Genomic DNA, 56,182 nt, shown 5'->3' on the forward strand with positions numbered 1-56,182 from the left:
CCCCTGGTGCGGGCGGTGCATTCCTCCGGCCGCGGCCGGCGCAGCAAGGAGAGCAGGCCATGCCCAGCGTATCGTTGAACGGCGAATCGGCCCGCAAGCGGCAGCAGGAAGAGGTCATCGAGACGCGCCAGTTCCTGACCTTCCTGGTCGGTACGGAATGCTTCGCCATGCCCATCGTCAACATCCGCGAAATCATCGAATTCGGCGGACTGACCGAGGTTCCCCTGATGCCGGAATTCCTGCGCGGCGTGATCAACCTGCGCGGTTCGGTGGTGCCGGTGATCGACCTGTCGGTACGCTTCGGCCGCGCCCCCACCGTCGAGGCCAAGCGCACCTGCATCATCATCATGGAACTGTTGCAGGAGGGGCAGTTGCTGCTGCTGGGCGTGATGGTCGATGCGGTCAGCGCGGTGCTGAGCATCGGCGTGGATCGCATCGAAGGGCGGCCGTCCTTCGGTGCTGGCATCCGCGCCGATTTCATCGAGGGCATGATCAACGTCAACGAACGTTTCGTCGTGGTGCTGGATGTGCAGCGCGTGCTGTCGGTGGATGAGCTGGCCAGCCTGCTGGGCATGAGCGCCGAGGATGCCCTGGGCGGCGTGCCCGTGCTGTCGGTTCCGATACAGCGGGAGTAGCGGCCATGGCCAACAGCGGCAGCGCAGGCGGTATCTCCCACGGCGTCGGCCGTGGCATCGGCCCGCACCTCGACGACGAGGTCAGCGATCACGACATGCAGCTGTTCCAGCAACTGTTCAAGAAGCATATCGGCCTGCACCTGCCGCTGTCGAAGAAGGCCCTGTTGCAAAGCCGTCTCGGCAATCGCGTGCACGAACTGGGGCTGCGCGAACTGGCGCAGTATTACGCCCTGATCAATGGCGAGCAGGGTGCCCAGGAGCGGCAGCGCGCCATCGACCTGATCACCACCAACGAGACCTATTTCTTCCGCGAGCAGGGCCATTTCGATTTTCTCACCGAGGAACTGCTGCCCCTGTGGAGCGATCGCAAGAGCCTGCGAGTGTGGAGCGCCGCCAGTTCCACCGGTGAGGAAGCCTATACCCTGGCCATGCTGCTGGACCATCACCGCCCTACCCAGTCGTGGTCGGTATTCGGTTCGGACGTGAGTACGCGGGTGCTGCGCTTCGCCCGGCGCGCCCTCTATCCGATGGCGCGCGGCCAGAACATCCCGCGCCCCTACCTGCGCCGCTATTGCCTGCTCGGCACCGGCGAATACGAGGGCCAGTTCCTGGTGCAGTCCGACCTGCGCGCCAAGGTCGACTTTGCCCAGCGCAACCTGACCGCGCTGCATGCCCATGACGACGGGTTGTACGATCTGATCTTCCTGCGCAACGTGATCATCTATTTCGATTGCGACACCAAGCTCAAGGTATTGCGCGACGTCATCGCGCGCCTGCGGCCCGGTGGTTACCTGGTGGTCGGACATTCGGAGTCCCTGCATGGCATGGAACTGGACCTGCTGATGCATTCTCCCTCCATCTACCGCAGGCCATCATGAACGCGCCGCAGGCAATCCGCGTGATGGTCATCGATGACTCCTCGGTGGTGCGCCAGCTGGTGCAACAGCTGCTGGCGCAGACCGCGGACATCCGCGTGATCGGCACCGCGCCCGATCCGGTATTCGCCCTGCGCAAGATGCAGCAGGAATGGCCGGACGTGATCCTGCTGGATATCGAGATGCCGCGCATGGATGGCATCACCTTCCTGCGCCAGATCATGGCCACCCGCCCCACTCCGGTCATCATGTGTAGCGCACGCGCCGGCTCCGGCAGCGTGCTCACCGCCGAGGCGCTGGCGGCCGGCGCGGTGAGCGTGATTGCCCGGCCGCAACTGGGCGTGCGCGAATTCCTGCAGGAGGCGGTGGCCGAACTGGCTGGCGCCATCCGTGCCGCCGTGCTGGCCGGCCCCGGCAGCCGTAGCACCTTGCCCGCCGCCACGCCGGCACGGGCCGTGCCACTGGCGAAGCTGCGCTCGGTCAAAGCAGGCTCGCGCGAAATACTGCATGATGCGCATTGGGGAGCGGGTTTGCAGCGCTATACCGCCGATGCCGTGCTCAATCCGCCGGGACTGGAAGATGGCTACCGGCCGCCGACTGCGCGCATCGTCGCCATCGGGGCCTCCACCGGCGGGCCGCAGGCGCTGGAGCGGGTGCTGGGCCGGCTCGACCGGCGTTGCCCCGGCATCTTGGTGGTGCAGCACATGCCGCAGCGATTCACGCGCAGTTTCGCCGAACGGCTGCACCGGCTTTCCGGCGCCGATGTCAAGGAAGCCGAACACCTCGACGTGATCCTGCCGGGGCGTGTGCTGATCGCTCCCGGCGGCAAGCACCTCGTCGTGCGGCGCGACGGCCTGCAGTACTATGTGGAAACCTTGGAAGGGCCGCTGGTGAGCCGGCACAAGCCATCGGTGGACGTGCTGTTCCGCTCGCTGGCCAAGGCGGCCGGCAGCAATGCAGTAGGCATCATCATGACGGGCATGGGGGACGATGGCGCGCGGGGAATGCGGGAGCTGGCCGATTGCGGCGCCGCCACCTACGCCCAGGACGAGGCCAGCAGCGTGGTCTTCGGCATGCCGAAAGAAGCGATACACATGGGCGGCGTCGGTGACGTCCTCCCGCTCGACAATATCTCTGCCGTGATCGAAAAATATGCCTCTAGAGAACCTCAATGAGCTGATCGAATCCGCGCTGGTCGTCGACGACAGCGCCCTGCAGCGCCGGCACAGCGTGTCGCTGCTGCAGGAGCTGGGCGTCGATCTGATCTACGAGGCCGGCAACGGCAACGAGGCGCTGGATCTGCTGGCCCTGCTCAAGCTGCCGCCCGGACTGGTGGTGATCGACCTGGAGATGCCGGGCATGGATGGCATCGAACTGATCCAGCAGCTGCAGCAGAAGGGCATCGACATCCCGCTGATCGTCGCCTCCAGCCGCGAGACCTCGCTGCTGCTGTCAGTGGAGACCATGATCCATGCGCTGGGCATGAACCTCATCGGTGTGCTGCAGAAGCCGCTCAACCAGGGCCAGCTGCGCGCCGCCCTGCAGGCCTTCCGGCGCCATGGCGGCGATGCCCATGCGCATGACGATCCCTTGCCCTCGATGTGCGAAACCGATCTCGGCAGCGCCATCGGCGGCGGCCAGGTACTGCCCTATTTCCAGCCCAAGGTGGACGTCCAGACCGGCATCCTCAAGGGCGTGGAAGCGCTGGCGCGCTGGAATCACCCCGAGCGCGGCATGGTCCCGCCCGATCGCTTCATTCCGCTGGCCGAGCAATGCGGCCTGATCCACGACCTCACCATCAGCATGATGGACCAGGCCATGGCGCAGGTGGCGGTATGGCATAGCCGCGGGCTGACCATCAAGGTGGCAGTGAACCTGTCGCCGCTGTCGCTGGAGCAGCCCGACTTCCTCCAGCGCATCCTGGAGCTGGTGGACAAGCATGCGCTGCCGGCCGAAAACGTGGTGCTGGAAATCACCGAAAGCTCGGTGGTCGCGCACAAGGGCAATTCGCTGGGCATGCTGGCGCGTCTGCGGCTCAAGGGCTTCGGCCTGTCGATTGACGATTACGGCACCGGCTTTTCATCGATGCAGCAACTGGCCCGCATTCCGTTCACCGAGCTGAAGATCGACCGTTCCTTCGTGCATGGCGCGCATGATCGCAAGAACCTGCGCGTGATCCTGCAATCCGCGCTGGACATGGCGCAACGTCTGGAACTGGTGACCGTGGCCGAAGGTGTGGAGACCATGGAAGACTGGCGGCTGCTGCAGGATTTCGGTTGCAGCCTGGGGCAGGGCTACCTGATCGGCAAGCCCATGCCGGCCAATGAATTGCCGTTGTGGCTGAAGGGACATCATCGCCGCCTGCAGGAGTTGCGACCGCTGGGACGCGGCGCGGCCACGGGCGGGGTGGCCTAGTGCAGCTTCACACCAGATTGGCCTCCCGCAGATCCAGTGTGAACCGGCCCCCAGGGATATAACCGGCGCGGGCGGCTCACAGCCTGCTGATCGGCTGGTCCGTGATCGCGGTCAGCAAGCCACGCGCCGGTCCCAGTCCGGGAATCTCCACCGTTTCATCGATCTCCAGCATGGGCACCAGCACGAAGGCGCGCTGCGCCATGCGCGGATGCGGGACCGTCAGTTCGGTGCTGGCGATGCTGCCGTTCCCATACATCAATACATCCAGATCGAGCGTGCGGGGCGCATTGCGATAGGGCCGTTCACGCCCGTGTTGCAATTCGATCGCCTGCAGGGCGTACAGCAGTTCCAGAGGGGCCAGGGTGGTGCGGAGCAGCGCTACCGCATTGACGTAGTCGTCGCCGCTGGAGTCGATCGGGGCTGTGCGGTACAGCGAGGAGCTGCGTAACAGGCCCGAGTGCGGCAGATGCGCCAGCCGGACGATGGCCTGTTCGACCGTGGCCCGGGCATCGCCCAGGTTGCCGCCGATACCGATCCAGGCCAGGGTGCCAGGCTGGTCCATGGGTGCTTACTGATCTTCGCCAGTGGGCACCGCGTCGGCACCTGCGCCACTGGTACTGGTGCGGCTGCGGCGACGGCGGCGTTTGGGGGCTTCGGCGCTGCTGCCATCGCTGCCTGTGTCGGCTGCTGCCGTGGCAAGCTTTTTGGGGGCCGGGTCGGCCACTTCCGCCGGTGCGGTCGGCTGGTCGTCACCGCCATCGCTGCCGGCACTCTCGCCAGCGGACTTGCTGCGGCTGCGGCCACCGCGGCGCTTGCGCTTCTTGGGCCCGGCGCCGGCACTGGTGCCGCCAGTCTCGGGCGGCTTGCGGGCGATCAGTTCTTCGCGTTCGGCGCCATTGCCGGCGATGAAGGCTTCCCACCATTCGCCCAGTTCGGCATCGAGTTCACCGGATTGGCAGCGTAGCAGCAGGAAGTCGAAACCGGCGCGCAGGCGCAGGTGTTCCAGCAGCTTGTAAGGGGCCTTGCCGACGCGGCGCTCGAAGCGTGGCTGCATGGCCCAGATGTCGCGCATGTCGGAGGCGATCTTGCGCTGCAGGGCCAGCTTTTCGGTCTGGGCATCCAGCACATCGTCGGCGGCCAGATGCAGCGCGGGAATCGGATACTCGCCGGCAGCCTGGTAGGCGCGCCACTTTTCCAGCACCTGATGCCACAGCAGCGAGGCAAACAGGAAGCCCGGCGAAACGCCCTTGCCTTCCTTGACGCGGGCGTCGGTATTGGCCAGCGCCAGGGTGACGAACTTTTCTCCCAGCGGCTGTTCCAGCACCACGTCCAGCAGCGGCAAGAGGCCGTGATGCAGGCCTTCCTTGCGTAACTGCTGCAGGCAGGCCAGGGCATGACCGCTCATCAGGAGCTTGAGCATTTCGTCGAATACGCGCGCGGCGGGCACGTTGTCGATGAGCGGCGCCATCACGCGGATCGGCGCACTGCTGGCCGGGTCGATGGTGAACTTGAGCTTGGCCGCGAAGCGCACCACGCGCAGCATGCGCACCGGGTCTTCGCGATAGCGCGCTTCGGGCTCGCCGATGATGCGCAGCTTCTTGTCGCGGATGTCGGCGATGCCGCCGTGATAATCCAGCACCGTCTGGCTGGCCGGATCGTAGTACATCGCGTTGATGGTGAAGTCGCGCCGGGTGGCGTCCTCGTGCTGTTCACCGAAGGTGTTGTCGCGCAGTACGCGACCATGCTCGTCCTTGGGCGCGGCTTCGGCCGAGGCGCCACGGAAGGTGGTGACCTCGATCAGTTCCTGTCCGAACATGACATGCACGATCTGGAAGCGGCGGCCGATGATGAAGGCGCGGCGGAACAGTTGCTTGACCTGTTCCGGTGTGGCGTTGGTGGCCACGTCGAAATCCTTGGGCTTGATCCCCAGCAGCAGGTCGCGCACCGCGCCGCCGACGATGAAGGCCTTGTAGCCGGCTTCCTGCAGGGTCTGGGTGACGCGTACCGCATTGGACGAGACCAGGGCTGGATCGATGCCGTGCTGCCTGGGACCGAGCACGTCGGGCTCGATCTTGCCGCCGGCGGCACCGGCCTTGGCCCGCGATTTCTTGGCCGGTTCGGCGCTCTCGGCGTCGGCCGCTGCCTTGCCACGGCCAAGGATGGAGCGAATCAGTTTCTTGATCATTGCGGGTGGCCGTCGGCGAAGAGGTTCAGCACCGGCCAGCCACGCGACTGCGCATGCGCCAGCAGCTTGTCGTTGGGGTTGGTGGCGATGGGGTCGGTGACGCGTTCCAGCAGCGGGATGTCGTTCTGCGAATCACTGTAGAAGTAGCTGCGTTCGAACTTGTCCAGGGTGTGGCCGAGGCGGTCCAGCCAGGCTTCGGTGTGGACGATCTTGCCCGGGCCGAAGGTCGGCGTGCCGCGCAGCTTGCCGGTCAGGTTGCCCAGCTCGTCCAGTTCGGGCAGGGCGGCGATCAGGTGTTCCACGCCGAAGTGCGAGGCGATGGGTTTGGTCACGAAATGATTGGTGGCAGTGACGATGGCCACCAGGTCGCCGGCGTCCAGGTGCTTCTTTACCAGGGCCACGGCTTGCGGCAGGATGGCCGGCTTGACCACTTCGTCCATGAACTGCTGGTGCATCTCGTCGAGTTGCTCGCGCGAAAAGCGCGACAGATTGCCCAGGGCGAACTCCAGATAGGCGACCGGATCGAGCGTACCGTTCTGGTAATGGGCGAACCATTGATCATTGGCTTTCCGGAAGCTGTCGGCATCCACGGCGCCGATGCGCGCCATGAATTCGCCCCACTCGTGGTCGGAGTCGAGCGGCAGCAGGGTATGGTCGAGATCGAAAAGGGCGAGGTTCATTGTTCTCCGGATTCCTGTTGTAACAGTTCGCGTAGCAAGGGGAGGGTGATGGCGCGCTTGGTGGCCAGCGAGTAGCGGTCCAGCGCGTCGAGCATGCGCGACAGCGAAGGCATGTCGCGCCGGTAGTGGGTGAGCATGTACATCATCACTGCCGGGGGGATTTCCAGGCCGCGATCCAGCGTGATCTGCAGCAGGGCGGCGATCTTCTCGTCGTCCGAGAGATCATGCACCTGGTAGATCAGACCCCAGCCCAGGCGGGTGCGCAGGTCTTCGCGCAGCTCCAGCCGGGTCGGCGGCAGGGTGCCGCTGCAGACCATGCAGCCGCCCTGTTCGCGGATCTGGTTGAACAGGTTGAAGGCGGCGATCTGCTGTTCCTCGAACAGCTGGTCGACGTCGTCGAGCAGGTAATGGCTGGTGCGGGGGCTGTATTCGAAGGCCGACTCGGGCGAGTCGGCGTGGATCAGGCGGGCATGATTGCCTTGCTGGCCGGCCTTGGTGGCCAGGGCGTGCAGCAGGTGGCTCTTGCCAGCCCCGGCTTCGGCCCAGAGATAGATGAAGCGATCGGTGCTGGCACTGCCGGTATGGGTGGATTTGCCCACGCCGGCAGAGGCCAGCAGCTTCAAGCGCTCCAGCAGTTCTGCGTTGCGGCCGGTCACGAAGCTGTCGAAGCTTTGCGGCTGGTCCGCGCTCAAATCGAGCGGAATCTGTTTCATCGGCGTGTATCAGCTACGGGTGCCGCAGTTGTGCTGCGGCAAGTTAATGCAGGTCGGCGCGCGGCGCCGGACACTGCGCAGCTTCCCGGTCCTGCATGGAGGCTGTGATAAGACATGGACACTCTAGCGGTTGTAAAAATTGCTGGCCAGGTACTCGCGTCGCACATGCATGGCGATCACCGAGACGATGGCCGAGGCCGGCAGCGCCAGCAGCACGCCGACGAAGCCGAACAGCTGACCAAAGGCCAGCAGGGCGAAAATCACCACCAGCGGATGCAAGCCGATACGCTCGCCCACCAGCTTGGGCGTAAGGATGAAGCTTTCCAGCACCTGTCCCACGCCATAGATCAGAGCGACCCACAGCAGGCCGATGGCACCATCGAACTGCAGGATCGCCGCCAGGATCGCCAGCACCAGCCCCAGGCCGAAGCCGACGTAGGGGATGAATACCAGCAAGCCTGTCAGTACGCCCACCGGCAGCGCGCTGTCGAAGCCTGCCACCGTGAGCGCAACCGAATAATAGACTGCCAGCACCAGCATCACCAGCAATTGTCCGCGCAGATACTGTCCCAGCAGTCCATCGACCTCGGCGGCCATGGTATTGACACGGCCGGCCCAGCGGCGTGGGATCATGATCTGCAGCCGCTTGAGGAAGGGATGCCAGTCCTGCAACAGGTAGAACAACACCATCGGCACGAACAGCAGGTTGGCCAGCCATGTCAGCAGCGCCGTGCCGCCCACCCGGGCCGAGGCCAGCACCGAACTCCACAGCTCGTCGCCACTGGTGCTGATCTGCTGCGTGAGCAGGGCCTTGATGCCGGCCAGGTCCAGACGCACGTCAATGCCCAGCTGGTGTAGGCGTGGCGAGAGGAAGGCGTTCAGCTTGTCCAAGAGCGGCGGCACCTGGGCCTGCAGCAACGGGATCTGGCGCAGCACCAGCGGCACCACGATCAGCACCAGCGCCAGGCCGGCCAGGATCAGCAGCAACACCATGATGGTCACGCCCACGAAACGCGGCACCCGCACCGGACCCAGCCGCCGACTGGCGATCCAGTCCACGCCCGGGTTGAGCGCATAACCGAGGATGCCGGCGGCGACGAAGGGGGACAGCATCGGCCCCAGCGCCACCAGCAGGGACAATAGCAAAATGCCGACAATCAGCCACGCCAGGTTTTGTTTTTGCTCTTCGGACAAAGAAAAAGGCATGGATTCGGAGTTCGGGAGTGTCGGTTTTGTTAAAATCACGCTTTGGCAGGGCGTTCTCACACTGAATCCCCTATTTTACCGTCTTCACTGGCAATATTTCATCATGACTTCACCTTCCAATGTCTCCCTCTCCTACCGTGACGCTGGCGTCGATATCGATGCCGGTGATGCCCTGGTCGAAGCGATCAAGCCGTTCGCCAAGCGCACCACCCGCGAAGGCGTGCTGGGCGGCATTGGCGGCTTCGGCGCCCTGTTCGAGATCAGCAAGAAATACAAGGAACCGGTGCTGGTGTCCGGCACCGACGGCGTGGGCACCAAGCTCAAGCTGGCTTTCCATCTGAAGCGCCACGATACGGTCGGTATCGACCTGGTGGCCATGAGCGTCAACGACATCCTGGTGCAGGGCGCAGAGCCGCTGTTCTTCCTGGATTACTTTGCCTGCGGCAAGCTGGACGTGCCCTCGGCCACCGATGTCATCAAGGGCATCGCTGCCGGTTGCGAACAGGCCGGTTGCGCCCTGATCGGCGGTGAAACCGCCGAAATGCCCAGCATGTACCCGGACGGTGAATACGACCTCGCCGGCTTTGCGGTGGGCGCGGTGGAAAAGTCCAAGATCATCGACGGCACCAAGATCGCCCCGGGCGACGTGGTGTTGGGCCTGGCTTCCTCGGGCGCGCACTCCAACGGCTACTCGCTGGTGCGCAAGATCCTGGACGTGGCCAAGCCGGACCTGGAGGCCGACTTCCACGGCCGCAAGCTGGCCGACGTGCTGATGGCCCCGACCCGCATCTACGTCAAGCCGCTGCTGTCGCTGATGGAAAAGCTGGAAGTCAAGGGCATGGTCCACATCACCGGTGGCGGCCTGGTCGAGAACATCCCGCGCGTGTTGCAGGACCACCTCACCGCCGAGCTGGACGCCAAGTCCTGGACCATGCCGCCGCTGTTCACCTGGCTCCAGCAGCACGGTGGCGTGGCCGATGCGGAAATGCACCGCGTCTTCAACTGCGGCATCGGCATGACCGTGATCGTCTCCCAGGAAAACGCGGATGCCGCCGAAGCCCACCTGAAGGCCGCTGGCGAGACCGTCTACCGTATCGGTACCATCCGCGCCCGCGCCGAGGGTGAAGCCCAGACCATCGTGCGTTGAATGGTGTAAATCGTTTCGCAAAATGAAAAAGGCTGCTTTGATGCAGCCTTTTTCATTTTTGCGGGGCTTTCCCGATGTGTGGCGACTTGTCTTGCCGGGATGACACCGAATTTCCTGAGAGAAATTTTGACTAGCCCGCCTGTCCTACATCCCCATCCTGCTCCGCCAGGATCTGCCGCGGTACCGCCTGCAGTCCGCGCGCCACGCCATTGGGCGGGGGCACGCGTACCGGCTCGCTGATGTCGGTGGCGGTGGAAAGCACGTTCAAGGTATCTTCCGGCAGGGCATCCCAGACCGGATCGTCGATGGCCTCGAAGACGCGCTTGAGCTGAGAACCCCAGCTGCGGCGGATCATCTGGAAATAATGGTTCTGCTCGTCGATGGTGACGAAGCGGGTCACGGCCAGGTCTTCGCTCTCATAGACCAGCAGGTCCAGCGGCAGGCCGACCGAGATGTTGGACTTCAGCGTCGAATCCATGGAAATCAGCGCGCACTTGGCCGCTTCGTCCAGCGAGGTCTGCGGGGTGACCACGCGGTCGATGATGGGCTTGCCGTACTTGGATTCGCCGATCTGGAAATAGGTGTTCTCATCGTGCGACTCGATGAAGTTGCCGGCCGAGTACATCTGGAACAGGCGGCAGCGCTCGCCCCGAATCTGGCCGCCGAAGATGATGCTGACGTTGAAATCGATGCCGAACTTGTTGAGTTCGGCCGCCTCGCGGTCGTGCACGGCGCGGATGGCGTCGCCCAGGATCTGGGCGGCTTCGTACATGGTGGTCGCGGTCCAGATGCTTCGCCCCTCGGCATTGGTCCGGTCGGTCAGCATCTGGCGGATGGATTGCGAAATCGACAGGTTGCCGGCGGTCATCAAGACCATCACGCGGTCGCCCGGATTCTCGTAAACACTCATCTTGCGGAAGGTGCCGATATGGTCCACTCCCGCATTGGTGCGCGAATCGGACAAGAACACCAGGCCGCTGTTGAGGCGCATGGCTACGCAGTAGGTCATGATGGAATCTTGGTACTTGGAAACGTAAAGCCGGATTTTACCGTAAGGCCCGGCGCCAGAGCGTGCGCGCCGGGGGCATCTGTCGTGACGTACCTACAGTAACGGCCTGTTTCCGGAAAAGATGACAGCGGCTGTGCTCCTTTCTCATGCTGCAGAGCACAGCCAGAGCCACTTACGCTGCCAAAGGAACAAGAAAATCGCGGCTGATGCGATTGCCCAGCTCGAAGATGCGTTCCAGGAATTCGGTCAGGGTGTCGTGCAGACCGGCTTCCAGGATTTCCTCGATGCGGGCGAACTTCAGGTCGGCATGGAGCTTGCCGGCGAAGCGCTCGGTGTCGGCCGAGACATCGTTGCGCACGTGGTGCAGGTTGGAGATCACATTGCCCATGCAGGCCAAGAGCGAGCGCGGCATGTCGGCGCGCAGGATCAGCAGTTCGGCCACGCGCTCGGGGGTGATGACGTCGCGATAGACCTTGCGGTAGATCTCGAAGCCGGACACCGAACGCAGGATCGCGGCCCAGTAGTAGAAGTCCAGTTGCCCGGCTTCGTCGCGTGCGGCCTGGCTCTGTGATTGGGATTGGGACTGCGATTGGGACTGCGACTGGCCGTTCTGCTTCTGCGATTGCGTTTCCTTGGCGCCGTGGAACTTGACGTCGATGATGCGCGCGGTGTTGTCGGCACGTTCCAGGAAGGTCCCCAGGCGGATGAAGTGGAAGGCCTCATCCTCCAGCATGGTGCCGATGGTCACGCCCCGTGACAGGTGCGAGCGATGCTTGACCCACTCGAAGAAATCGCTGGGGTTCTGCTCCAGCGCATTGGTCTGCAGGTAGGACTGCATCTTGATCCAGGTGGCGTTCTGGATTTCCCAGGCTTCCGTGGTCAGTGCGCCGCGCACGGCACGCGCATTCTCGCGGGCCTGGCGCAGGCAGGATGCGATCGACGACGGGTTGTTGGGATCACGCACCATGAAGTCGATGACGTCCTTCTGCGTGAGCTTGTCGTATTTCTGGCTGTAGCCATAGAGCAGTTCCGAGATGCCCAGCACGGCGCGCCAGCCCTGCTCGGCGTCGTCGGTCGATTGCGGCAGCAGCGCGGTCTGCACATGCACGTCGAGCATGCGGGCAGTGTTCTCGGCGCGCTCGGTGTAGCGGGCCATCCAGAAGAGGTGATCGGCGGTGCGGCTCAACATCGTTATTTCTCCAGAATCCAGGTGTCCTTGGTGCCGCCGCCCTGCGACGAGTTCACCACCAGCGAGCCTTCTTTCAGGGCCACGCGCGTCAAGCCGCCCTTGACCATCGTGATCTGCTTGCCCGACAGCACGAACGGGCGCAGGTCCAGGTGGCGCGGCGCGATGCCGGACTCCACATAGGTCGGGCAGACCGACAGTGCCAGCGTGGGCTGGGCGATGTAGCCGTCGGGCTTGGCGATGATGCGGGCACGGAAGTCCTCGATCTCCTGCCTGGTCGAGGCCGGGCCGACCAGCATGCCGTAGCCGCCGGCGCCGTGGACTTCCTTGACCACCAGCTTTTCCAGGTTGGCCAGCGTGTAGGAGAGGTCCTCCTTCTTGCGGCACTGGTAGGTCGGCACGTTGTTGAGGATGGGTTCTTCGGAAAGGTAGAAACGCACCATGTCCGGCACGTAGGGATAGATCGATTTGTCGTCGGCCACGCCGGTACCGATGGCATTGGTCAATGTGACCTTGCCGGCGCGATAGGCTTGCAGCAGTCCCGGTACGCCCAGCGCCGAATCGGGGCGGAAGGCCAGCGGATCGAGGAAGTCGTCGTCGATGCGGCGGTAGATCACGTCGACCCGCTTGGGGCCGCGCGTGGTGCGCATGTAGACCACGTTGTCCTTGACGAACAGGTCCTGGCCTTCGACCAGTTCCACGCCCATCTGCTGGGCCAGGAAGGCATGTTCGAAGTAGGCCGAGTTGTACATGCCCGGGGTCATCACCACCACCGTCGGATCGGTCACGCCGGCAGGGGCCACCGAGCGCAGATTGTCCAGCAGCAGGTCGGGATAGTGATCGACCGGCGCGATCTTGTGGCGCTTGAAGAGATCGGGGAAGAGCCGCATCATCATCTTGCGGTTTTCCAGCATGTAGGACACGCCGGAAGGCACGCGCAGATTGTCTTCCAGTACGTAGAACTCGCCCTCGCCGGCGCGCACGATGTCGACCCCGGCGATGTGCGCGTAGATGTCGTTGACCACGTTCACATCCTGCATCTCGCGCCGGTACTGGGCGTTCTGGAAGATCTGCTCGGGCGGGATGATGCCGGCCTTGACGATCTTCTGCTCGTGGTAGATGTCGTGGATGAACATGTTGAGCGCCTTGACGCGCTGGACCAGCCCGGCTTCCAGCTTGGCCCATTCGGCCTTGTGGATGATGCGCGGGATGATGTCGAAGGGGATCAGGCGTTCGGTGCCGGCATCGTTTCCATAGACGGCGAAGGTAATGCCGACGCGGCGGAAGATCAGGTCGGATTCGGCACGTTTGCGGGCGATGATTTCCGGCGATTGCGCGGAAAGCCAGCTGGCGAATTCTGCATAGTGCTGACGCACTTCACGATCTTCGCTGCCGGAGCCTCCTGAATACATCTCATCAAAAAAATGTGCCATAGGTTTGCTTCGCGTTCCCGTGGGGAGCGGGAATCTTTCTAAGTAGGTTGTAACGAAAACAGAGGCGGTAGGTACGGCAAAACACCAGCGGGATTGCAGGGTGAAGCAATGACCCTAGGGGACTGCAGCGGCACGCCAGAGCGGGCGTGCACGAAGAAAGACTAACAGAGCCCTGAAATTTTTGACAGTGGAAAATTGCACGCTTTTGCTCCTCTCATGCGCGGGCCTGCAGCCATGGCAGGCAGACCCGCATTGGCTTCAGTTGTTCCATGGAGTGGGTGCAGGTACCTCGCAGGGCGCCGGCATGTCGATGGTCTTGAAATCGGCCGGACTGACGATTTCCAGATACTCCATGTCCGGTGAATAGTCGAACAGGAAGTGCACGATGCCCGGCCTCTGGTGCACGCAGTCGCCGGCCTTGACCAGCGTGACCTCGGTGTCGTACATGAAGCGCGCCCAGCCCTTGAGCATGATGACGATGTGGAAGTTGGCCTCGTGCCGATGCCATCCGGTGCCGGTCTCGGGTGCCATGTTGGCCTTGACCAGTTGCGCCACCACCTGGCCGCCGGTGGCTGCGGCGATACCCAGGTCGCGGTAGAGGAAGAAGTCGCGCAGTCCGCCCGTTTCATAGGGCGTGTCGCCCTCGCTCACATGCGAGAAGGTGTTTTGCGCCAGTACGCTTGCATCAGCTACGGTATTCATCACATCCATCCTTTCTGCGGTCTCCCGCAATGGGCCTGCGACAAAAAACGGGCGCGATCCTCTTCAATGCGGCGCCCTAGAATTCCACGTCGAGCTCGTCGATATCCTCCGGCTCCTTCTTGGCGGCGGTGATCCATTCCTGCATCTCCGGCATGGCCATGATGCGCTTGGCATAGGCAGTGCAGACGGGATCGAGTTTGACGTCATAGGTCATGAAGCGCGTGACCACCGGGGCATACATGGCATCGGCCATGGTGCGTTGTTCGCCGAACAGGAAAGGCCCGCCGTACTTGGCCAGGCATTCCTTCCAGATGGTGGTGATGCGCACGATGTCGGCTTCCGCGCGCGACCACACCTTGAAGTTGGGGAAGTGTCCCTTGAGATTCATCGGCAGCGCTGCGCGCAGGGCCGAGAAGCCGGAATGCATTTCGCCGCAGACCGAGCGGCAATGGGCGCGGGCGGCCAGGTCGGAGGGCAGCAGCTTGGCGCCGGGGCGGATTTCATTGAGATATTCGGCAATGGCCAGCGTATCCCATACCAGTACATCGCCATGGTGGAGGCTGGGTACCAGGATGGAGGAAGACAGGAGCAGGATCTCTGCCCGTGCCGACGGGTCGTCCGGCGGCACGATGTCTTCCTCGAAGGAGAGCCCCGCGAACCTGGCCATGAGCCAGCCGCGCAGGGACCACGAGGAGTAGTTCTTGCTGGTGATGCGCAAAGTCGTCTTAGGCATGTCAGTCCTTTTTCTGTTTTGTGCAGGTTGACTTTGGGCACGCTGCCGCATCAGCGGCGGTGTCATCTTCATCATCTTGATCAGCCCTTCCTGTCTGCGCGTCAGGAAAGGCGCAGGCCGTCATCGGCATGCAAGGGGAGTGCTTGCAAAGCTTGTGCCAGCTCGCGGGAAAAGCCTGCGCATTGCGGCAAGGGGTTTCCGTGCGGCTATCAACGCCACTGCACGGCCCGGAAAAGCGGTCGGCGGCGGCGTTTGCTGCCCTTCGATGGCACGACAATGGCACGACAATTGCATCCCGTGGTCAGCGAGCGGCAGTCAAGGAAACCAAGAAGAGACACTCCCGAGGGCGGCGTTTTCATGATCAATACCTATCAGCTCTACCAGAACTACGCCGACGCCACCGATCCACTGCGGGCCTGTGCCCGCATGATGGCGCCCATGCTGGGCATGACCTGGCCCGGCGTGCCGGCCCAGCCCTATCTGCGCAAGATGGCGTCGGCCTGCGAGGTTTTTGCGCGCACGCAGCTGACCCATAGCCGCCCACCTTTCGCCATCGGCGAGGTGCTCGACGGTGGACGCACAATTGCGGTGCACGAGGAGGAAGTCGCCGGCACACCCTTCTGTGGCCTGCTGCATTTCCGCAAGGAAACCTCCGCCCATCAACCCAAGGTGCTGGTCGTAGCGCCCATGTCGGGCCACTTCGCCACGCTGTTGCGCGGTACCGTCAAGACCTTGCTGCGCGACCACGACGTCTACATCACCGACTGGCGCAATGCACGCGACATTGCCCTGGAGCACGGCCCTTTCGGCCTGGATGAATACGTTTCCCATGTGATCCAGTTCCTCACCGTGCTGGGGCCGGGTGCCCACCTGCTGGCGGTGTGCCAACCCACGGTGGCGGCATTGACTGCGGCAGCGATCATGGCTGAGGAAAACCATCCGGCCCAGCCGCGCACCATGACCCTGATGGCGGGGCCGCTCGATACCCGGGTCAATCCCACCGCCGTCAATGCGCTGGCCAAGAGCAAGCCGATCAGCTGGTTCGAGAAGAACATGATCAGTACCGTGCCGGCCCGCCATGCGGGTGCGGGGCGGCGCGTCTATCCCGGCTTCGTGCAACTGGGTGCGTTCATGAACATGAACCTGAACCGCCACGTGGACGCCTTCCGCAAGCTCTACCATCATCTGGTCGAGGGCGAGGAGGCGCAGGCGGCGCAGATCAAGGATTTCTACGAAGAGTATTTCGCCATGTCCGACCTGCCGGCCGAGTTCTACCTGGAAACGGTGCGCACAGTGTTCCAGGAACACGCGCTGCCGCTGGGCAAGCTGACCTATCAAGGGCGCGTGGTGGAGCCGCGCGCCATCCGCCGCACTGCGCTGTTCACCATCGAAGGCGAGAAGGACGACATCTGTGCTGTCGGCCAGACCGTGGCCGCACAGGAAATGTGCAGTAGCATTCGGCCGTATATGCGCATGCACCATGTTCAGACGGCGGTCGGCCATTACGGCGTCTTCAATGGGCGGCGCTGGGAGAACGAAATCTATCCGCGCCTGCGGGATTTCATTAATATGCATCACAGGTGAGCCCGATCCCAGTCACCGTCCGGGTCGAGAAGACTTAGTTTTCCGGATCAGAAATCCAGGTTTTCCGGCACCAGGCATCGTCACTCTCACATACACTCACAGCGAGGTCGCCCGCAAGGAATGTCACCAGGAAAGTAATCAGGCGGTAAGAAAAACAAGGTATGCATGACATCTGTCGCCGCATGTCACCAACCACCAAGCCCTGCGCTTGATCATTTGCTTGTCGTAAAGGAATTCCATGTCGATCCACGTGGCCCTGAACCATGTCACCTCCTACCAGTACGACCGTGCCATCAACCTGGGGCCGCAAGTCATCCGCTTGCGTCCCGCTCCGCATAGTCGTACCCGCATCCTGAGCTATTCGCTGCGGGTCTTGCCCGAGCCGCATTTCATCAACTGGCAGCAGGACCCGGAATCGAACTACCTGGCGCGCCTGGTCTTCCCGGAGAAGACCACCGAATTCAAGATCGAAGTCGATCTGGTGGCCGAGATGTCGGTCATCAATCCCTTCGATTTCTTCCTTGAACCGTATGCCGAGCAATTCCCCTTCGAGTACGCCGAGGACCTGCAGAACGAACTGATGCCATACCGGCAGAAACTGCCGCTGTCGCCGCTGTTCAAGAAATTCCTGGACAGCGTTCCGCGCGAGAAGGTGGGCAGTGCCAATTTCCTGGTGGCGCTGAACCAGAAGCTGGCTTCGCACATCGGCTACACCATCCGCATGGAACCGGGCGTGCAGACGCCGGAAGAGACACTGGAACTGCAGTCCGGCTCCTGCCGCGATTCGTCCTGGTTGCTGGTGCAGTTGCTGCGCCACCTGGGGCTGGCGGCGCGTTTCGTCTCCGGCTACCTGATCCAGCTGACGGCCGACCAGAAGTCGCTCGACGGTCCTTCCGGTCCCGAGGCCGATTTCACCGACCTGCACGCCTGGTGCGAGGTCTACCTGCCGGGTGCCGGCTGGGTAGGGCTGGACCCGACCTCGGGCCTGTTTGCCGGCGAAGGACACATCCCCTTGTCCTGCACGCCGGAGCCGGCATCGGCCGCACCGGTGAGTGGGCTGGTCGATCCCTGCGAAGTGGAGTTTGAACACCTGATGTCGGTCAAGCGCATCTGGGAAGCGCCGCGCGTGACCAAGCCCTATACCGAGGAGCAGTGGGCCGCGATCGAACAGCTGGGCCATGCCATCGATGCCGACCTCCAGGCCAATGACGTGCGCCTGACCATGGGCGGCGAGCCGACCTTCGTCTCGTTGGATCATCCGGACGAGCCGGAATGGAATACCGCCGCCATGGGCCCGACCAAGAAGCCGCTGGCAGCCGAGCTCTACCATCGCATGCGCAACAGGTATGCGGTCCATGGCCTGCCGCATTTCGGCCAGGGCAAGTGGTATCCGGGCGAGCAACTGCCGCGCTGGGCGCTGAACTGCTACTGGCGCCGCGATGGCGAACCGATCTGGATGAATCCGGCCCTGATCGGTGACGAGACCCGCCCCAACGTGGTGGACAAGATCGTCACCAGCCATTTCCTGCACCGGGTCGCGCAACGTCTGCAGGTGGATGGCAAGAACGTCTTCCCGGCCTACGAAGACGTGTTCTACTACATGTGGCGCGAGCGCCGCCTGCCGGGCAATGTCGATCCCTTCGACTCGCGCGTGGATGACAAGCAGGAGCGCGAGCGCCTGATGCGCGTGTTCACCCAGGGCCTGCAAAGCGCGGTGGGGCATGTGCTGCCGCTGGCGCGACGCGACGACGGGCGCGGCTGGCAGAGCGGGGCATGGTTCCTGCGCAGCGAGCGCTGCTATCTCTATCCCGGCGATTCGCCGCTGGGTTATCGCCTGCCGCTGGATTCGCTGCCATGGGTCAAGGAAGGCGAATACCCCGCCGTGTATCCGGCCGATCCGGCGCAGAGCTTCAGGCCCCTGCCCAGCAACGCCGAGATCCGCCGCCAGATGGGCAGTCCGCAGGAGCCGGCCGGACGCGGCGCCAAGGCTGCCGGCGTCGCTGCGGCCGTCGCGGGCGACACGCGGGCGCGCGCGGCCGCCGCCCCGTCGCAGAACAGCCAGCCGGTGCCGGACCACCTGGAATCGGCCAACTGGATCACCCGCACCGCGCTCTGCGCGGAGGTGCGCAATGGCGTGTTCTACCTGTTCATGCCGCCGCTGGCGCAACTGGAACATTACCTGGAACTGGTGGCGGCCATCGAGGCGGTGGCCGAGGAGCTGAAGCAGCCGGTCCTGCTGGAAGGCTACGAGCCGCCGCACGATCCGCGCCTGCGCAAGTTCAGCGTCACCCCCGACCCGGGCGTGATCGAGGTCAACATCCAGCCGGCCAACAACTGGAGCGAACTGGTCGAGCAGACCACGCACCTGTACGACGCCGCCCGCGCCTCGCGCCTGACCACCGAGAAGTTCATGCTAGATGGCCATCACTCCGGCACCGGTGGCGGCAACCACATGGTACTGGGCGGCATCACCACCGGTGACTCACCCTTCCTGCGCCGGCCGGACCTGTTGCGCAGCCTGATCTCCTACTGGCACAACCATCCCTCGCTGTCCTATCTGTTCTCGGGCATGTTCATCGGCCCGACCTCGCAGGCGCCGCGTATCGACGAAGCGCGCAATGACTCGACCGTGGAAATCGAGCTGGCCTTCACCGAGATGGAACGGCAGATGGGCCAGGGCGTCTGCCCGCCCTGGCTGGTGGACCGCCTGCTGCGCAACCTGCTCATCGACGTGACCGGTAATACGCACCGCGCCGAGTTCTGCATCGACAAGCTGTATTCACCCGACAGTGCCACCGGCCGCCTGGGCCTGCTGGAACTGCGGGCCTTCGAGATGCCGCCGCATGCGCGCATGAGCCTGACCCAGCAGCTGCTGCTGCGCGGCCTGGTGGCGCGCTTCTGGAAAGACCCGTACAAGCCGGCACGGCTGGTGCGCTGGGGAACCGAGCTGCATGACCGCTTCCTGCTGCCACATTTCATCGAACAGGACTTTGCTGATGTGATGGCCGACATGAACGAGGCTGGCTATCCCATGCGCGCCGAGTGGTTCGCACCGCACATGGAATTCCGCTGCCCGAAGATCGGCGACTATAACGTCAAAGGCATGCAGATCGAATTGCGCACGGCGCTGGAGCCCTGGCACGTGCTGGGCGAAGAGAACAGCGGCGGCGGTACTGCGCGCTATGTCGATTCCTCGCTGGAGCGCCTGCAGGTCAAGGTCAGCGGCATGGCTTCGGACCGTTACGTGCTGACCTGCAATGGCGTTTCGGTGCCGTTGCAGCCTACCGGCACGGTCGGACAGTTCGTCTCGGGCGTGCGTTACCGCGCCTGGCAGCCGCCATCGGCGCTGCATCCGACCATCCCGGTGGATTCACCGCTGACCTTCGATCTGGTCGATACCTGGAACGGCCGCAGCCTGGGCGGTTGCCAGTACCACGTGGTGCATCCGGGCGGGCGTAACTACGAGACCTTCCCGGTCAATGCCTTCGAAGCGGAAAGCCGCCGCCTGGCGCGCTATTTCCGCATGAACCATACCCCGGGAAAATTACGGGTCACCCCGGCGCGGGCGTCTATCGAGTTTCCTTTTACGTTAGACTTACGCTACTTCAAAAACTGAACCGGGCGCGGTGTCCTGCCGCCTCTGGCACTGCGCGCGGTGCAAGCCGGCGCGCAGTGCAGCCCGGTCGCCAATGACCTATGCCCCAGCGCCTACTGGAAAGCTATCCGGTAGCCAGCGATCGTTATGACGAGATGCTGGCGGCCGACGGCCGCCTGCGCCCGCACTGGCGTACGCTGATCGACCAGCTGGAAAACCTGTCGCCGGAAATGCTGCGGCGGCGCGCCAACGAGGTGCGCGACGCCATCGCTTCCGATGGCGTGACCTACAACGTCTACGCCGATCCCAAGGGCGCCAATCGGCCGTGGGAACTGGATCTGCTGCCGCACCTGGTGTCTTCCGAGGAATGGGATTTCCTGGAACGCGCGGTGGCGCAACGGGCGCGCCTGATGAATGGCCTGCTCTCCGATATCTACGGACCGCAGAGCCTGATCGCCGAAGGTCTGCTGCCACCGGCGCTGGTATTCGGCCAGCATGGCTACCTGATGCCCTGCCATGGCTGGCAGCCGCCGGGGGGTGTGCATCTGCATGCCTATGCGATCGACCTGGCGCGTTCGGCCGATGGCACCTGGTGGGTGGTCTCGGACCGTACCCAGGGGCCATCCGGGACCGGCTATGCGCTGCAGAACCGCCAGATCATGGCGCGCGCCATGCCCGAGGCGCTGCGCGACATGCACGTGGAGTCACCGCATCGCTACTTCCATACGTTGCGGGCGATGCTCACGCGGCTGGCGCCGGCCCAGGGCGAGGTGCCGCTGATCGTGCTGCTCACGCCCGGCCCTTACAACGAAACCTATTCCGAGCATGCCTTCCTGGCGCATACGCTGGGTTTCCCGCTGGTGGAAGGGGTGGACCTCACGGTGCGGGGCGACCAGGTCTTCCTGAAGACCCTGAACGGACTGCGCCGGGTGCACGCCATCCTGCGCCGCATGGACGACGACTATTGCGATCCCCTGGAGCTGCGTGCCGATTCTGCCCTCGGTGTGCCCGGGCTGACGCAGGCGGCGCGTCTGGGCAATGTGGTGATCGCCAATTCGCTGGGCAGCGGGGTACTGGAATCGACTGCGCTGCATGGCTTCCTGCCGGCCATCAACGAGCGTCTGTTCGGCGAGTCCTTGATGCTGCCCTCGGTGGCTTCGTGGTGGTGCGGTGAAAAGCCGGCGCTGGACTATACGCTGGCGCATCTGGATGACCTGGTGATCGTGCCGGCATTTTCCTCCATGCGCATGCAACCGGTGTTCGGCCATGCGGTCGTCGGTGCAGCGCGCCGGCGCCTGGTCGAAAGCCTGCAACTGCAGCCGCATGCCTACGCCGCGCAGGAATGGGTCAGGCTGTCGCAGGCGCCGGTGATGTCGCGCAGTGGCGACTATCGCCTGATGAACCGCACCATCAGCCTGCGCGTATTCGCGGTGGCCGATGGCGAGGGCTGCTACCAGGTGATGCCTGGCGGGCTGACCCGCGTGGCGCCGCGCCAGCGGCGCGACGTGGTCTCGATGCAGCAGGGCGGCACCAGCAAGGATGTGTGGGTGCTGCGCGAAGCGGAGCGGCCAGCGCCCAGCGTGGTCGAGGGTAGTCATGGTGCCGAAAACGTCACCGTCATCAAGGGCACGGTCGATGTCTCCTCGCACTCCGGTGAAAACCTGTTCTGGATGGGGCGCTATTCGGAGCGCGTGAAGAATCTCGCGCGCCTGCTCCGTACCACGCTGGAGTACACCATGGATGGCCAGAGCGAGAGCCGGGGCATGCTCGGTAGCGTTTCCTGGATCTGCAGCCAGCTGGGCGTGCAGATGCCCAAGTCGGAGCCCCGTCCGACCATCACCGGTCTGCAGCAGAGCCTGCAGGCGGCGGTGGTCGATCCCTCGGCGCCGGTCAGCGTGGCCACGCAGTTGCGCCAGCTGGCCAACGCCGCCTACCAGGTGCGGGAGCATCTGTCGCTGGACAACTGGCATGCGCTGACCAAGATGCCGGCCATGGTGCAGGAACGCATCAATACCCCGGCCGCCGCGCAGCAGGTGCTGGGCAACGTGATCGATGCCTGTTCCGGCCTGGCCGGGCATGCGCTGGACGACATGACGCGCGACGCCGGCTGGCAGTTCCTGATGGTGGGCCGTCACATCGAGCGCATGGCCAACATGGCCGCGCTGTTCGACAACTTCCTGCGGTTGCCGCCGCAGCGCCAGACGGCGGCGCTGTCGTGGCTGCTGGAATCGGCCAGCAGCATCGTCACCTATCGCGTGCGCTATCGGCGTACACCGGAATGGCTGCCGGTGCTGCACCTGTTGGTGTTCGACGCCAGCAATCCGCACGGCATGGCCTACCAGTTCCGCATGCTGCAGCAATACATCAGCGACATCGCACAGCAGCTGGGCCTGCTCAGCATGAGCATTCCCACTCATCTGTCCAGCCAGCTGGAGGCCATGAACCTGAGCGAATTCGCCCATGATCATCCCGAGGTGGAACAGGCCAACGCACGCCTGACGCAATTGATGCGTGACGCCGTCAGCGGCGGCTACATGCTCTCCGATGATCTCTCGCGTCATTACTTCACGCCGCTGACCGCGCCGGTCAGCCAGGGGGTCTGAAATGAGCATGGACAGCCAGCGTGTGGTCTACCGCATCCATCACCAGACCACCTACCGTTACGCTCTGCCGGTGCGCCTGTCGCATCAGGTGCTGCACCTGACGCCGCGTGAGCTGCCGTGGCAGCAGTGCCTGTCGCACACGGTCAACGTGGCGCCGGCGCCGCAGCTGGTGCGCAGCTATGCCGACAATTTCGGCAATATCATCAAGGCCTTTTCCCTCGATACCGACCACACCAGCCTGGACGTGCAGGCCGATTCCTGGGTCGCGCTCACCCCGCGCGGGCAGCCGCCGGATAGCATGGCCTGGGATGAGGCCGCCATGACGATGGCCTATCACGGCGGCCGGACGATGGCGCCGGGGATGCTGGACGCTTCCAATTTCCTGTTCGAATCCTCGCACGTTCGCATCAAGCGCGAATTCATCCGCTATGCGGCCGAGTGCTTCGTGCCCGGCCTGTCGGTGGTGGAGGGAGTGCGTGCGCTGATGCTGCGCATCCATGAGGAGTTCGCCTTCGACCCGGCCGCCACCACCGTATCCACCCCGGTGACCGAGGTCTTCGTCAACCGGCGCGGAGTGTGCCAGGACTTTGCGCACCTGATGCTGTCCTGTCTGCGCTCCATCGGCCTGGCGGCGCGCTACGTCAGCGGCTATCTGCTCACCGATCCGCCGCCGGGGCAACCGCGCCTGATCGGCGCCGACGCCTCGCATGCCTGGGTCTCGGTCTATTGTCCCGGTGCCGATGGCGGCGAAGGCAGCTGGATCGATGCCGATCCGACCAATGGCATCTTCCCCGATACCAGCCATATCACGCTCGGCTGGGGCCGCGATTTCCTGGATATCTCGCCCTTGCGCGGCGTACTCATCGGCGGTGGCCAGCAGAGCATGCAGGTGGCGGTCACCGTGATGCCGGGCGAAGAGGCGCGAGGGCTGCAACTGTCGATCTGAGCTGGTGCTCCGCGCTCAGGGAGTGCGGATATGGTCGATCAGCGCAATGGTGGCTTCATCCGGCGGTGGCGTGAGCAGGCTGACGATGATCATGGCGGCCATGCCCACCGGGACACCGAAGATGCCCGCCGAGATCGGCGCGATGTGGAACCATTGTCCGGCCGCGCTTCCGCCGAAGGAGGGATTGGTGTGCAGCATGTAGTACACGCACATCACGAAGCCGCACAGGATGCCGGCAATCGCGCCGGGCTGGTTGGCGCGCTTCCAGAATACCCCCAGTACCAGCGCCGGGAACAGCGTGGAGGCCGCCAGCGAAAACGCCGCGCCCACCATCGACAGGATGTCGCCGGGCTTGAGCGAGGCCGCATAGGCCGCCAGCAGCGCCACCACCAGCAATAGCAGCTTGGAAATGGTGACCCGCTTCTGGGTCGAGGCGCTGGGATCGACCACCTTGTAGTAGACGTCGTGCGAGAGCGCATTGGAGATGGTCAGCAACAGGCCGTCGGCGGTCGACAGCGCCGCCGCCAGTCCCCCTGCGGCCACCAGGCCGGATACGAAATAGGGCAGGCCGGCAATCTCCGGCATGGCCAGCACGATGATGTCGCCATCCATGGAAATCTCGCCCAGTTGCACCAGCCCGTCGCGGTTCAGGTCATTGATGGAGAGCAGCGGATTGAGCTTGTCCATGTTGCCCCAGTAATAGACCCAGTCCGGCAGGTGACTGTAGCTGCTGCCCACCAGTGAGGTATAGATGTCGTACTTCACTAGCACCGTCAGCGCCGGCACGGTGAGGTAGATCAGCATGATGAAGAACAGGGTCCAAAACACCGAGGTGCGCGCGCCAGCCACGGTGGGCGTGGTGTAGTAGCGCATCAGGATGTGCGGCAACGCGGCCGTGCCCAGCATCAGGCAGAACACCAGGGCCAGGAAGTTGTTGCGCTTGATGTCGGAGCTTTGCTTGTCGCGCCCGGGGAAGGGCTCGGTCTGCGACATCGGCGGTTGCGCCCGCGTCAGGTTGGCGGCGCGTGCCTCGGTCCATTTGCGTTCGGCTTCCTCGGGGGACTTCGGATAGGACGATAGCGCCCGGCTGGCGGCCTTGATCTCGGCCAGCGAAGCGTGCGTATCGCGGCGGATCTGGTCGGCCTGGTTCTGCGCTTCCACCCGGCCGTCCAGCCAGGATTGAGGCAGGTGCTGCAGGCGCCGTTCGTAGTCGTCGGCGCGCGCCTGGAAGATCTGGCGTACTTCCTTTTCCTTGGGGTCTTCTTCCAGCCTGTGTTCCATGGCGCTGAGTTTGGGCAGTACCGCGCCATAGGCCACCGGCGGCACCGGTATCGTGGCATGCTTGGCCGAGAGCCAGATCACCGGGATCAGGTAGGCGAACAGGATGATGATGTATTGCGCCACCTGGGTCCAGGTGATGGCGCGCATGCCGCCCAGGAAGGAACACACCAGGATGCTGGCCAGGCCGAGGAAGATGCCGATGGAAAAGTCGATGCCGGTGAAACGCGAGGTGATCAGGCCCACGCCATAGATCTGCGCCACTACATAGGTGAAGGAAATGAGGATGGTGGCCGCCACCGCCAGGATGCGGATGAGGTTGGCGCCATGGCTGCCGGCGCGCCCGGGATAGCGGGCGGCGAGGAAGTCGGCGATGGTGTACTGGCCGAACTTGCGCAGGTAGGGCGCGATCAGCAGCGCCACCAGACAATAGCCGCCGGTCCAGCCGAGGATGTAGGCCAGGCCGTCGAAGCCCTGCAGGTAGAGGCCACCGGCCAGGCTGATGAAGGTGGCCGCCGAGATCCAGTCGGCGGCGGTGGCCATGCCGTTGAAGAGTGGCGGCACGCGCCGTCCGGCGACATAGTATTCGGGCACGTCGGAGGTGCGGCAGACCACGCCGATGCCGGCATACAGGCCGATGGTGACGAACAGGAACAGATAGCCGATCCACGAGCGCGGCATGCCTTCGCGTTCCAGGATGGCCAGCACGCACAGGAAGGCGATGAAGCCCAGCGTGTAGAAACCGTAGTAGCGGCACAGGCGCCGGAAGAAGTCCTTGTTACTCTCCATGCCAGGGCTCGCCTTGTTCACGTCTGACCAGTTGTTCGATGCGCCGCATGCGGCGTACGTAGATGACGACGATGGCCAGGTAGATCAGCATCATGCCCTGGGCCGCCATGTAGAAGGAGATCGGCCAGCCGAACAGGTGTACCTGGTCCAGCTCGCGCGCGAAATAGATGAAGAAGAACGTGGCCAGGAACCACAGCGCCAGCAGCCAGCCCGTCATGCGGCGCGTGCGGTGCCATTGGTTGCCGGGGTCCGGTGCGGGGGAGCCTTGGTCCATGTCAGGTGATATCGTCGAAGAAGGGTGTGCGCGGCATCATGCGAAAGCTCACGCGGAACAGGCAGCCTGGCTGGCGCGGATCGCTGCTGCGCGGATTGGCGGTGATCTCGACGGCGGCATCGTGCTGTTGCGCGATCTCACGCACGATGGCCAGGCCCAGTCCGCTGCCGGTACTGGGTGTGCCGAGGATGCGGTAGAAGCGTTCGAAGACGTTGGCGCGCTCGGCGGCAGGGATGCCGGGGCCGTTGTCCTCCACTTCCAGGATCGCCAGGCCGCCGCCCTCGTCGGTGCGCGCGCGCACGGTGACGCGGCCGCTGCCGTCATGCGGCGTGTAATGCAGCGCATTGTCCAGCAGGTTGGACAATAGCTCGCGCAGCATGATGGCGTTGCCGGTGATCATGATCGGATGGCCGGGTTGTTCGAACCCCAGGTCGATGCGCTGGGTGAAGGACATCGGTACCCAGTCCTGCACCACGCTGCGCACCAGTTCGTTGAGTTCCAGCGCAGCCATGCCGCCGGACTGCGATTGCGGGTTCTCGGCGCGGGCCAGCGAGAGCAGCTGGTTGACCAGCCGGGTGGCACTCTCCGAACTCTTGGCCAGCTGTTCCAGCGAGCGGCGCACGTCGACCTGATCATCCTGACGCAGCGCCAGCTCGGACTGCATGCGCATGCCGGCCAGCGGCGTCTTCATCTGGTGCGCGGCATCGGCGATGAAGCGCTTCTGGATGGCAATGGTCTGCGACAGCCGCGCCAGCATGTCGTTGAGCGAGCGCACCAGCGGCGAGATCTCTTCCGGCACCTGACCGGAGTCGATGGGCGAAAGATCGTCGGGTCGGCGCGCGCGGATGCGCTGCTGCAGCTCTGACAGGGGCGACAGGCCGCGCGAGAGGGCGAACCAGACCAGCGCCAGCGCCACCGGCAGGATCACGAATTGCGGCAGGATCACGCCCTTGATGATTTCATTGGCCAGCTGGGCGCGCTTTTCCAGGGTTTCACCGACCTGCACCGTCGCCAGCCGTGGTTCGTGGCGGGCGGCACGCTGGGCCGGGCTGCGCCGCAGGTCTACCTGCAGGGTGGCGATGCGCACGTCGCTGCCGTGCAGGATGTCGTTGCGGAACTGGACGGTGCCGATGGTGCCGCGGTCCTCTTCGGCCGGCGGTTGCGGCATGTCGACGTCGCCTTCCACATATTCGCCATCGGGACCGGTGACCTTGTAGTAGATGTTGTCGATATCGTCGGCACGCAGCAGATCGCGGGCCGAGACCGGCAGGCGCGCCACCACCTTGCCATTGACTTCCGAGACCTGCTGGGCGAGCACCGTGACGCTGTCTTCGAGGGCACGGTCGAAGGGCTGGTTGGCGATCGACTGAGCGATCAGGTAGGTGATGGCGATGCTCATCGGCCACAACAGCAGCAGCGGGGCCAGCATCCAGTCGAGGATCTCGCCGAACAGCGAGCGCTGGATGCGCTCCACCGGCTGCGTGGCCAGGGCGGCGCGGCGCTTCTTGCGGGGTGTCTGGCCGGGCTGGGCTTCGGTGTGCGTCTGCGGCTCGGGGGTGGCGGACGCTGCGGAAGAGGGATCACGCGCTGTCATGACGGATCAGCGCAGGCGCGCGTGCGATGTGTGAGGGGGAGGGCGCCGGCTCAGGCCACGCTGTTGGATGCCACCAGTGGCGCGGTGCCGGCTTCGGGGAGTTTTTCCAGGCAATAGCCCAGCCCGCGCACGGTAGCGATACGCACGCCGCCGACCTCGATTTTCTTGCGCAGACGATGGACATAGACCTCGATGGCATTGTTGCTGACTTCCTCTCCCCATTCGCACAGGTGGTCCACCAACTGTTCCTTGGAGACCAGACGACCCGTGCGTTGCAATAATACTTCGAGAAGCCCCAGTTCCCGCGCCGAGAGTTCCAGCATCTGCTCGCCGATATAGGCGATGCGGCCGACCTGATCGAACGACAGCGGTCCGTGCTTGATCACGGTAGGGCCGCCACCGGCGCCGCGCCGGGTCAGGGCACGGACCCGCGCTTCCAGTTCGGACAGGGCGAAGGGCTTGGCCATGTAGTCGTCGGCGCCCAGGTCCAGGCCCTGCACACGCTGCTCGACCGAGTCGGCGGCCGTCAGGATCAGCACCGGCAGGCGCGAATTGCGCGCACGCAGGCGCCGCAGTACCTCAAGGCCGGACATCTTGGGCAGGCCCAGGTCCAGGATCAGCAGATCGAAGTCCTGGGTCGACAGGGCCGAATCGGCTTCCACGCCATTCTTGACGCAATCGGCCGCATAACCGGAATGGCGCAGGGAACGGGTCAGTCCGTCGGCCAGTACGCTGTCGTCTTCAGCAAGGAGGATGCGCATAGGAATCGGTCAGCGAGTCGGACTCGGCTGATTTGTCTCGGATGGTTGAATTGTTATGGTACTTTTCTTTCATATTCCACTAATTCATTTGCCAATGCAAATCAGGGATATCCTGATAGGCCTGTCCATTCGGGAGGGCGGCGGCCCGAAGTGTAACAATTCCGAGATAGTCCATTGAACTCGCGCGCTTTGGCCTTATAGTATGGACGTGCGCAAGATTTACTTGCTGCCAGCGCAATTTTTGTTGATATAATTTCTCGCATCATTTGCTGGAAAATCTGATGAAACGTTTGTGGGTCCTCCTGCTGATCTGTCTGTTACCGGTGCAAGTTTTTGCAGCGGTGCTGACGTACGCCAGCTCGATGGCCGCGACCGATTTCTCGGCGCCGGTACCGGCGCATGCCACCGTGGCCGTCCAGCATCTCGCCGACCAGACCGTTTCCCTGGCTGACCACGCTGCGGCCGGCGACCAGTCGCACGCGGTGGTGGCCGATGCCGCCGCCAACGACGATGACGGTGCCGGCTACGCCGACAGCGGTGAGGATTTCTCCACCCATGCCGGCATCGGTGACGAGCCGGTGCTGATCCAGTCTCTGGCCATCGTGCCGCAAACTTCCCGCCTGGCGCCCGCTCTACGTAGCGATGCCGCCATGCAACCTCCGTTCCTGCCTCGCGCGGGACGTCCTCCCCGGGCCTGATCCCGTCGCCTAGCGCGACTGTCCTGCCGCGCCCGCCGAACTGCCCCTGAATGCTCCGAGGCCTCGCGTGCTGCGAATGCAGTGACAGGCGCGTACGCGACCTGCGCCCGCTCGCCTGCGCCGGCGCTGATCCAGGGCACTTCACCTGATACACGCATTACGGCCGATGTGACCGCATCACATCATCAGAATCCTCTAGGAGAAAGCATGAAAAAAGCATTTGTCGCGCTGATAGTGGCGGTGATGACGCTGTCTGTTGGCATTTCGACCGTCGAAGCCAAGCGTCTTGGTGGTGGCGGATCGATCGGCAAACAGTCCTCCAGCGCCAGCCGTCAGGCGCAGAGCCCTGCTCCGATGCAACAGAACCAGGCCGCTGCCGCCAAGCCGGCTGCGCCCGCCGCGGCCCCGGCGGCTGCCGCCGCCAAGCCGAGCATGTGGAAGGGCCTGCTGGGTGGTGCCCTGCTGGGCCTGGGCCTGGGCGCCCTGCTGTCGCACTTCGGCCTGGGCGGCGCCCTGGCCAGCATGATCAGCACCATTCTGACCGTGGCCCTGATCGCCCTGGCGATCATGTTCGTGATCCGCCTGTTCCGTCGCAAGCAGGAGGCTTCGCAGCCGACCCCGGCCTGGGCTGGTGCCGCACCGCAAGCCTCTGACAACGCCTCGGCCACGCCCCAGATCGGTTCCATGCTGAAGACCGGCGAGCCGGCAGCGGCTGCATCGCAAGGCGGCTTCGGTGGCGGTTTCGGCAATGCCGAAACGGTGGCGGCCTACGGTATCCCGGCGGGCTTCGACACGGTGGGCTTCGTGCGCAATGCCAAGACCTATTTCATCCGCCTGCAGGCGGCATGGGACAAGGCCGACATCAACGACATCCGTGAATTCACCACCCCGGAAATGTTCGCCGAGCTGCGTCTGCAGATCCAGGAGCGCGGCGCTGCTTCCAACCAGACCGACGTGGTCTCGCTGGATGCCGAAGTGCTGGGCGTGGAAACAGTGGGCAATGATTACCTGGCCAGCGTCAAGTTCTTCGGTTTCATCAAGGAAGATCCGAGCGCGTCGCCGGCCCAGTTCGCGGAAATCTGGAACCTGTCCAAGCCGGCCGCCGGCCAGGGTGGCTGGGTGCTGGCAGGCATCCAGCAACTGGACCCGGTATCGGCGTGATCCCGTCGCGACAGTCCATGAAGTTCATGTAGCAAGTATCAGTTTGGCGCGGAAGGCGGCGGTTAGTGGATGAGCGTCGCCAGTCCGTTTTACCGCCGGCTTATGCCGGCGGTTTTTTTTGTGTGCATTCCACGCCTGTCGTCCGTCAATCCAGTGTTCTGTCCTGAAGCACCGGCCGCTATTGCCCCACCGGCCGCGTCGTCCGGTCGCTGCCTGCCGGCAGACAAAAAAAAGCACCGCATCCGCGGCGCTCCCTCATTGCTCCCGTTCATCCTGCCGATGCCTCTCGCGTCGATTGTCACGTCCTGCCGACAGCGGAAACAGCAGCGCCACCACCACCAGGAAAGCCAGCAGCAGGAGCGTGATGCGATCCAGTCCGTCCATGCTCAAGCCTGGCCCGGTGTCCAGATCGCGACATCGCTGGTGTTGACCTTTTTGGGCAGAAGACCGGCGGCGAAGAACGCATCGGCGATACGCTGCTGTTCGCCCAGCGCCTCCGGCCTGACTGCGCGCACCTCATAGCTGCGCCGGCTGTTGGCCAGTGCGATGGTCTCGGCATCCAGCCCCCAGAGCGGCGCCAGGAAGGCCGCGGTTTGAGCGGGCTGCTGTTTGGCCTGCGTGCCTGTTTTCTTCAATTCGTCGAACACCACCTGCAACACTTCCGGCCTTGCCTGGGCAAAGCTGGCGGCGGCCAGGTAGTAGCGCTGGTAGTCCGCCACCCCGCGTCCGTCGGCCAGGATGCGCACCTGCGACTGGCGCTGCACGCCGGCCAGAAAAGGATCCCAGGTTACCCAGGCGTCCACGCTACCGCGCTCGAATGCGGCGCGCCCGTCGGCGGGCGACAGGTAGGCGGCCTCCACATCGCTGAACTTCAGACCGGCCTTTTCCAGGCTGGCGATCAGCAGATAGTGCACCCCCGCCGCCTTGGTCACGGCAAGCTTGCGGCCTCGCAGATCGCTGACCCGACGCAGCGGCGAATCGGTGTGCACCACGATGGCCTGCGCCGAAGGCGAGGGGGACTCCTGTGCCACATAGACCAGCCTGGCTCCGGCTGCCTGCGCGAATACCGGGACCGTGTCGGCCACGTCGGCGCTGAGGTCGACCCCACCGACATTGAGTGCCTCCAGCAGCGGCAGGCCGCTGGTGAATTCATGCCAGCTGAGGGTCGTGCCAAGCGGGGCCAGCCGCTTTTCCAGCGTGCCATTGGCCTTGAGGATGGTCAGCAGGGTGGAAGACTTCTGGTAGCCGATGCGGATGGTCTTGCTGGCGTTCTGCGCGCCTGCGCTGGCGGGCAACAGGGCGCCCAGGCCGAGAGCGGCCGGCGCCATGCCGAGGAAATGTCTGCGTCGCATGGATGGGTTCCCTGTATCGTGAAGGAGGCGGCACCCGCGCGGCGGGCGGGCCGGGACCCTGCCCGCGCACAGGCGCGACAAACCAGCACTCTAAGCACGAAGCCGGGCTGACAGAACGACTATTTTCACGCTTGGATATGCGCTTTGCGCATGTACGGCAGGCCGATCAGGGGATCTCGCCCTGGTCAGCACGACTCAGGGCAGGCACAGCTCGAACAGCGCGCCGCCATCGGGATGGTTGGACAGGCGCGCCTCCCCGTGGCGCGTTTCCTTGTTGTGGGCGGTGGCGATCGCATTGCAGAGATCCATGCCCAGGCCGGTGGAGGGCTTCTTTTCCTGCGTGCCGATGCCGGGACCGTCATCGCGCACCGTAAAGATCACCCCGCCCTCGGGATGCTTGCGGCAACCCAGCGCGATCTGTGTGCGGGCGAAGCGGCTGGCGTTCTGCAGCGCCGCTTCCAGCGCCAGCGCCACCAGGTGCTCGTCGAAGAAGCCGATCACCGGCATATCGCTCTGGTCCAAGGTCAGCGCGATTTCGTTGCCGCGGCTGACCGCCTGTTCGCGGATCAACGCTTCCAGGAAGTCCAGCGGCGAGACCGCTTCGACCTGCGCACGCAGGCCCTGCGAATCGGCCTTGTACAGCGTCAGGAAGGCGATCAGCTTTTCCTGCAGGGCCAGACAGGTGACATGGGCCTGCTGGGCGCGCGGCACGTCCTCGGACAGGCGGCGCAACTCCCCCTCCAGCACACCCAGGGAATTTTTGATGTCGTGAATGATGATCGCGGCAAGCTTGGGGTCCATGGTCAGCTCTTCGGGGCTACTTTGCTCAGGGTATCGCGCAGGAACTTGTGCATCTTCGCGACTCTATCGTTGCCCGGGATCAGGCGATCCAGCGTGGCCAGGTAGCGGCGCACGCGCTTGACATATTCCTCGTTCCAGCCGCGCTGGCTCATCCACAGCAGATGCAACTGGGCCGATGCCAGCAGCACGCCGGTATTTTCGGGCATGCTGGCCAGCGCCTCTTCCAGCTTGGCCAGTGATTCGTCCGGCTTGGCGCTGCGCATGAGCGCATTGGCTTCGGCGATGATACTCATGCAGTGATTGACGGCACCGTCGATCAGTTCTTCGGCCAGGTTGGCGCGGCCGGTATCTGCCAGCACCTTGCGCGCCAGCATCTGCAGCGTCTTGTTCTCGTGGTCCGACTTCACCGCTTCGGCGATCAGCTTGGCGCCTTCCTCGTCCTTGCCCATCGAGAAGGCGGCCTTGGCCAGTGCCAGGGTGGTGGTATCGGACGATTCCTTGGCGGCGGCCTGGCGGGCCGTCTCGAAGGCCTGCTGGGCCGAGATCGAATCACCCAGCTGCACATAGGCCTGCGCCTGTACGGCCGCCTGGGCGGAGACGAAGATGCTGGACTCTTCATACCGGCGTGGGGCACTTTCCAGCAGGCGCAGCGCCGCGTCGGGATCGCCGCTGTCGACGTGTACCTGCGCCAGCGACAGCAGGTCGGTGGGCTGTGCTGTCAGCGAACCCTTGGTGTGCTTGAGCACCTTGTCGTAGGCTTCGCGTGCCTGGTCCAGATGGCCGCTGCGGTAGGCGACATCGCCCACCAGCCGGCTGCGGCGCGCCGAGGGGATGATTTCCGAGGATTTGGTCAGGGCCTCCAGCGCTCCCTCCTGGTTGCCCTGGGCCTCGTCGATCTGCGCCAGCAGGTCGTAGGCGGCGATGAACTGCTTGTTCTGCGCCAGGACGTCCTGCACGATGGCGCGGGCGTCGTCCATCTGACCGGCCACGATGTTGCAGCGGGCCAGCCCGATCTTGGCCCATACCAGGTCGTCACGCATGGCCAGCGCCTGCTTGTAGACCTCGCGCGCCTCGTCGATACGGCGCTGCTCGATGAGCAGCGTACCCTTGGTCTTCATGATCTCCACGATCCACTTGGGCGCGGCCTTGAGCACGTTGTCGCATTCCAGGATGGCACCGGTGATGTCCTTGCGCTTCATCTTCTCGGTCACCGGCAGCATGGCATGCTGCTTTTCCAGCAGGCGGTCCACGCGCTCGGCGATGCGGCTGGCCGTCAGCGGCTTGAGCATGTAGGCATCCGGCTGGAATTCGGCCGCGCTGGCCACCAGGTTGTAGCCGCTCTCGGCGGTGACCATGATGAACATGCAGGTCGGCGAGAGCATGTTCTGGGTACGGAAGAACTCCAGCAGCTGCTGGCCGTTGCTTTCCTTGTTCAGGTTGTAGTCGCAGATGATCAGGTCATAGGTGCCGGACTGCACGAAGCGGATGGCCTCATCCGGCGTGGCGGCCTGGTCCACCTTGGTCACGCCGAGCTGCCCGAGGTGCATGCGGATGTTCTGGCGCATCGTCGGCATGTCGTCGATGACCAGGCAGCGCAGGGCGCTGATATGGCTGAAAGGCACTAAACTCATGAGAACTGTCTGTCTAACGATCTATCGGTCTTGAATGCGAACGGCCGCGCACCGGTCATCGGTGTTGCTGCGTCGCAATAGTTGGCGAGATGACGTGTTTTGCGCGTCCATTGACGCATAACTGATGAATTATTCCTACCAACTCGCGAGTGTGCCGCTTTTTTTCCTTCCATGCATCATTCCTCTGCGATTTAAAGGCTTTTACGACGGCCGCCTCTCTTATAATTGTGGTTTTCGCCCGCAGTTTATTTGCCGGGTACGCAAAAACGCTTGCATGGAGCACTGTTTTTTTATACAGTATCGCTCTATCGGGGCGGTCATCATCTTCTGCCTCCGGGCAATATCTGCAAGACCGCAAGACTCCCCCTGAACCCCTTCTTCACGACATTTTGCCGAGAGAGATTTATGGACGACAAAAAAGCTGCGAACAACTCTGAGAAGAGCAAGGCGCTGGCCGCCGCGTTGGCACAGATTGAAAAGCAGTTTGGCAAGGGCTCGGTGATGCGCATGGAAGACGGCGTCGTCGCTGAGGAAATCCAGGCGGTCTCCACCGGGTCCCTGGGCCTGGATATCGCGCTGGGCATCGGCGGCCTGCCGCGCGGTCGCGTCATCGAGATCTACGGTCCGGAATCCTCCGGCAAGACCACCCTGACCCTGCAATCGATCGCCGAGATGCAGAAGCTGGGCGGTACCTGCGCCTTCATCGACGCCGAGCACGCGCTGGACGTCACCTATGCCCAGAAGCTGGGCGTGAACCTGAACGACCTGCTGATCTCGCAGCCCGACACCGGCGAACAGGCGCTGGAAATCTGTGACGCCCTGGTGCGTTCTGGGGCCGTGGACCTGATCGTGGTCGACTCGGTGGCCGCGCTGACCCCGAAGGCCGAAATCGAAGGTGACATGGGCGACTCCCTGCCCGGCCTGCAGGCCCGCCTGATGTCGCAGGCCCTGCGCAAGCTGACCGGCAGCATCAACCGCACCAATACCACCGTCATCTTCATCAACCAGATCCGCATGAAGATCGGTGTCATGTTCGGTAATCCGGAAACCACCACCGGCGGCAATGCGCTGAAGTTCTACGCCTCGGTGCGCCTGGACATCCGTCGTACCGGTTCGATCAAGTCGGGTGACGAAGTCATTGGCAGCGAAACCAAGGTCAAGGTCGTCAAGAACAAGGTTGCACCTCCGTTCCGCGAAGCCCACTTCGACATCCTGTATGGCGAAGGCACTTCCCGCGAAGGCGAAATCCTGGATCTGGGCTCCGAGCACAAGGTCGTGGAGAAGTCCGGTGCCTGGTACAGCTACAACGGCGAGCGCATCGGTCAGGGCAAGGACAACGCCCGTAACTACCTGAAGGAACATCCGGAACTGTCGCGCGAGATCGAGAACAAGGTCCGCGTCGCACTGGGTGTGCCTGAACTGGCAGGCGGCGCCGCCGAGGCGCAAGCCTCCTGATCCGAAGGTCTTCACGTACCACCATGGCGGCAGGGTTTGCCTGAGCCTTGAGGTCATGGTGGTGCCTGTCCCGCTCCGCCCCCGGCGCCGGTCTGGCCGGGAGTCGAGTTGAAGTACCGGCCGCATCGTTCTGTTGCTGCCACGTTCCAATGCAATACGGCTCCATCGTTTTTCTTCGTGTTTTTCTCCGTCACATCGCCCGTGTAGTCGAACGTCATGCCCAGACCGCCGATCAGCCTGAAAGCACGGGCGCTCAAATATCTCTCTTCACGTGAGCATAGTCGCCTGGAACTTGCGCGTAAGCTTGCCCCTTACGCGCAAGAGGGCGATGACATCGACGCGCTCCTGCAGTGGCTGGAGCAGTTACGTTTCCTCTCCCAAGAACGCTTTTCCGAATCGCTGGTGCATCGCCGCTCGGCCCGTTATGGTAACCAGCGCATCTTTTCCGAGTTGCATGGGCATGGCATCGAAGGGGAAGCCATCGCCGAGTTGAAGGCTGACCTGGCAGCAGGCGAGGGCGAGCGTGCCGCGCAGGTCTTGCGCCGCAAATTTAGCGCACCCCCGGCCGATGCTGAAACGCGGGCCAAGCAGATGCGCTTCCTGCAGCAGCGCGGTTTTTCCCACCGCAGTATCCGCGAAGCCTTGCAGACCGCGTGGAGCGACGAAGAGGAATCGTCGTGAGCAAGGGTGATCCCCTTGCTTGATGCGCTCAGCCGGAGGCCAGGGAACCATGCGCTCACATCCGGTGGACCCTCGGATCCCGGGCATTCCCAGCCAGAGATTCTCCGCCGCGGTTTGCATTTTCCTTGCCCAGCCGACTTCTTGCCGAAAACGCGAAATATCGCCCAGCGGTCCTGCCATATATCGCCCATCGGTCCTGCCATATGGAAAAGCTATCCCTTTCGGTCTTCTGTTAGCGCTACCGGCTAACAGCCCGGCCGGCCTGTGCTAGAATTCGGAAGTTTTTGCTGCGGCGCGCAAGCCTGAGGAGATATCGCGTGTTGCCGGTTTGTCAAAACGGCGCAACGGTGCAAGGCCCATGTAGCAGCAGGAATGGATAATGCGGACGCTTCGGCGCAAGCTGGCGCGTTTCGAATATCAGACCAACTAAAGCAGACGGCATGCACATGCCCAATTCTACGAATTCACTAGCAACCCGCGCAGCTCACGCCTGCGCCCGTCTCCGTCCGTCTCCGGATGTGACACCCGCCTGCGGGTTGCAGTCTGCTTTCTCGTCGGCCGGCATGCTGCCGGCTACCGAATTTCAATCCGGCAAGTTTTATTCATTCAGTGTCTAAAGGGAAGCTCCCATGAAAATCCATGAGTATCAGGGTAAAGAAATCCTGCGCCAGTTCGGCGTAACCGTGCCGCGCGGCATTCCTTGCATGTCGGTCGACGAAGTCGAAGCGGCAGCCCAGAAGCTGGGCGGCCCGGTGTGGGTCGTCAAGGCCCAGATCCATGCAGGCGGTCGCGGCAAGGGCGGTGGCGTGAAGGTGGCCAAGTCGATCGAACAGGTCAAGGAATACGCCAACCAGATCATGGGCATGCAACTGATCACCCACCAGACCGGTCCTGAAGGCCAGAAGGTGCGTCGCCTGCTGATCGAAGAAGGCGCCGACATCAAGAAGGAACTGTACGTTTCCCTGGTGACCGACCGCGTTTCGCAAAAGGTCGTGCTGATGGCCTCCAGCGAAGGTGGCATGGACATCGAAGAAGTTGCCCACAGCAACCCGGAAAAGATCCACAACGTCATCATCGACCCGATCGATGGCCTGACCGACGCGCAAGCCGACGACGTGGCCGCCAAGATCGGCGTGCCGGCTGCTTCCATCCCCGAAGCCCGCAAGAACCTGCAAGGCCTGTACAAGGCTTACTGGGAAACCGACGCTTCCCTGGCTGAAATCAACCCCCTGATCCTGACCGGCGACGGCAAGGTCATCGCTCTGGACGCCAAGTTCAACTTCGACTCCAACGCCCTGTACCGTCACCCGGAAATCGTCGCCTACCGCGATCTGGACGAAGAAGATCCGGCTGAAGTCGAAGCCTCCAAGTTCGACCTGGCCTACATCTCCCTGGACGGCAACATCGGCTGCCTGGTCAACGGCGCCGGCCTGGCCATGGCCACCATGGACACCATCAAGCTGTTCGGCGGCGAGCCGGCCAACTTCCTGGACGTGGGCGGCGGTGCCACCACCGAGAAGGTCACCGAAGCCTTCAAGATCATGCTGAAGAACCCCGAACTGAAGGCCATCCTGGTCAACATCTTCGGCGGCATCATGCGCTGTGACGTGATCGCCGAAGGCGTGATCGCGGCTTCCAAGGCTGTCTCGCTGAAGGTGCCTCTGGTGGTCCGCATGAAGGGCACCAACGAAGACCTGGGCAAGAAGCTGTTGGCCGATTCCGGTCTGCCGATCATCTCGGCCGACTCCATGGAAGAAGCCGCACAAAAGGTCGTGGCAGCTGCCAAGTAAGTAACCCAACACGAAAGCCTGCGCGGCGCGAGCCGCCGGCTGCGAGCAATTGCAGCACCGGGCGCCGCCAGCGGCGCAGGCATCACAGTCAAGGAAGAGAAATGTCGATCCTCATCAACAAAGACACCAAGGTCATCACCCAAGGTATCACCGGCAAGACCGGTCAGTTCCACACCCGCATGTGCCGCGACTACGCGAATGGCAAGAATGCCTTCGTCGCCGGCGTGAACCCGAAGAAGGCTGGTGAAGACTTCGAAGGCATCCCCATCTATGCCAACGTCACCGAAGCCAAGAACGCCACCGGCGCCACCGTGTCGGTGATCTACGTGCCGCCCGCCGGTGCTGCCGCCGCCATCTGGGAAGCCGTCGAAGCCGACCTGGACCTGGCCATCTGCATCACCGAAGGCATTCCCGTGCGTGACATGCTGGCCCTGAAGGACCGCATGGCCAAGGCCGGTTCCAAGACCCTGCTGCTGGGCCCGAACTGCCCCGGCCTGATCACTCCGGACGAAATCAAGATCGGCATCATGCCGGGTCACATCCACAAGAAGGGTCGCATCGGCGTAGTTTCGCGCTCCGGCACCCTGACCTATGAAGCCGTGGGCCAGCTGACCGCCCTGGGCCTGGGCCAGTCCTCCGCCGTCGGTATCGGTGGCGACCCGATCAACGGTCTGAAGCACATCGACGTCATGAAGGCCTTCAATGACGATCCGGACACCGACGCCGTCATCATGATCGGTGAAATCGGTGGTCCTGACGAAGCCAACGCTGCGCGCTGGATCAAGGACAACATGAAGAAGCCGGTGGTTGGCTTCATCGCCGGCGTGACCGCGCCCCCGGGCAAGCGCATGGGCCACGCAGGTGCCCTGATCTCCGGTGGTGCCGACACCGCCGAAGCCAAGCTGGCCATCATGGAAGAGTGCGGCATCAAGGTCACCCGCAACCCGTCCGAGATGGGTCGCCTGCTGAAGTCGGTGCTGTAAGACCGCCCGGCGGTTTCCACTGCCGCGTCACGCTTGCGGTGGAAGCCAGCTCAGCAAGATCTGCAAGACCAGCATGGGGAGCTCCGGCTCCCCATGTCGTTTTATGGCGGACCGCATATGCCATCGCCGCCAGGCCGCCCTTGCCGACAACGGGCAGGCGGCCGTGTGCTTCGCCATGGCACAGTGGGCAGTCAGGCGCCGGCACTAATGGCGATGACCGTGGTCATCCTGCCAGTCGCCCGTCGCCGCTGAAGGGCAACGTTTCCCATAAGGATAAGCATGGAATTCCTGGCCAACCTGAACTGGATCGCAGTCGCGCAGATCATCCTGATCGATATCCTGCTCGGCGGCGACAATGCCATCGTGATCGCGCTGGCCTGCCGCAATCTGCCCGACCAGCTGCGCATGAAGGGCATCGTCTGGGGCACGGTGGGGGCCATCGGCATCCGTATCGCTCTGATCGCCTTTGCGGTGTCCCTGCTGCAGCTGCCGTTCCTGAAGCTGCTGGGCGGCGTGCTGCTGCTGTGGATCGGGATCAAGCTGCTCAACGAGGATGACGAACATACCGACGTCGATGGCAGCGACCGCCTGTGGGGCGCCGTCAAGACCGTGATCGTGGCCGACCTGGTGATGAGCGTGGACAACGTGATCGCCATCGCCAGCGCCGCCGAACAGGCAGCCGGTGAGCACCAGCTGCTGCTGGTGGTATTCGGCATCGTGGTCAGCATTCCCATCATCGTCTGGGGCAGCACCCTGGTATTGAAGCTGATGGAAAAATTCCCGGTGATCGTCACCCTGGGCGCGGCGCTGCTGGGCTATATCGCCGGCGGCATGATTTTCAGCGACAGTGCGATACAGTCGTGGCTGAAGGACTTCATCGCCGATACCGAATTCGTACTGCCCGGTGCCGCCGTCCACCTGAGCCTGCCCGGGCTGGTGGGGGCCATCGGAGTGGTGCTGGCCGGGCTGAGTCTCAAGCGCAGGAAAATGGCGCGGGGCTGACCTGCGTCGCCGCCGGCGCTTGACGCAAGTCAGCGCGGCGGACCATCAAAACGGTTAGTTTTGCAATTTATTCGCTAGTGCGCATTGCCGGCGCTGCCGATACTGGTAGCGCCCTTATCATCTTCTCGAGGAATCCATGAAACCAGTCGTCTCCCGTCGCGCCCAACGCGGCTTTACCCTGCTTGAACTGATGGTCACGCTGGCCATCATCGGCATTCTCGCCATGTTGGGCGCCTCGCAATACCAGGACTACATCGCCCGCGCGCGCGTGGCCGAGGGCTTCAACCTGGCCGAGCCCTACAAGCTGGCAGTGACCGAACAGATCAGCTCCAACAACGGCGTGTTCACTGTACCGCAGCTGGGCCTGCCGACCTTCAGCCCGACCGACAACGTGAGCAAGATCGAGGTCTCGCCGATGGAAAAGCGCGGTGTCGGTGGGGTCATCACCATCACCTACAGCGCACGCGTCGGTGACGGCGGTACGCTGACGCTGACCCCGACCATCGCCAACGGCACCATCCAGTGGCAGTGCGCCGCCAAGGACGTGAAGCAGGCGGCTGCTCCGGAGGGCGCCACGGCCAATACCGGCTTCGTCGCCGGCACCCTGCCGGCCAAGTACGCACCGGCCAACTGCCGCGGTTGAACGACGCCCCAGCGCGTATGCCGGCAAGAAAAACGCGCCCTCGGGCGCGTTTGTCATGTTCGGGGTGGCCTACCCGGCTCAGGGATGCGCCATCGTGATGTCGCTCTTGCCGCCGCGCTTCTCGGTCACGCAGATATCGGTCATGACCATGGTCTTGTCGACCGCCTTGCACATGTCGTAGACCGTCAACAGGCCCACCTGCACGGCGGTCAATGCCTCCATTTCCACACCGGTCTTGCCGAAGGTCTCCACCCGCGCGGTGCATCGCACGGAAGAGCTGCCGGCGTCGGTCTCGAACTCCACCGAGACATGCGTCAGTGCCAGTGGATGGCAAAGGGGGATCAGGTCGCCGGTACGCTTGGCCGCCATGATGGCGGCAATGCGGGCGATGCCCAGGACATCGCCCTTCTTGGCCGTACCGGCCTCGATGATGGCCAGCGTGGCTGGCTGCATGCGGATCACGCCGGTGGCCAGGGCCACCCGATGGGTTTCCTGCTTGCCGCCGACATCGACCATGTGCGCCTGTCCGCCCTGGTCGAAATGGGTGAGGCCGCCGTTGGGCGCGTGTTCGCCGGATGTGTTCATGCTGAGTCGCTATAGGTGAAATGGAGGGAAAGGAGCGGGTATCATAGCAGCCAGCCCGCAGCCAGCGCTGCCCGACTTCCACGCCCATCCTTATCGTCTACCGATGTCGTCCATGTCACGAACCGCTTCCGATGTGTCCCGCCATTCCCGTGCTCCTGTGCGCCGGCTGCTGGCCCGCTATCTGAGCGCCGCCTTGTTCTTGCTGCCGGTCGCGCCGCTGACCCTGCTGCCGCATCCAGGCGTGGCCCAGGGCTTGCCCACGCTGGGGGATACCGAACGCGAAGGTCTTTCGCCGCTGATGGAGCGCAAGCTGGGAGAGGAAATCATGCGCGACATCCGGACCGACCGCGACTATGTCGACGACGGGCCGATTTCGGAATACCTCAACAACTTCGGCCAGAACCTGGTCTCCATCCACCCCGAGGTGAGGGGCGAAGCCGGTTTCGATTTCCAGTTCTTCATGGTGCGCGATCCCATGCTGAACGCTTTCGCGCTGCCGGGTGGCTTCATCGGTGTCAATAGCGGGCTGGTGCTGGCCGCGCAATCGGAGTCCGAGCTGGCCGGCGTGATGTCGCACGAAATCGGCCACGTGGCGCAGCGCCACATTGCCCGCATGCTGGGCCAGCAGAAGCAGAACTCGATGATCCAGCTGGCCGCCATCGTACTGGGCGCATTGGCCGGCGTATCCAAGGCCGGTGGCGACGCCGCCATGGCCACCATGATGGGCGGCACCGGCCTGGCCGTGCAGCGCCAGCTCAACTTCAGCCGCGACGCCGAGCGCGAGGCCGATCGCATTGGCCTGCAGATCATGCGTGATGGCGGCTTCGATCCTTCCGGCATGGTCACCTTCTTCGGTCGTCTGCAGGCGGCCTCGCGCAACTACACCGACGCCGTGCCGCCATACTTGATGACGCACCCGCTGACCACCGAGCGCATCGCCGACATCGAGGCCCGCATCCGCGACCAGCGCTACAAGCAGCGCGTGGACAACCCCGAATTCCAGCTGGTGCGCGCGCGTACCCAGGTGCTGCAGAACGACAGCGTACAGGGCTTGCGCGACAATGTGCAGAAATTCACCGACCAGGCCAAGCAGAACACCAAGCTGCAGACCGCCGCCGCCAAGTACGGGCTGGCCTACACCTACTACCGCCAGAACCGCTTCGACCAGGCCGAGGCCGCCTTGAAGGAAGCCCAGGAAGCTGCCATCCCGATGAAGACCGGCATCATGTTCGGCAGCCTCGACATCGATATCAAGATCGCCCGCAAGCAGGCCCCGCAGGCGCTGCAACTGGCCGACAGCCTGCGCCAGCAGTTTCCGATTTCACGCACGATCGCGCGCCAGTATGCCGATGCCCTGATCGCCGCCCGGCGCTACGACGTGGCCGTGGCCTACCTGCGCGATCAGGCCCAGCTCTACCGTGCCGATGCCCAGGTCCAGCAGTTGCTGGCCAAGGTCTACGCGGCCCAGGGCAAGCAGGCCTTGCAGCACATGGCGCTGGCCGAGTCGTATGCGCTCAATGGCAGCCTGCTGGCGGCCATCGATCAGTTGGGCATTGCGCGCAAGGCGCCCGATGCGACCTTCTACGACCAGTCGCAGATCGACGCGCGCGAGCGTGAATGGAAGGCGCGCTGGAAAGATGAACAGAAAGACATGAAGGAGCGTGGCTAGCCGGTCCCCACGGCCTAGTCCTGGCGCGGGCGGCTGACGAAGCTGAAGATCTGTTCCAGCTGGCTGCCAGCCACGCGCTGCAGCGGCAGCGATAGTCCTCCCAGCTTGAAACGGGGGGCGACCTCATCGGTGCCGTCCAGCCAGCGCATCAGGGCGTCCTCATCCGCATCGCCTTCTTGCAGGCAGGGCAGCAGATGCGCCAGGTCGCGATCATCGACGCCGGCGATCAGCTCACCGGCACGCAGATAAAGTCGCCCGGCTTCATCCATCCAGGCGGCTGTCGCCACATCGATTGCGATCCCCGTATGCAGCACCAGTGAAAGATTGCCCTGTGAGTCCGGCTGGGTGCGCAGGATGTGCGGCATCCATTCCAGATCCACATAGACCCGCTGCGGGCCGTTCTGGAAATACCAGCGGCCGGCCGCATCGCTGGCGTAATTGCGGTCGATGAAGGCCAGCAGGGCAGGGTGGCGGATCAGGTCGCCCGGCAAGTCCAGTTGTTGCGCGCGCTCGTCGCGCATACGCCAGCCGCCTCGTGCATCCAGCCGCAGCCAGCCGAAGCAATGTGGCACGTTGGGCCAGCGGGCCATGGCCTGCTGCACGATCTCATCCATGGGCCAGCTCCGTATGGGCCGGGAAGGCGCTCTCCGACTTGCCCTCCAGGAAATGCAGCAAGCGGCGCGGCAGCCACGCCAGGTTGCCGGGCGGGCCGCCGGCGGCAAAGCCGACATGGCCGCCTTGCTTAGGGTATTCCAGCACCACTTCCGGCGCGGCCGAGCGGGGCAGGTGGCGCGCCGGCAGGAAGGGATCATTCTGCGCATTCAGGACCAGCGTGGGCACGCTGATGTCGTTGAGGATGTGCTTGGCGCTGGCGCGGTCCCAGTAATCCTCGGTGTTGCGGTAGCCGTGCAGCGGGGCGGTGACGATGTTGTCGAAGGCGTACAGGTCGCGGGCCGACAGCAGCGCTTCGCGGTCAAACAGGCCCGGGAACTGGTCCAGCTTGGCCAGGCACTTGGGCCGCATGGTGCGCAGGAAGACCCAGGTATAGAGCCGGTTGAAGCCGGTCGCCAGTGCCGCGCCGCCACCTGCCAGGTCCAGCGGCGCCGACACCGCGCAGGCAGCATCGACGATCTCGGCCTGGTGCTGTGATTCCCCCAGCCAGCGCAGCAGCGCATTGGCGCCCAGCGAGACCCCGCTGGCGTACAGGTGGGTCGCGGCCAGGTCCTGCTGGCGCAGTTTCATGCGGCGGATGATCCAGTCCAGTTCCGCCGTGTCGCCGGAATGATAGAAACGCGGCGCCAGGTTGATCTCGCCGGAACACCCGCGAAAATGCGGAATCGCCCCATGCCAGCCGCGCCGTTGTACCTCGGCCATCAGGGCGCGGCTGTAGTGGCTGTCCGAGGAGCCTTCCAGCCCGTGGAACAGTACCAGCAGCGGACGTCCCGGCTGGCCGTCGACGAAATCGATATCGACGAAGTCGCCATCCGGCGCTTCCCAGCGCTCACGCCGGTAGCGCACGGCCGGCTTGGGCAGGAAGGTCGAGGGATAGATGGTCTGCAGATGACCGCCGGGAAGCCAGCGGGGCGGGATGTAAAGCATGATGCGGCCTTGCTCGTGTTCGATGCTGCCAGTGGAGGATAGAAAACGGAAAACGGCCGCACTCAGTGCAGCATGGCTGCGCTGACCACGGCTTCCACCGGCGCTGCGCCCGGGGCGACCGAGGCGTGGTGCATCACCAGGCGCCAGCCCAGCGCGGTCTTGAGGTAGACATTGGTGGCGATGACGTGCACATCGGGCGGGCCTTCGCCGCCGTGGTCGATTTCTTCCACCACGCTGTGCACCGAGGTCATCATGTTCTGCGACACGTGCAGCTGGCGTGGCCGGATATGCAGGCCACCGTTGGAGAGGATGTCTTCCCACACGGCGCGGATATCCGCGTGGCCCACCAGGCGTTGTGCGCCGGGGTGGATGCAGACGATTTCCTCGTCATCGGCCCACAGGTCCATCAGCGCTTCCAGGTCGGCGCGGGCGAGGGCGTCGTAGTAGGCGGCCTCGATTTCATCGGGCGAGCCATGGATCAGTTTGGTGCGCGGCATGACAAATCTCCGGATCAGATGAAAAGAGGGCCTTGTGGGCCCTCTCGTGTCTGGCTTGAAACTTCTGCTCAGTGGCCCTTGACCACGGTGCCCGGTTTCAACTGGTACTGGGTACCGCAGTATGGGCATTTGGCCGCGCCGTGCGCGTCCAGTTCCAGGAACACGCGCGGGTGCGAATTCCAGGCGGTCATGCCGGGGCTGGGGCAGTGGGCTGGCAGGTCCTTGCCTTCGAGCAGGACCACGCCCTGCGATGCTTGAGCTTGGCTCATCTTGTTCTCCGTTGCTTGCGATTGACTGTTGAAACGTTGAGGTCGGGTGTTGCGAATCGATATCCTGGCAGCCGCCGCTGCCAATTACACCAGCGTGAGCCAGTGCTTGTACTGCGGCGCCCGGCCGGCCACCACGTCGAAGAACAGGGTCTGCAGCTTCTCGGTGATGGGGCCTCGGCTACCGTTGCCGATGACGCGGCGATCCAGTTCGCGGATCGGCGTGACTTCGGCGGCGGTGCCGGTGAAGAAGGCTTCATCGGCGCAATACATCTCGTCGCGGGTGATGCGCTTCTCGATGACCTCGATGCCCAGGTCGCGCGCCATGGTCAGCACGGCGTCGCGGGTGATGCCATCCAGGCAGGAGGCCAGGTCGGGAGTATAGAGCTTGCCGTTCTTGACGATGAAGACATTTTCCCCGGAACCTTCCGAGACATAGCCCTCGGTGTCCAGCAGCAGGGCTTCGTCGTAGCCGTCGGCCAGGGCTTCCTGGTTGGCCAGGATGGAATTGATGTAATAACCGCAGGCCTTGGCGCGCACCAGCGACACATTCACATGGTGGCGGGTGAAGGAAGAGGTCTTCACGCGGATGCCCTTGCTGATGCCGTCTTCGCCCAGGTAGGCGCCCCATGGCCAGGCGGCGACGGCCACGTGGATCTTGTTGCCCTTGGCCGAGACGCCCAGCTTTTCCGAGCCGATCCAGATCAGCGGACGGATGTAGCAGGATTCCAGCTGGTTTTCGCGCACCACCTGGCGCTGCGCCTGGGCCAGCGTTTCCTGGTCGAACGGCACTTCCATCTGGAAGATCTTGGCCGAGTTGAACAGGCGCTGGGTATGTTCCTTCAGGCGGAAGATGGCCGTACCCTCAGCGGTCTTGTAGGCGCGTACGCCCTCGAAGACGCCCATGCCGTAGTGCAGGGTGTGGGTCAATACGTGGACGGTGGCGTCTCGCCAGTCGATCAGCGCGCCATCTTTCCAGATCTTGCCGTCGCGGTCAGCCATGGACATGGTCTTCTCCCAGTGTGCGGTGAATGCGGAATGCGAAATATCGGATGTGAACTGCCCAGTGCGGACGAACTGAGCAAAGAACTCCATTTTAGCGGATTCACGCGAGCAAAAACTTTCATCTGTAGAATGAAAGCCCTGAGTGAAAATGCACACATCGTCACTGCGGCGGCATTCGCGGCCGACGCATCCAATCGTGTAACGGAACAACAATGCAGAAGGAGACAGGCGAGTACGGATCAGGATCGGCTGGCCAGCCAGCGCCGCACGACCCCGCCACCGCCCGCCGCATCGAGAAGGACGCCTTCCAGGAAGGCTGGCGCGCCAGCGCTTCGACCATTCCCGCCGTGCTGGCCTGGGGTGTGGTGTCGGGCATGGCCATGGTCAAGTCGGGGATGAGCATCTTCCAGTCGCTGGGTATGAGCCTGCTGGTCTACGCCGGCTCGGCCCAGTTTGCCGTGCTGCCCCTGCTGGCGACCGGCGTGCCGCTGCTGGTGGTGTTCTTCACCGCCATGATCGTCAACCTGCGCTTCGTCATCTTCTCGGCCGCCGTGGCGCCGCATTTCGAGCATCTGCCCTGGTATCGCCGGGTGTGGTACGGCTTCTTCAACGGCGATATCTCGATGGCCTTCTTCCCGCAGCGCTTTCCCCCCTCCACCTTCGGTCAACCTGCGGGCAAGATCGGCTATTTCGCCGCGATCTGCTATCCGGGCTGGGTGGCCTGGCAACTCGGGGCCACCATCGGCATCCTGTTGGCCAGCCAGATTCCGGAGAGCTGGAACATCGGCTTCGCCGGCACCCTGGCACTCATTGCCATCATGATCCCCATGACCCGCAGCCTGCCGGCCCTGGCCGGGGTGGTGGTCTCCGGCACGGTGGCGGTGCTGGCGCTGGAACTGCCGTACCGGCTGGGCCTGCTGCTGGCCATGGTGCTGGGAATGTGCGCCGCGATGCTGGCCGACAAGTTGCTCCCTGGTAATGGTGAGGACGGCGAGGTGGCGGCGTGAGCGAATGGTATGTGTGGGGCGCCATCGTCCTGATGACCTTGTCCACCCTGATCACCCGCAGCGGGTTCTTCCTCTTCGGCCATGCGGTGAAACTGCCGCCGCGCCTGAAGCACGCCCTGAGCTATGCCCCGGCGGCCGCCATGGCCGCCATCATCTTCCCCGACCTGGTCAGTGCACGCGGGGTGATCGACCTCAGCCTGGCCAATCCCAAGTTGCTGGCCGGCATCGGCGGTGCCATCTTCTTTGCTGCCACTCGTCATCTTCTGGGAACTATTGTGGCTGGAATGTCACTCTTTACACTGTTGCGCTGGTTCCTGTGAATCGTTGCGTACGTCGGCCCGACGCGCCCGGGATCTTGTCCAGACTGCCAAAAAGCCGTCAGGAGCGGGTCAGGCTGGAGTAAAATACGACGTTTTTCGCCCCCTTCTTCGAATTCCTACCTATGAAATTCAACCGACTGAGCGATCTGGTTTCTGCCAATCAACTGCAAGGCAAACGTGTCTTCATCCGTGCCGATCTGAACGTGCCGCAGGATGATGCCGGCAATATCACCGAAGATACCCGCATCCGCGCTTCGGTACCGGCCATTCGCGAAGCCCAGAAGGCAGGCGCTGCAGTGATGGTGACCTCGCACCTGGGTCGTCCCACCGAAGGCGAGTTCAAGCCCGAGGATTCGCTGGCCCCGGTGGCCAAGCGCCTGTCCGAGCTGCTGGGCAGCGAGGTCAAGCTGGTGGCCAACTGGGTCGACGGCGTGGATGTCCAGCCGGGCCAGGTGGTGCTGCTGGAAAATTGCCGCCTGAACAAGGGCGAAAAGAAGAACAGTGACGAGCTGGCGCAAAAGATCGCCAAGCTTTGCGATGTCTACGTCAATGATGCCTTCGGCACCGCGCACCGCGCCGAAGCCACCACCCATGGCGTGGCCAAGTTCGCGCCGGTGGCCTGTGCCGGCCCGCTGCTGGCGGCCGAGCTGGATGCCCTGGGCAAGGCCCTGAACCAGCCAGCCCGTCCGCTGGTGGCCATCGTGGCCGGTTCCAAGGTTTCCACCAAGCTGACTATCCTCAAAACCCTGGCCGAGAAGGTCGACAACCTCATCGTCGGTGGCGGCATCGCCAATACCTTCATGCTGGCCGCCGGTCTGAAGATCGGCAAGTCGCTGGCCGAGCCGGATCTGGTGGACGACGCCAAGGCCATCATCGATCTGATGGCCAAGCGTGGCGCCTCGGTGCCCATCCCCACCGACGTCGTGGTGGGCAAGGAATTCTCGCCGACTGCCGCAGCCACCGTGAAGGCGGCCGAGGATGTGGCCGACGACGACATGATCTTCGACATCGGTCCCCAGACCGCTGCCGTGCTGGCCGAACAACTGGGCCGTGCCGGCACCATCGTCTGGAACGGCCCGGTGGGCGTGTTCGAGTTCGACCAGTTCGGTCGTGGCACCGAGACCCTGGCGCGCGCCATTGCCGCCTCGCCGGGCTTCTCGATTGCCGGTGGTGGTGACACCCTGGCAGCCATCGCCAAGTACAACATCGCCGACAAGGTCGGCTACATCTCCACCGGCGGCGGCGCCTTCCTGGAATTCCTGGAAGGCAAGACCCTGCCTGCGGTCGAGATCCTGCTGCAACGCGCGCAGTAAGCCTGACCGGCGCCGCGCCCCCCGTGCCGGGCGTGGCGCCTCATGGTGCCATCCGGTGCCATCCGAATTCTGAGTCTGTAGCATCACCAACAGGGACGCGTCCGAGACGCGCGTCCGGGGCGGAAGCGATCCGCCTGATCGGCCCTGCATCGGGCCGGGCAGCGGGCTTCTATCACCAAGTCGCAACCAGAAGGTATTCATGTCCAGAGCAACAAAAATCGTCGCCACCATCGGCCCCGCTTCCAGCGATCGCGAGACCCTGACCCGCATGATCCGCGCCGGCGTGGATGTGGTGCGTCTGAACTTCTCGCACGGCAAGCCGCAGGATCACATCGACCGCGCCACCCTGGTGCGTGAGGTGGCCGACGAATGCGGCAAGAAGGTCGCCATCATGGCCGACCTGCAAGGCCCCAAGATCCGCGTCGGCAAGTTCGAGAACGGCAAGATCATGCTGGCCAACGGTGACAAGTTCATCCTCGACGCCGATTGCCAGATGGGCAACCAGGAGCGCGTGGGTCTGGACTACAAGGCACTGCCGCGCGACCTCAAGGGCAATGACGTGCTGCTGTTGAACGATGGCCTGATCGTGCTCAAGGTCGAGCGCGTGATGGGCAATGAAATCCATACCGTAGTCAAGATCGGCGGCGAACTGTCCAACAACAAGGGCATCAACCGCCAGGGGGGCGGTCTGTCTGCGCCCGCCCTGACGGCCAAGGACATGGACGACATCAAGACCGCCATGAGCTTCCAGGCCGACTACGTGGCCGTGTCCTTCCCCAAGAACGCCACCGACATGGAAATGGCGCGCCAGCTGTCCAACGTGGCCGGCGAACCCTTCGGGCACAAGCCGATGATGATCGCCAAGATCGAACGCGCCGAAGCGATCCCGCTGCTGCAGGAAATCCTGGACGCCTCCGACGGCATCATGGTGGCCCGTGGCGACCTGGCCGTGGAAGTGGGCAATGCCGCCGTGCCGGGCCTGCAGAAGCGCATGATCAAGATGGCGCGCGCCTCCAACAAGCTGACCATCACCGCGACCCAGATGATGGAGTCCATGATCGTCAATGCCGTGCCGACCCGCGCGGAAGTCTCCGACGTCGCCAACGCCGTGCTGGATGGAACGGACGCCGTGATGACCTCGGCCGAGACCGCCTCCGGCAAGTACCCGGTGGAAACCGTGGAAGCCATGCATGCCATCTGCCTGGAAGCCGAGCGCTCCGACAATGTGCAGCTGGACGCGGACTTCCTGAACCTGCGCTTCACCCGCGTGGACCAGTCGATCGCCTATGGCGCACTGTTCACTGCGCACCACCTGCGCGTGAAGGCCATTGCAGCGCTTACCGAATCCGGTTCGACTGCCCTGTGGATGAGCCGTCACAACATCGATATCCCGATCTTCGCGATCACCCCCAATGTCGCCACGCGCCGCAAGGCCTCGCTGTTCCGCAACGTGCATACGCTGGAACTGGCCCAGGCGCCCGACACCGAAGCCATGTTGAAGGGCGCCCAGGATCTGCTGCTGGCGCAAGGCGTGGTGCAGAAGGGTGATCTTATCGTCGTGACCTGGGGCGAGCCCATCGGCCAGGTCGGCGGCACCAATGCGCTGAAGATTCTGCGCGTTGGCGAGTACTGATTTTTCATCGTTCTGGAGTTTTCATCATGCCTCTCGTATCCATGCGTCAACTGCTGGACCACGCCGCCGAAAACGGTTACGGCCTGCCGGCCTTCAACGTCAACAACCTGGAGCAGGTCACTGCCATCATGGAAGCCGCCAATGAAGTCGGCGCGCCCGTGATCATGCAAGCCTCTGCCGGTGCCCGCAAATACGCTGGCGAAGCCTTCCTGCGCCACCTGATCTCGGCGGCCGTGGAAGCCTATCCGCACATCCCCGTGGTGATGCACCAGGATCACGGGCAGTCCCCGGCCGTGTGCATGGCCGCCATCAAGTCCGGTTTCTCTTCCGTGATGATGGATGGCTCGCTGGAAGCCGACGGCAAGACGGTGGCCAGCTACGAGTACAACGTCGAAGTCTCGCGCAAGGTGGTCGAGTTCTCGCACGCCATCGGCGTGACCGTCGAAGCCGAACTGGGTGTGCTGGGTTCGCTGGAAACCATGAAGGGTGACAAGGAAGACGGCCACGGCGCCGACGGCACCATGACCCGCGAACAGCTGCTCACCGACGTCAACCAGGCCGCCGACTTCGTCAAGGCCACCCAGTGCGACGCGCTGGCCATTGCCATCGGTACTTCGCACGGTGCCTACAAGTTCTCGCGCAAGCCCACCGGCGACATCCTGGCCATCGACCGCATCAAGGAAATCCACGCCCGCATCCCCAACACCCACCTGGTGATGCACGGTTCCTCGTCCGTGCCGCAGGAACTGCTGGCCGAGATCCGCGAATTCGGCGGCGACATGAAGGAAACCTATGGCGTGCCGGTCGAAGAGATCCAGGAAGGCATCAAGCACGGCGTGCGCAAGATCAACATCGACACCGACATCCGCCTGGCCATGACCGGTGCGATCCGTCGCTACCTGTTCGAGAACCCGTCCAAGTTCGACCCGCGCGACTACCTGAAGCCGGCTCGCGAAGCCGCCAAGCTGGTCTGCAAGGCACGCTTCCTGTCCTTCGGTTGCGAAGGCCAGGCTGGCAAGATCAAGCCGGTCTCGCTGGAAAAGATCGCCGAGAAGTACAAGAGCGGCGAACTGGCGCAGATCGTCCAGTAAGCGCTGAGCAGCGCTGAGCAATCAAGCGCCGGCACTAACCGACCGGAATCGCCCTGAACATGGCGGTTCCGGTTTTTGACTTTACGAAAAGACCATCATGAGCAGTCTGTACAAATCCTCGATCACTTCCCTGCCTTTGCTGGGCACCGGCAAGGTCCGCGAAAACTACGCCGTCGACGACGACAAGCTGTTGATCGTGACCACCGATCGCCTGTCGGCCTTCGATGTCATCATGAACGAACCGATCCCGGGCAAGGGCAAGGTCTTGAACCAGATGAGCGATTTCTGGTTCGAGAAACTCGGCCACATCGTGCCCAACCACCTGACCGGCGTCGATCCGGAATCCGTGGTGAGCCCGGCCGAAGTGGAACAGGTGCGCGGACGCGCCGTGGTGGCCAAGCGCTTGAAGCCCATCCTGGTGGAAGCCGTGGTGCGCGGCTACATCATCGGTTCCGGCTGGAAGGATTACCAGGCCACCGGCGCGATCTGCGGCATCCAGCTGCCGGCCGGCCTGCAACAGGCTTCCAAGCTGGAACAGCCGATCTTCACCCCGGCCGCCAAGGCCGACCTGGGCGAACATGACGAAAACATCAGCTTCGAGGAAACCGAGAAGCGCATCGGCACCGAGCTGGCGCACAAGATCCGCGACGTCGCCATCCAGCTCTACAAGGAAGCCGCCGACTACGCCGCCACCCGCGGCATCATCATCGCCGACACCAAGTTCGAGTTCGGCCTGGATGACAACGGCGTGCTGCACCTGATGGATGAAGTGCTGACCGCCGACTCATCGCGCTTCTGGCCGGCCGACAGCTACCAGGTCGGTATCTCGCCGCCGTCCTTCGACAAGCAGTTCGTGCGCGACTACCTGGAAACCGTCGATGGCTGGCAAAAGACCCCGCCGGCGCCGCCGCTGCCGGCCGACGTCATCGAGAAGACCGGCGCCAAGTACCGCGAAGCGCTCGAACGCCTGACCGGCAACAAGCTGAAGGACTGAGATCATGAGCGATACCGTCAAGCCCCTGGTGGGTGTGGTCATGGGTTCGTCCTCGGACTGGGAGGTGATGCAGAATGCGGTCGCCATCCTGAAGGACTTCGGCGTCCCGTTCGAAGCGCAGGTGATTTCCGCGCACCGCATGCCGGACCAGATGTTTGCCTATGCCGAGAGCGCCCGTGCGCGCGGCCTGCGCGCCATCATCGCCGGTGCCGGTGGTGCTGCCCACCTGCCGGGCATGATCGCCGCCAAGACCATCGTACCGGTGCTGGGCGTGCCGGTGCCGTCCAAGTATCTGCGCGGCGAAGATTCGCTGTTGTCCATCGTGCAGATGCCCAAGGGCATTCCGGTGGCGACCTATGCCATCGGCGAAGCCGGGGCCGCCAATGCGGCGCTGTCGGCCATCGCCATGCTGGCCACCACCGATGCGGCGCTGGCTGAGAAGCTGGAAGCCTTCCGCAAGACCCAGACGCAAGTCGCTCTCGATATGAAGTTGCCTGTATGACCCAGCAGTCCGCACCCTCGCTTAGCCCTGCCATTCCCTCGACTACCCCGGCCACCTGGTTGGGTGTGATGGGAGGCGGCCAGTTGGGGCGCATGTTCGCGCATGCCGCGCAGAGCATGGGCTTCAAGGTCGCCGTGCTGGAAGCCGATGCCGACTGTCCGGCCGGCCAGGTGGCGGACCGCCTGATCAACGCCGCCTACGACAACGGTCCGGCGCTGGCCGAGCTGGGTGCGCTGTGCGCTGCGGTCACCACCGAATTCGAGAATGTCTCGGCCAAGAGCCTGGCGACGCTGGCGGCCCAGACCTTCGTGGCACCGGCGGCCTCGGGCGTGTCGATCGCCCAGGACCGCACGGCCGAGAAGGCTTTCTTCACCGAATGCGGATCGCGTTCCGGCGTGTTGCCGGCCCCGCATTTGGTGATCAATACCGAGGCCGACATCGACGGGCTCGATGCAAACCTGCTGCCTGGCATCCTCAAGACCGCCCGCATGGGCTATGACGGCAAGGGGCAGGTGCGCGTGCGCAGTGTCGAGGAAGTGCGCACTGCCTTCGCCGCCATGAAAGGCGTGACCTGCGTGCTGGAAAAGATGCTGCCGCTGGCCTATGAAGTTTCCGTGCTGGTGGCGCGGGGGCATGATGGCCAGGCCGTGGTCTATCCGATCGCCGAGAACGTGCATCGCGATGGCATCCTCTTCACCACCACCGTCCCCGGTCCCAACATCAAGCCGGATGCCGCCGAGCGCGCGCAGCAGGCAGCGTTGCAGATCATCGGTGCGATGCAGTACGTGGGTGTGTTGTGCATCGAATTCTTCGTGCTGGAAGATGGCGCGCTGGTGGTCAACGAAATGGCGCCGCGTCCGCACAACAGCGGTCACTACACCATCGACGCCTGCGTCACCAGCCAGTTCGAACAGCAGGCCCGTGCCATGGCCCAATTGCCGCTGGGCGATACCCGCCAGCATTCGCCCTCGGTCATGCTCAACATCCTGGGTGACGTCTGGTATGAAGGCGATGGCGACAGCCAGCGCGAACCGGCCTGGGACCAGGTGCTGGCGTTGCCCGGTGCGCACCTGCACCTGTACGGCAAGGCCGAAGCGCGACGTGGTCGCAAGATGGGTCACGTCACCTTCACCGGTGCCACCCTGGAAGGGGCGCAGCGGCAGCTGGCTGCGGCCTGCGGCATTCTGGGCATCCCACTGTAAGCGGCAGGATCAGGCGATGAACGACAAGAGCACATCCCCGGCCCCGCATATCGATGCCGCCGCCGTCATGCAGGCAGCCCGCAGGCTGGAGCAGGGCGGGCTGGTGGCCTTCCCGACCGAGACTGTCTATGGCCTCGGTGGTGATGCCGAAAACCCGGCTGCGATTGCCGCTATCTATGCGGCCAAGGGGCGGCCGGCCAATCATCCAGTGATCGTGCATGTCTCGCCTGAGGCTGACATCGGCTACTGGGCGGCCTCGGTTCCGGTGGAAGCGAGACGCCTGATCGCCTCGTTCTGGCCCGGTCCGCTGACCCTGATCCTGAAGCGCGCCGCGCATATTCCCGATGCCGTCGCCGGCGGCCAGGACTCGGTGGGCCTGCGTTGCCCTTCGCACCCGGTGGCGCAGGCGCTGCTACGTGAATTCCGTGGCGGCAAGGGCGGTATCGCCGGGCCCTCCGCCAACAAGTTCGGTCACGTCAGCCCGACCACGGCGGAACATGTCCGTGAGGAATTCGGCAGCGATGCCGACAGCCTGGTGGATTACGTGCTCGATGGCGGACAGAGCGAAGTCGGCATCGAATCGACCATCGTCGATCTCTCCCGTATCGACACCCATGGCCCGGTGCTGCTGCGCCCCGGCCAGATCAGCGCGGACCGCATCGCTGCCGTGCTGGGCGTACCGCTGGCCACGCCGGATGCCAGTGCACCGCGCGCCTCGGGTACGCTTGATGCCCACTATGCGCCGCATACGCCGGTGGTGCAGGTTGAGCCGGCCCGGCTGCAGGACGTGCTGGCGCGCCTGGCCGCCATCGGCAAGAAGGTGGCCCTGATCGGTCGCGCCCATGGGCAAGCCGGCGCTAGTGTGGCGGTGCTGCGCGCGATGCCGGTTTCGGCCGATGCCTATGCGCACGATCTCTACGCCGCGCTGCGTGACATGGACCACGCCGGTGCTGATCTGATCGTGGTGGAGTCGCTGCCACCGACGCCGGAATGGCAGGGCGTCAACGACCGCCTGCGCCGTGCCGCCTTCGACTCCCAGGGCCTGCTGACGCGCCTGCTCAACGGCTGAGCTGTCGCCTTTTACTGGCAGCTTGCCGTCGGCTTTCCGGCGGCCCTTTCCTGGCGCCCCTTTCGCCCATCTCCCCGCCCGTACTGACCTGCCGGTCAGTACGTGGTTGCCAAATGCCGACAGGGCGCATGAAGGTCTTCACTCCTTCTATACAAAATATGACAAAGCTGGCATAGTATCTCCAAAGAATAGCACGTGCGTTCTTTTTGTTCCGTCAGCGTAAAAGCAGGGTGACAGCCAGTTACGTGGACTTACGCTGAAATAATGAAAAGCGGTGACCAGCCGTGAACACTATCCCGTCAGACGCCAGCCGTCGGGAATAAAAAATCCGGGCCACGCCCGTAACTCTTGGAGACAGCAATGCAAAAACAATCTTCCTTCCTGCCCAAACTCGCCGCGTTGTCCGTGATGGCGGCCTTTGCCGCGCCGGCCATGGCACAGACTGCGGGCAGCAACGTGGTCAACCTGGGCTGGTTCCACCTGGCACCGCAGGATTCGAGTGACAAGCTGCGCCTGGCCTCGGGTGCCCAGGTGCCTAACTCGGGCGCTTCGGTAGGCAATGCCGATACTCTGGGGGTGGCGTTCACACACTTCTTTACCGATAATTTTGCGGTTACTACCGACCTGGGTATTCCCCCGACCTTCAAGCTGACTGGTACTGGTTCGCTGGCAGGCGTGGGCGAGATCGGCAAGGCAAAGCAATGGAGTCCGGCCGTACTGGCCAAGTGGTACTTCGGTGACGGTAACAGCCAGTTCCGCCCCTTCGTCGGTGCTGGTGTGAGCTATGTTTGGTATGACAACGTGGAGTTATCGGACAGCTTCCAGAACACTGTCGCGAGAACCTATAGCTCGCCGGGCGCCAAGTCCACTGCAGATCTCAGTTCCTCTTG

General features: G+C 63.7%; 52 protein-coding genes (1 of these 52 only partly in view). 28 read left to right on the plus strand and 24 right to left on the minus strand.

Features of this window, described 5'->3' with window-relative positions; all coding sequences use genetic code 11:
- Nucleotides 1-59 precede the first annotated feature (59 nt).
- The 4 genes from VE092_RS19190 to VE092_RS19205 are packed head-to-tail and all read left to right on the plus strand — an operon-like array spanning nt 60 to nt 3,925.
- Nucleotides 60-635 (plus strand): chemotaxis protein CheW, encoded by a 576-nt coding sequence (locus VE092_RS19190; RefSeq protein WP_324879552.1) that lies wholly within the window; start codon nt 60-62, stop codon nt 633-635.
- Between the two features lie 5 nt (nt 636-640).
- A complete protein-coding gene (locus tag VE092_RS19195; protein WP_324879554.1) occupies nt 641-1,513 on the plus strand; it encodes a CheR family methyltransferase in 873 nt (290 codons plus the stop codon).
- Nucleotides 1,510-2,685 (plus strand): chemotaxis response regulator protein-glutamate methylesterase, encoded by a 1,176-nt coding sequence (locus VE092_RS19200; protein ID WP_324879556.1) that lies wholly within the window; start codon nt 1,510-1,512, stop codon nt 2,683-2,685. Before VE092_RS19195 ends, VE092_RS19200 begins: the two co-directional genes overlap by 4 nt.
- The gene (locus tag VE092_RS19205) at nt 2,663-3,925 is read left to right on the plus strand and encodes an EAL domain-containing response regulator (RefSeq protein ID WP_324879558.1); all 1,263 of its coding nucleotides are present in this window, start codon (nt 2,663-2,665) and stop codon (nt 3,923-3,925) included. Before VE092_RS19200 ends, VE092_RS19205 begins: the two co-directional genes overlap by 23 nt.
- A 76-nt stretch (nt 3,926-4,001) precedes the next feature.
- Here VE092_RS19205 and folK read toward each other — a convergent pair whose 3' ends face one another.
- From folK to VE092_RS19230, 5 genes are all read right to left on the minus strand, one after another.
- Nucleotides 4,002-4,487 carry a 2-amino-4-hydroxy-6-hydroxymethyldihydropteridine diphosphokinase gene (gene folK / locus VE092_RS19210; protein WP_324879560.1) on the minus strand — a complete coding sequence of 162 codons (486 nt, stop codon included), beginning with the start codon at nt 4,485-4,487 and terminating at the stop codon, nt 4,002-4,004.
- 6 nt (nt 4,488-4,493) lie between these two features.
- Entirely contained in the window at nt 4,494-6,110 is a 1,617-nt protein-coding gene (gene pcnB, locus VE092_RS19215) for a polynucleotide adenylyltransferase PcnB (protein ID WP_324879562.1), read from the minus strand.
- Entirely contained in the window at nt 6,107-6,790 is a 684-nt protein-coding gene (locus tag VE092_RS19220; protein WP_324879564.1) for an HAD family hydrolase, read from the minus strand. The genes pcnB and VE092_RS19220 overlap by 4 nt, the downstream gene beginning before the upstream one ends.
- Nucleotides 6,787-7,503 carry a DnaA regulatory inactivator Hda gene (gene hda, locus VE092_RS19225; protein ID WP_324879566.1) on the minus strand — a complete coding sequence of 239 codons (717 nt, stop codon included), beginning with the start codon at nt 7,501-7,503 and terminating at the stop codon, nt 6,787-6,789. Before hda ends, VE092_RS19220 begins: the two co-directional genes overlap by 4 nt.
- A 123-nt stretch (nt 7,504-7,626) precedes the next feature.
- Nucleotides 7,627-8,709 (minus strand): AI-2E family transporter, encoded by a 1,083-nt coding sequence (locus VE092_RS19230; RefSeq protein ID WP_324879568.1) that lies wholly within the window; start codon nt 8,707-8,709, stop codon nt 7,627-7,629.
- Nucleotides 8,710-8,812: 103 nt separating this feature from the next.
- On the opposite strand from VE092_RS19230, the gene purM reads away from it, so the two are divergent.
- On the plus strand, nt 8,813-9,856 hold the full coding sequence (gene purM / locus VE092_RS19235; protein WP_324879570.1) for a phosphoribosylformylglycinamidine cyclo-ligase: 1,044 nt from the start codon (nt 8,813-8,815) through the stop codon (nt 9,854-9,856).
- A 130-nt stretch (nt 9,857-9,986) separates the two neighbouring features.
- Here purM and VE092_RS19240 read toward each other — a convergent pair whose 3' ends face one another.
- From VE092_RS19240 to VE092_RS19260, 5 genes are all read right to left on the minus strand, one after another.
- Nucleotides 9,987-10,865, minus strand: a complete 879-nt coding sequence (locus tag VE092_RS19240) for a peptidase (RefSeq protein WP_324879572.1) — start codon at nt 10,863-10,865, stop codon at nt 9,987-9,989.
- A gap of 172 nt (nt 10,866-11,037) precedes the next feature.
- A complete protein-coding gene (locus tag VE092_RS19245; protein WP_324879574.1) occupies nt 11,038-12,054 on the minus strand; it encodes an alpha-E domain-containing protein in 1,017 nt (338 codons plus the stop codon).
- 2 nt (nt 12,055-12,056) lie between these two features.
- Nucleotides 12,057-13,484: a circularly permuted type 2 ATP-grasp protein gene (locus VE092_RS19250; protein ID WP_006461771.1), complete on the minus strand. Its 1,428-nt coding sequence runs from the start codon at nt 13,482-13,484 to the stop codon at nt 12,057-12,059.
- 258 nt (nt 13,485-13,742) lie between these two features.
- Nucleotides 13,743-14,186, minus strand: a complete 444-nt coding sequence (locus VE092_RS19255; protein WP_006461770.1) for a cupin domain-containing protein — start codon at nt 14,184-14,186, stop codon at nt 13,743-13,745.
- 76 nt (nt 14,187-14,262) lie between these two features.
- Nucleotides 14,263-14,919: a glutathione S-transferase family protein gene (locus VE092_RS19260; RefSeq protein ID WP_006461769.1), complete on the minus strand. Its 657-nt coding sequence runs from the start codon at nt 14,917-14,919 to the stop codon at nt 14,263-14,265.
- 357 nt (nt 14,920-15,276) lie between these two features.
- Between VE092_RS19260 and VE092_RS19265 the strand changes: the two genes are divergently transcribed.
- The 4 genes from VE092_RS19265 (at nt 15,277) to VE092_RS19280 (ending at nt 23,647) form a co-directional block, all read left to right on the plus strand.
- Complete coding sequence (locus VE092_RS19265) at nt 15,277-16,503, plus strand: polyhydroxyalkanoate depolymerase (protein WP_324879578.1); 1,227 nt, start codon at nt 15,277-15,279, stop codon at nt 16,501-16,503.
- Nucleotides 16,504-16,741: 238 nt separating this feature from the next.
- Nucleotides 16,742-20,119, plus strand: a complete 3,378-nt coding sequence (locus VE092_RS19270; protein ID WP_324879580.1) for a transglutaminase family protein — start codon at nt 16,742-16,744, stop codon at nt 20,117-20,119.
- 80 nt (nt 20,120-20,199) lie between these two features.
- Nucleotides 20,200-22,701, plus strand: a complete 2,502-nt coding sequence (locus VE092_RS19275) for a circularly permuted type 2 ATP-grasp protein (RefSeq protein WP_324879582.1) — start codon at nt 20,200-20,202, stop codon at nt 22,699-22,701.
- A 7-nt stretch (nt 22,702-22,708) separates the two neighbouring features.
- Nucleotides 22,709-23,647 (plus strand): transglutaminase family protein, encoded by a 939-nt coding sequence (locus tag VE092_RS19280; protein ID WP_414653512.1) that lies wholly within the window; start codon nt 22,709-22,711, stop codon nt 23,645-23,647.
- 15 nt (nt 23,648-23,662) lie between these two features.
- Here VE092_RS19280 and VE092_RS19285 read toward each other — a convergent pair whose 3' ends face one another.
- The 4 genes from VE092_RS19285 to VE092_RS19300 are packed head-to-tail and all read right to left on the minus strand — an operon-like array spanning nt 23,663 to nt 28,343.
- Nucleotides 23,663-25,714, minus strand: a complete 2,052-nt coding sequence (locus VE092_RS19285) for a sodium:solute symporter family protein (RefSeq protein ID WP_324879586.1) — start codon at nt 25,712-25,714, stop codon at nt 23,663-23,665.
- Nucleotides 25,704-25,988 (minus strand): DUF4212 domain-containing protein, encoded by a 285-nt coding sequence (locus VE092_RS19290; protein ID WP_324879588.1) that lies wholly within the window; start codon nt 25,986-25,988, stop codon nt 25,704-25,706. Before VE092_RS19290 ends, VE092_RS19285 begins: the two co-directional genes overlap by 11 nt.
- Before the next feature lies 1 nt (nt 25,989).
- A complete protein-coding gene (locus VE092_RS19295; RefSeq protein WP_324879589.1) occupies nt 25,990-27,582 on the minus strand; it encodes a sensor histidine kinase in 1,593 nt (530 codons plus the stop codon).
- A gap of 50 nt (nt 27,583-27,632) precedes the next feature.
- Entirely contained in the window at nt 27,633-28,343 is a 711-nt protein-coding gene (locus VE092_RS19300; RefSeq protein WP_006461758.1) for a response regulator, read from the minus strand.
- Nucleotides 28,344-28,624: 281 nt separating this feature from the next.
- Between VE092_RS19300 and VE092_RS19305 the strand changes: the two genes are divergently transcribed.
- Nucleotides 28,625-29,041 (plus strand): hypothetical protein, encoded by a 417-nt coding sequence (locus tag VE092_RS19305; RefSeq protein WP_324879592.1) that lies wholly within the window; start codon nt 28,625-28,627, stop codon nt 29,039-29,041.
- A 207-nt stretch (nt 29,042-29,248) separates the two neighbouring features.
- Nucleotides 29,249-30,202 carry a Tim44-like domain-containing protein gene (locus VE092_RS19310; RefSeq protein WP_324879594.1) on the plus strand — a complete coding sequence of 318 codons (954 nt, stop codon included), beginning with the start codon at nt 29,249-29,251 and terminating at the stop codon, nt 30,200-30,202.
- 255 nt (nt 30,203-30,457) lie between these two features.
- On the opposite strand, the gene VE092_RS19315 is transcribed toward VE092_RS19310, so the two are convergent.
- The 4 genes from VE092_RS19315 to VE092_RS19330 form a co-directional block, all read right to left on the minus strand.
- Nucleotides 30,458-30,586 (minus strand): hypothetical protein, encoded by a 129-nt coding sequence (locus VE092_RS19315; protein WP_324879596.1) that lies wholly within the window; start codon nt 30,584-30,586, stop codon nt 30,458-30,460.
- A 2-nt stretch (nt 30,587-30,588) separates the two neighbouring features.
- Nucleotides 30,589-31,554 (minus strand): aliphatic sulfonate ABC transporter substrate-binding protein, encoded by a 966-nt coding sequence (locus tag VE092_RS19320; RefSeq protein WP_324879597.1) that lies wholly within the window; start codon nt 31,552-31,554, stop codon nt 30,589-30,591.
- A 195-nt stretch (nt 31,555-31,749) separates the two neighbouring features.
- Nucleotides 31,750-32,355 carry a sensor histidine kinase gene (locus VE092_RS19325; protein ID WP_324879600.1) on the minus strand — a complete coding sequence of 202 codons (606 nt, stop codon included), beginning with the start codon at nt 32,353-32,355 and terminating at the stop codon, nt 31,750-31,752.
- A 2-nt stretch (nt 32,356-32,357) separates the two neighbouring features.
- On the minus strand, nt 32,358-33,986 hold the full coding sequence (locus tag VE092_RS19330; RefSeq protein WP_324879602.1) for a tetratricopeptide repeat protein: 1,629 nt from the start codon (nt 33,984-33,986) through the stop codon (nt 32,358-32,360).
- A 405-nt stretch (nt 33,987-34,391) separates the two neighbouring features.
- On the opposite strand from VE092_RS19330, the gene recA reads away from it, so the two are divergent.
- The 6 genes from recA (at nt 34,392) to VE092_RS19360 (ending at nt 40,540) form a co-directional block, all read left to right on the plus strand.
- Nucleotides 34,392-35,441: a recombinase RecA gene (recA, locus tag VE092_RS19335; RefSeq protein ID WP_324879604.1), complete on the plus strand. Its 1,050-nt coding sequence runs from the start codon at nt 34,392-34,394 to the stop codon at nt 35,439-35,441.
- A 216-nt stretch (nt 35,442-35,657) separates the two neighbouring features.
- On the plus strand, nt 35,658-36,122 hold the full coding sequence (gene recX / locus VE092_RS19340; RefSeq protein WP_324879606.1) for a recombination regulator RecX: 465 nt from the start codon (nt 35,658-35,660) through the stop codon (nt 36,120-36,122).
- Between the two features lie 629 nt (nt 36,123-36,751).
- Nucleotides 36,752-37,912, plus strand: a complete 1,161-nt coding sequence (gene sucC / locus VE092_RS19345) for an ADP-forming succinate--CoA ligase subunit beta (protein ID WP_006461750.1) — start codon at nt 36,752-36,754, stop codon at nt 37,910-37,912.
- Nucleotides 37,913-38,013: 101 nt separating this feature from the next.
- Nucleotides 38,014-38,895, plus strand: a complete 882-nt coding sequence (gene sucD, locus VE092_RS19350) for a succinate--CoA ligase subunit alpha (protein WP_006461749.1) — start codon at nt 38,014-38,016, stop codon at nt 38,893-38,895.
- A gap of 279 nt (nt 38,896-39,174) precedes the next feature.
- Nucleotides 39,175-39,897, plus strand: coding sequence for a TerC family protein (locus VE092_RS19355; RefSeq protein WP_324879610.1), 723 nt, complete (start codon nt 39,175-39,177; stop codon nt 39,895-39,897).
- Between the two features lie 136 nt (nt 39,898-40,033).
- A complete protein-coding gene (locus tag VE092_RS19360) occupies nt 40,034-40,540 on the plus strand; it encodes a pilin (RefSeq protein ID WP_324879612.1) in 507 nt (168 codons plus the stop codon).
- Between the two features lie 78 nt (nt 40,541-40,618).
- Here the strand turns inward: VE092_RS19360 and moaC are convergent, their stop codons facing one another.
- Nucleotides 40,619-41,125 (minus strand): cyclic pyranopterin monophosphate synthase MoaC, encoded by a 507-nt coding sequence (gene moaC, locus VE092_RS19365; RefSeq protein WP_324879614.1) that lies wholly within the window; start codon nt 41,123-41,125, stop codon nt 40,619-40,621.
- A gap of 112 nt (nt 41,126-41,237) precedes the next feature.
- On the opposite strand from moaC, the gene VE092_RS19370 reads away from it, so the two are divergent.
- Complete coding sequence (locus VE092_RS19370; protein WP_324879616.1) at nt 41,238-42,794, plus strand: M48 family metalloprotease; 1,557 nt, start codon at nt 41,238-41,240, stop codon at nt 42,792-42,794.
- A 14-nt stretch (nt 42,795-42,808) separates the two neighbouring features.
- On the opposite strand, the gene VE092_RS19375 is transcribed toward VE092_RS19370, so the two are convergent.
- From VE092_RS19375 to VE092_RS19395, 5 genes are all read right to left on the minus strand, one after another.
- The gene (locus VE092_RS19375) at nt 42,809-43,408 is read right to left on the minus strand and encodes a DUF2946 family protein (RefSeq protein ID WP_324879618.1); all 600 of its coding nucleotides are present in this window, start codon (nt 43,406-43,408) and stop codon (nt 42,809-42,811) included.
- The gene (locus tag VE092_RS19380; RefSeq protein WP_324879620.1) at nt 43,401-44,393 is read right to left on the minus strand and encodes a YheT family hydrolase; all 993 of its coding nucleotides are present in this window, start codon (nt 44,391-44,393) and stop codon (nt 43,401-43,403) included. Before VE092_RS19380 ends, VE092_RS19375 begins: the two co-directional genes overlap by 8 nt.
- Before the next feature lie 62 nt (nt 44,394-44,455).
- On the minus strand, nt 44,456-44,890 hold the full coding sequence (locus VE092_RS19385) for a YybH family protein (RefSeq protein ID WP_077237408.1): 435 nt from the start codon (nt 44,888-44,890) through the stop codon (nt 44,456-44,458).
- Between the two features lie 68 nt (nt 44,891-44,958).
- A complete protein-coding gene (locus VE092_RS19390) occupies nt 44,959-45,159 on the minus strand; it encodes a zinc-finger domain-containing protein (RefSeq protein ID WP_006461741.1) in 201 nt (66 codons plus the stop codon).
- 84 nt (nt 45,160-45,243) lie between these two features.
- Nucleotides 45,244-46,164, minus strand: a complete 921-nt coding sequence (locus VE092_RS19395) for a branched-chain amino acid transaminase (RefSeq protein ID WP_324879623.1) — start codon at nt 46,162-46,164, stop codon at nt 45,244-45,246.
- Nucleotides 46,165-46,373: 209 nt separating this feature from the next.
- On the opposite strand from VE092_RS19395, the gene VE092_RS19400 reads away from it, so the two are divergent.
- The 10 genes from VE092_RS19400 to VE092_RS19445 form a co-directional block, all read left to right on the plus strand.
- Nucleotides 46,374-47,168 carry an AzlC family ABC transporter permease gene (locus VE092_RS19400; protein WP_324879625.1) on the plus strand — a complete coding sequence of 265 codons (795 nt, stop codon included), beginning with the start codon at nt 46,374-46,376 and terminating at the stop codon, nt 47,166-47,168.
- Nucleotides 47,165-47,488, plus strand: a complete 324-nt coding sequence (locus tag VE092_RS19405) for an AzlD domain-containing protein (protein ID WP_324879627.1) — start codon at nt 47,165-47,167, stop codon at nt 47,486-47,488. The genes VE092_RS19400 and VE092_RS19405 overlap by 4 nt, the downstream gene beginning before the upstream one ends.
- Nucleotides 47,489-47,610: 122 nt before the next feature.
- Complete coding sequence (locus VE092_RS19410; protein ID WP_324879629.1) at nt 47,611-48,801, plus strand: phosphoglycerate kinase; 1,191 nt, start codon at nt 47,611-47,613, stop codon at nt 48,799-48,801.
- 199 nt (nt 48,802-49,000) lie between these two features.
- Nucleotides 49,001-50,434 carry a pyruvate kinase gene (pyk, locus tag VE092_RS19415; protein WP_324879631.1) on the plus strand — a complete coding sequence of 478 codons (1,434 nt, stop codon included), beginning with the start codon at nt 49,001-49,003 and terminating at the stop codon, nt 50,432-50,434.
- A gap of 26 nt (nt 50,435-50,460) precedes the next feature.
- Nucleotides 50,461-51,525, plus strand: coding sequence for a class II fructose-bisphosphate aldolase (fba, locus tag VE092_RS19420; RefSeq protein ID WP_006461735.1), 1,065 nt, complete (start codon nt 50,461-50,463; stop codon nt 51,523-51,525).
- A gap of 97 nt (nt 51,526-51,622) precedes the next feature.
- Nucleotides 51,623-52,519: a phosphoribosylaminoimidazolesuccinocarboxamide synthase gene (locus VE092_RS19425; protein ID WP_324879634.1), complete on the plus strand. Its 897-nt coding sequence runs from the start codon at nt 51,623-51,625 to the stop codon at nt 52,517-52,519.
- 4 nt (nt 52,520-52,523) lie between these two features.
- Nucleotides 52,524-53,021 carry a 5-(carboxyamino)imidazole ribonucleotide mutase gene (purE, locus tag VE092_RS19430; RefSeq protein ID WP_077237402.1) on the plus strand — a complete coding sequence of 166 codons (498 nt, stop codon included), beginning with the start codon at nt 52,524-52,526 and terminating at the stop codon, nt 53,019-53,021.
- Nucleotides 53,018-54,223, plus strand: a complete 1,206-nt coding sequence (locus VE092_RS19435; RefSeq protein WP_324879636.1) for a 5-(carboxyamino)imidazole ribonucleotide synthase — start codon at nt 53,018-53,020, stop codon at nt 54,221-54,223. Before purE ends, VE092_RS19435 begins: the two co-directional genes overlap by 4 nt.
- A 16-nt stretch (nt 54,224-54,239) precedes the next feature.
- The gene (locus tag VE092_RS19440; protein WP_324879638.1) at nt 54,240-55,292 is read left to right on the plus strand and encodes an L-threonylcarbamoyladenylate synthase; all 1,053 of its coding nucleotides are present in this window, start codon (nt 54,240-54,242) and stop codon (nt 55,290-55,292) included.
- A 360-nt stretch (nt 55,293-55,652) separates the two neighbouring features.
- On the plus strand, nt 55,653-56,182 hold the 5' portion of the coding sequence (locus VE092_RS19445) for an OmpW/AlkL family protein (RefSeq protein ID WP_324879640.1). Its footprint extends 196 nt past the window's final position; 530 of the gene's 726 nt are visible here — the first part of the coding sequence; it begins with the start codon at nt 55,653-55,655; its stop codon lies beyond the right edge, outside the window.

The sequence above is a fragment of the Herbaspirillum sp. genome, from assembly GCF_035644555.1.
Classification (GTDB): Bacteria; Pseudomonadota; Gammaproteobacteria; order Burkholderiales; family Burkholderiaceae_D; genus Herbaspirillum.

What these genes read in the sequence shown, in the direction of transcription:
- VE092_RS19190 (WP_324879552.1), top strand. Translation starts at nt 60, where the DNA reads ATGCCCAGCGTATCGTTGAACGGCGAATCGGCCCGCAAGCGGCAGCAG.
- VE092_RS19195 (WP_324879554.1), top strand. Translation starts at nt 641, where the DNA reads ATGGCCAACAGCGGCAGCGCAGGCGGTATCTCCCACGGCGTCGGCCGT.
- VE092_RS19200 (WP_324879556.1), top strand. Translation starts at nt 1,510, where the DNA reads ATGAACGCGCCGCAGGCAATCCGCGTGATGGTCATCGATGACTCCTCG.
- VE092_RS19205 (WP_324879558.1), top strand. Translation starts at nt 2,663, where the DNA reads ATGCCTCTAGAGAACCTCAATGAGCTGATCGAATCCGCGCTGGTCGTC.
- folK (WP_324879560.1), bottom strand. Translation starts at nt 4,487, where the DNA reads ATGGACCAGCCTGGCACCCTGGCCTGGATCGGTATCGGCGGCAACCTG.
- pcnB (WP_324879562.1), bottom strand. Translation starts at nt 6,110, where the DNA reads ATGATCAAGAAACTGATTCGCTCCATCCTTGGCCGTGGCAAGGCAGCG.
- VE092_RS19220 (WP_324879564.1), bottom strand. Translation starts at nt 6,790, where the DNA reads ATGAACCTCGCCCTTTTCGATCTCGACCATACCCTGCTGCCGCTCGAC.
- hda (WP_324879566.1), bottom strand. Translation starts at nt 7,503, where the DNA reads ATGAAACAGATTCCGCTCGATTTGAGCGCGGACCAGCCGCAAAGCTTC.
- VE092_RS19230 (WP_324879568.1), bottom strand. Translation starts at nt 8,709, where the DNA reads ATGCCTTTTTCTTTGTCCGAAGAGCAAAAACAAAACCTGGCGTGGCTG.
- purM (WP_324879570.1), top strand. Translation starts at nt 8,813, where the DNA reads ATGACTTCACCTTCCAATGTCTCCCTCTCCTACCGTGACGCTGGCGTC.
- VE092_RS19240 (WP_324879572.1), bottom strand. Translation starts at nt 10,865, where the DNA reads ATGACCTACTGCGTAGCCATGCGCCTCAACAGCGGCCTGGTGTTCTTG.
- VE092_RS19245 (WP_324879574.1), bottom strand. Translation starts at nt 12,054, where the DNA reads ATGTTGAGCCGCACCGCCGATCACCTCTTCTGGATGGCCCGCTACACC.
- VE092_RS19250 (WP_006461771.1), bottom strand. Translation starts at nt 13,484, where the DNA reads ATGGCACATTTTTTTGATGAGATGTATTCAGGAGGCTCCGGCAGCGAA.
- VE092_RS19255 (WP_006461770.1), bottom strand. Translation starts at nt 14,186, where the DNA reads ATGAATACCGTAGCTGATGCAAGCGTACTGGCGCAAAACACCTTCTCG.
- VE092_RS19260 (WP_006461769.1), bottom strand. Translation starts at nt 14,919, where the DNA reads ATGCCTAAGACGACTTTGCGCATCACCAGCAAGAACTACTCCTCGTGG.
- VE092_RS19265 (WP_324879578.1), top strand. Translation starts at nt 15,277, where the DNA reads ATGATCAATACCTATCAGCTCTACCAGAACTACGCCGACGCCACCGAT.
- VE092_RS19270 (WP_324879580.1), top strand. Translation starts at nt 16,742, where the DNA reads ATGTCGATCCACGTGGCCCTGAACCATGTCACCTCCTACCAGTACGAC.
- VE092_RS19275 (WP_324879582.1), top strand. Translation starts at nt 20,200, where the DNA reads ATGCCCCAGCGCCTACTGGAAAGCTATCCGGTAGCCAGCGATCGTTAT.
- VE092_RS19280 (WP_414653512.1), top strand. Translation starts at nt 22,709, where the DNA reads ATGGACAGCCAGCGTGTGGTCTACCGCATCCATCACCAGACCACCTAC.
- VE092_RS19285 (WP_324879586.1), bottom strand. Translation starts at nt 25,714, where the DNA reads ATGGAGAGTAACAAGGACTTCTTCCGGCGCCTGTGCCGCTACTACGGT.
- VE092_RS19290 (WP_324879588.1), bottom strand. Translation starts at nt 25,988, where the DNA reads ATGGACCAAGGCTCCCCCGCACCGGACCCCGGCAACCAATGGCACCGC.
- VE092_RS19295 (WP_324879589.1), bottom strand. Translation starts at nt 27,582, where the DNA reads ATGACAGCGCGTGATCCCTCTTCCGCAGCGTCCGCCACCCCCGAGCCG.
- VE092_RS19300 (WP_006461758.1), bottom strand. Translation starts at nt 28,343, where the DNA reads ATGCGCATCCTCCTTGCTGAAGACGACAGCGTACTGGCCGACGGACTG.
- VE092_RS19305 (WP_324879592.1), top strand. Translation starts at nt 28,625, where the DNA reads ATGAAACGTTTGTGGGTCCTCCTGCTGATCTGTCTGTTACCGGTGCAA.
- VE092_RS19310 (WP_324879594.1), top strand. Translation starts at nt 29,249, where the DNA reads ATGAAAAAAGCATTTGTCGCGCTGATAGTGGCGGTGATGACGCTGTCT.
- VE092_RS19315 (WP_324879596.1), bottom strand. Translation starts at nt 30,586, where the DNA reads ATGGACGGACTGGATCGCATCACGCTCCTGCTGCTGGCTTTCCTGGTG.
- VE092_RS19320 (WP_324879597.1), bottom strand. Translation starts at nt 31,554, where the DNA reads ATGCGACGCAGACATTTCCTCGGCATGGCGCCGGCCGCTCTCGGCCTG.
- VE092_RS19325 (WP_324879600.1), bottom strand. Translation starts at nt 32,355, where the DNA reads ATGGACCCCAAGCTTGCCGCGATCATCATTCACGACATCAAAAATTCC.
- VE092_RS19330 (WP_324879602.1), bottom strand. Translation starts at nt 33,986, where the DNA reads ATGAGTTTAGTGCCTTTCAGCCATATCAGCGCCCTGCGCTGCCTGGTC.
- recA (WP_324879604.1), top strand. Translation starts at nt 34,392, where the DNA reads ATGGACGACAAAAAAGCTGCGAACAACTCTGAGAAGAGCAAGGCGCTG.
- recX (WP_324879606.1), top strand. Translation starts at nt 35,658, where the DNA reads ATGCCCAGACCGCCGATCAGCCTGAAAGCACGGGCGCTCAAATATCTC.
- sucC (WP_006461750.1), top strand. Translation starts at nt 36,752, where the DNA reads ATGAAAATCCATGAGTATCAGGGTAAAGAAATCCTGCGCCAGTTCGGC.
- sucD (WP_006461749.1), top strand. Translation starts at nt 38,014, where the DNA reads ATGTCGATCCTCATCAACAAAGACACCAAGGTCATCACCCAAGGTATC.
- VE092_RS19355 (WP_324879610.1), top strand. Translation starts at nt 39,175, where the DNA reads ATGGAATTCCTGGCCAACCTGAACTGGATCGCAGTCGCGCAGATCATC.
- VE092_RS19360 (WP_324879612.1), top strand. Translation starts at nt 40,034, where the DNA reads ATGAAACCAGTCGTCTCCCGTCGCGCCCAACGCGGCTTTACCCTGCTT.
- moaC (WP_324879614.1), bottom strand. Translation starts at nt 41,125, where the DNA reads ATGAACACATCCGGCGAACACGCGCCCAACGGCGGCCTCACCCATTTC.
- VE092_RS19370 (WP_324879616.1), top strand. Translation starts at nt 41,238, where the DNA reads ATGTCACGAACCGCTTCCGATGTGTCCCGCCATTCCCGTGCTCCTGTG.
- VE092_RS19375 (WP_324879618.1), bottom strand. Translation starts at nt 43,408, where the DNA reads ATGGATGAGATCGTGCAGCAGGCCATGGCCCGCTGGCCCAACGTGCCA.
- VE092_RS19380 (WP_324879620.1), bottom strand. Translation starts at nt 44,393, where the DNA reads ATGCTTTACATCCCGCCCCGCTGGCTTCCCGGCGGTCATCTGCAGACC.
- VE092_RS19385 (WP_077237408.1), bottom strand. Translation starts at nt 44,890, where the DNA reads ATGCCGCGCACCAAACTGATCCATGGCTCGCCCGATGAAATCGAGGCC.
- VE092_RS19390 (WP_006461741.1), bottom strand. Translation starts at nt 45,159, where the DNA reads ATGAGCCAAGCTCAAGCATCGCAGGGCGTGGTCCTGCTCGAAGGCAAG.
- VE092_RS19395 (WP_324879623.1), bottom strand. Translation starts at nt 46,164, where the DNA reads ATGTCCATGGCTGACCGCGACGGCAAGATCTGGAAAGATGGCGCGCTG.
- VE092_RS19400 (WP_324879625.1), top strand. Translation starts at nt 46,374, where the DNA reads ATGCAGAAGGAGACAGGCGAGTACGGATCAGGATCGGCTGGCCAGCCA.
- VE092_RS19410 (WP_324879629.1), top strand. Translation starts at nt 47,611, where the DNA reads ATGAAATTCAACCGACTGAGCGATCTGGTTTCTGCCAATCAACTGCAA.
- pyk (WP_324879631.1), top strand. Translation starts at nt 49,001, where the DNA reads ATGTCCAGAGCAACAAAAATCGTCGCCACCATCGGCCCCGCTTCCAGC.
- fba (WP_006461735.1), top strand. Translation starts at nt 50,461, where the DNA reads ATGCCTCTCGTATCCATGCGTCAACTGCTGGACCACGCCGCCGAAAAC.
- VE092_RS19425 (WP_324879634.1), top strand. Translation starts at nt 51,623, where the DNA reads ATGAGCAGTCTGTACAAATCCTCGATCACTTCCCTGCCTTTGCTGGGC.
- purE (WP_077237402.1), top strand. Translation starts at nt 52,524, where the DNA reads ATGAGCGATACCGTCAAGCCCCTGGTGGGTGTGGTCATGGGTTCGTCC.
- VE092_RS19435 (WP_324879636.1), top strand. Translation starts at nt 53,018, where the DNA reads ATGACCCAGCAGTCCGCACCCTCGCTTAGCCCTGCCATTCCCTCGACT.
- VE092_RS19440 (WP_324879638.1), top strand. Translation starts at nt 54,240, where the DNA reads ATGAACGACAAGAGCACATCCCCGGCCCCGCATATCGATGCCGCCGCC.